Below are 57,671 nucleotides of genomic sequence, written 5' to 3' on the forward strand. Positions count from 1 at the left end.
TGATACTCGTCGGGCGCCTTCACGCTGGCGTTCGAGGTCCAGGTGGCCTGGAGCCCGATGCGGAGGAGGGTCGGCGGCTTGCTGCCGCCCCAGAACGCGACCTCGTCGAACCCGCCCCGGACGTCGAGAGCGGGAGAGAGGTCGTTGCGGATGATGTCCGCGAGGAATGAGAACACCTTGAGGACATTGGACTTGCCCACGCCATTGGAGCCGACGAGGACGGTCAGGTCACCGAGGGGGAGGGAGACGTCGCGCAGGCTGCGGAAGTTCTCGACGTCGAGGTGGAGTAGCCGACGGTCTGTCATGGCGTCACCGTAGCCGGGGTCGCGGCGGCAGGCGGCGTCCACTCGCCGGAGGCGATGGCGGCGTCCAGCCGGGCCTGGAAGACGGCGTGGGCGGCACGCATCTCCGCTTCACGGTCAGCCTTGTAGAAGGGGGCGGTGTAGCCGTCGGGGGGTGGGACGGTGGGGTCGGAGAGGTGAATCTGGAGGTTTTCGTAATGGAGCCGTGTTTGCCCATGGCCGAAAACTCGACTGTCGCCTGCAATTCTTCTCCCTTGGATATCGAACCACATTCTCTCTTCGCGCTCCCTGAGCAGAGGGAACCTATCCCGATAAATGCTGCACAGCGAATCAATATCCATTCCGATCCAGGTTGCGACCAGAGCATCGATTTCGACTAGGGCTGCCCGGCGTGCGAAGTCACTGCGCAGTGGAACATCCGTGGTCCAGTTCGATGAATTGACGGCAAGAGATGGAAGGCCAGGCCAATCATTTGCCCAGTCTTCGTTTTCGCTTGAAGCGGGACGGAGGATCGAATTCCAGAAATCTGAATACGCAGAAGTTAGGCAGTTCATGCGCAGGGATCGAATGGCGAGCGCTTGAGAGAGTGGATGCTCACGAATGGGGATGGGGAGGCGGCGGATATCTTGCTCGTGAAGGTTTTTCTTTCCAATTAGGCGGACCATGTATTCAATTGGAATTGAACTCCAGAAGCCTGCAGTTAGCGCATCGAGGAATGAATCTCCTCTCGACATTGAATAGAGGCCATCTACATGAGTCGGCCCAGGCGGAATTAGTGCAACATTGAAGCATCGCTCCATGTCAAAGGTCATCATTTTACGCCAAGAAATGCGACCATAGCTGGAGTAAGGAACTCCGTTCCAAGTCTTCTGCGCTTTGCGGTATTCATCTGGCGATGAAAGTCGAGAGAAATTGGTAGCAGGAATGAATTCGGAGGGCAGCTGCGTCAGATCCACTGGCTTCCCATGACTGCTGAGATCGGGGGCCTGCTTGGTAATAGGGGTCCCAGGCGAGATGTGCGGGCCACTCAAGATCACTTCATCCCAGGAACTGGCCTGCGTGAAGCCTTTCTGGATATTTCTCTGGTTTTGGGCGGTGGTCTCATTGAATCCGGTGCTGACTAGGTTGATTTTGCCAAGACGTAGCGGAAAATTACCCAATGAATCCATGGCCAGTTCTTCGATGTCGGTCACTGGGGTAAAGATAACCGTTTGATTGATTGGCTCGCCAGTTTGCCCCGAAATACTTTGCCATTTCAGTAGGCGCGCCTCGTCAACTTGGATCACACGACGGGCATGCGGGCGAAGATCAAACCCACCTCCGGTCTTCGTTCCTGGAATTTCTCCGAATCCGTCATGCTGGAGTGAGCCCATTACGACGGATGAGTGGTAGAGATTTCCCAATTGAAGAAATTTGATGGCTCTAGGGGCTCCGTAGATATGAGCCCCAAATTGCGTAGTATGCCCCACGGGGTCAGGGAAAGCCCATTTCCCACCATTGATGAAATGACAGTGAAATCGGAGCCTGGCGAGTGACGCGGATCTGATTGACTTGAGTTCGACGCTTGTGAGGTGGGACTCGGAATGGACCAGTCCAGAAATTCCCATATGATGAGAATTTGCCCAAGTTCTGCACATGAAACCGAGATACAGGTCGGTTTGGTCGCTGTCGATATCTGGATAATTCGCCATAGCAGTCAGAAAGCCATGGATGCCAGAATAATTTGACAGCCTTGCCCGAATTGCCGATTTTGAAGGAGGAGATGAGAGGGTGATACTTCGGTGGGCCTCTCTTTCCGTCAACGGAAGGCTGGTAGAGATGCCAAACCATGGGTCGAATTCAGCGAATTCGAGCGTTTCGTTCCAGTTCGGCTGGACCCAAGGCGGGTTCCCCACCTGCAGGTCGAATCCGCCGCCCCGGGCGAAGACCAGGCCGAAGTCCAGCTCCCAGTGCAGGAAGCCCTGCTCCTTTGCGATGTCCTCCGCCGTATCCAGCCAGCCGAAGCGCTCCTTGAGGCGGTTCTCGGAGTCCATGCCCATCCACTCGGGCAGCTCGTCCTCGTACCGCTCGATCGCCTCCAGCGAGTCGAAGCTGTCGGCGATGGTCCCCACCGGCACGTCCACCGTCCCGAGGACGGCTTCGGCGAAGTCGAGCCAGTCGGCGAAGTCGCGCAGCGGGATGCTGCTGCGCCGGGTCGCGCTGGGCTTCGGTCTACCGGCGGTGGGGGCTCGGCGTTGGGTGACGGTGACCGTCTCGGGCTGGTCCTCCTCGGTGTCGAACAAGGAGGCGCGTTCATAGACCAGCGGTGCCGAGAGAGCGGGTGTCGCGGGTTCGGGGACACGCTCGGTGCCCACCACGACCGGCAGCCCCAGCGGGCTGCCCATCCCGAGCTCCGCATGTGTCTCGGACTCCGGGACGAGTTCGCTGCCGTCCAGTTGCCCCGCCGCCTCCAGCGGCCAGAACCACAGCGCGCACCACACGTCCATGACGGTCTTGAGCCGCCAGTACGGCGTCCCCACCGATTCGAACAGGTCCGCGTAGACCTTCTCCTTGTCGACTACGGTCTCCGGCCGGGCAAGGAAGGCGTACTCCGGGTCGTCGGTCCCCGCTCCCCACACGGCGATCTGCCGGGAGATCTCCCGCTCGGAGATCTCCATCCGTCGCACGACCAGCCCCCACAGGAACTCTGCCCGCCGTGCTACTGCCTGCAACCGGGCCAACTGCGACAACTGTCCGCGCGGGGCCTTCACTGCCGGTGGCTTGAGAATGCCCTTCTTCCAGTCCGCGAGCTGCTTGGCCGCTACCGGTGCGAGAGCTTTCGCTTCCTTCTCGCCCGCGACCGCCCCCCACCCGGTCGCCGGGAGCAGGAACTGGTGCACCGCCCCGTCGGGCAGCACCTGCCGCTCGCCGTCAGCGTCGAGGAACGGCAGCTCGGTCGGGGTAAGCGTGCCCTTCGCCTTGGCCCACTCCTTGCCCCCGGCGTCTTCCGCCGAGTACACGGCCCGCCGTCCGCCGATGAGCGAGTTCCCGCGTCGCAAGTGCAAGCCGAACCAGGGCGCGCGCATGCCGGGGTGCATGGTGTTGAGCCACAGTGAGACTTCTGCGAGCTCGACGCCGGTCGCGTTGAGGTCGACGCCGTAGGCGTTGTGCAGGGCGACATACGCCTTCGCCTTCTGCAGCTCGGTCAGGGCGTCCGAGGTCGGGATGGAGCGCCCCAGCTCCTCCTGGCGGCGCTTCAGGTACTCCGCCGCGACCTGGTTGATCGCCTCGTTGAGGAACGCCCCTGACCCCAGCGCCGGCTCGCAGATCTTGTACTTCAGCAGCTCGGCTGCCCGCGTGCGGATGACATTGCCTTCGCTGTCTCGGGTCTGGTCGAGACGGTGTTGCAGCGTCAGCTCGACCGTCACCTTGGTCAGCGACTCCGGCGTGTAGTACGACGCCGAGGTCTGCCGGTCGCGGCCCGCCAGCCGGTAGACGAACGAGCCGGCCTCGTAGCGCTTGCGCCCGCGCAGGCCCCTGCGTGCGTCGTCCTCGCCGTACTGGACGAAGACCGTGTCTGGGTACTGGTCGGCCTGGTCGACCGGGATCATCCAGGAACCGTCCTTGGGGTCGCCGCCCTTGGCGACCTCGTTGAGCGGCTTGTCCGCGATGAAGCCGGTGTAGGACATCAGGCCCTCGTACACCGCGCCGAGCTGGTTGATCCCCAGGTTGCGGTAGGAGATGAAACCGCCCCGCTCGCCCTTTCGGCCAGCCTTCTTCATCGTCAGCAGCCGCAGTACCTCGTGCAGCGCGACGTTGCGCAGCCGCAGGTCCAGCCACCCGGGTTCGTCGTCATCCGTACGGGGATCGATCACCCCGCGCCCGATCAGGCGGATCGACTTGGGCTCGAACAGCTCGCTGCGCAGCGGCTCGAATCGCAACCCCCGGTCCTCACTCCTCCGTGCGGCCTTCACCGCACGCGCTTCCTCGTCGTCACCGGGCTGGTCGTCGTCCGGCTCGCTGCCGTAGGGCCGGTGCCCGAAGTTGACCTTCGAGAACAGGACGTCCAGCGACTCGTACAGGTGGAAGCCGTTCTGGGTGGCCTCCTCGGCCAGCTGCTCGTCCCGCTCGACGAGTTCCCGCAGCCGGGCCATGGAGTACCCGGCCTCGTAGCTGCCGTCGTCGGCGGGCAGGATGCCCAGCTCGGGGCGGGCCTCGGCGTAGAGCAGGAACAGGATGCGGTACAGGTAGCGCAGGGACTCGCGGGTGAGCTGCTTGGCGAACGGTTCGCCGCCGTCCTCGACGTCGGCGACTGTCAGGCCGCCCGCATACAGCCGTCCCAGCACCTCGTTGGCGATGACCTCCACCGATCGCTGCAGCCCGTGCCGAAGTTCCCCGCTGACGCCGACCGCGTTGTCGGAGGAGGCCTTCAGCAGCGTGTCGATCAGCGGCCCCTGGCCGTTGTCGCCGGGTCGCAGCATGTCGGCGCTGAACAGTGCGGCGAGTTGTGCCAGCTCCCCGCCCTGGCGGCGGTCGTTCCGTTCCAGCGCGGTGTCCAGGCTGGCGGACAGGTAGCGGCCCTCGCCCCAGGTGTTCCGGTCGGCGAGGACGATGACGCCGCCCATGAGCAGCAGCACGAAGCGTGGCGGTGCACCCTCGGCCGTATCCAGCGCGCTGTGGAACAGCCAGGAGGCCAGTGCGCTGCCGGTCTCGTAGTTCTCGCTTGCGCTGACCCGAAGCGGGGTCAGCAGGCGGCCGGGACCGTCGGCGGCCAGGGCGGAGTCGTTGTCGGGTGCCCAGCCGCAGTCCAGGGCGACGATGCCCGCGCCGCTGTAGGCAACCTGCACGTGGTGCTCGCGCCCGGCGCGGTGCACGGTGATCTCGCCAGGGGCGCCGTCGGTGAAGCCGAGCGCGCGTAGGACCTGCTGGTGCCATTCCGTCAGCCGTTTGCACCAGTCGGGGTTCTGATAGGTCCTCAGGGGCTCTGTCCGGTCGGCGTCCTCACGATCGGCGCCGGCGAAGTAGCTGCGGACATCCTCGGCCAGGTAGACCGCGCGCAGCGCACGGACCTGCTCGCGGGCGGTGGGTCGGCTGTCGAGCTGGTCGCCCTCGCGGTCCGCCCAGGTGCTGAACAGGCCCCTCTTCAGGTCTGGGTCGAGCTGCTCGGCGAAGTAGTGGGCGGAGAAGTACTCGCCGCGGTTGTTGAAGGAGTTGATGTCGCCGCTCATCGCTTGCTGTCTCCTTCGTTGCTGCTGTTCCGGTCGTTGGGTTCGAGGACGGCCAGCAGGCGCAGCATCGGCGCGCCCACCGTCTCCAGTTGCCGCACCAGGCCGAAGCGGGTTCCGGCAGTCTCCTGTACCCGCTGCTTGTCGGGGCGGGTGCCCGCGAACAGGGCTTCCTGCTGCCAACTGATGACCCGCTTTCGGTACGGTTCGAGGGTCGCGGCGATCTGCTCGCGGTATGCCTCCTCCCGTCCCTGCAGATAGCGGGTGGCAGCGTCTACCGCGGCCGGGACTGCCGCCTGGAGCCCCGCGAGGTCGTAGGGAACGGAGCGTCCCGGCATGGCCGGTCCTACTCCCGCCCGCCCGAGGAACGCCTCGTCCATGGGGACGACCTCCGCCTCGCCGTGCTCTCCATGGCCAGGGTTGACTCCGTGGCCGAGGGTGACCGCCATCCACTCCGTCACCGTGGGTCGGCCGAGCGCGTTGGAGTAGATGCCCTGGATCAGGAAGACCGGGGCCGGGACGGTTGCGGCCAGCACGGGGGCCTGGTGGCGGCCGATCTCGACCAGCACCTTGTCGGTGAGCCAGTCCAGCACCGGATGGATGTCGGTGAGGTAGGAGACATTGGGCCACTGCGAGGTGGAGGAGTCCCGCGCCGCCTTGAGCCGCTTCTCCGCCAGCCCCTGGTCGAAGGTCACCCGCAGTCGGCCGGGCTCCTTGCGGGAGGGCAGGATGTTCTGCTCGTCCAGGTAGTCCTTGGGCAGGGACCTGAACCGGTACTGCAGGTCCCTCGGCGGCTCGAAGGCGATCGTGCCGTCGTCCTCGCGGCGCAGGGTCAGCGCATCCTCGGGGTTGCCCCGGTAGACCTGGCGCAGTGCCTCGTCCACATAGGCGGCGGTGGAATCGAAGAGCCTGGGCACGACCGCGCGCGGCACCTCGCGGTGCTGCGGGGTGGCCCCGACCTGGCCGAGGAGGCCAGCCAGGAATCCGGCGCCGGACTGGCGCGAGTCCTTGATGGACTCCTCCACGGTCCGGTCGGCCAGCAGATCCTTCGTCAGCCGGGTCTCCTCCTCGCTCGCGCGGTACAGGCCGGTCACGGCCTCCGCCGAGCCTTCGATCTTGTGTGCCTCGTCCTCGCGGGCCAGCAGCTTCTCGCCGACCAGGCGGTCGTCCAGGGTGCGCGGTTCGCCGGTGCGTTCGTCGGTGCGCCAGTCCAGATCGCTGGTGAGCACCAGAGCGCGGAACTGCGGGGGGTGCTCCTGGCCGTAGCGGTCGATGCGGCCGTTGCGCTGCTCGATCCGGATCAGCGACCAGGGCAGGTCGTAGTGGATCAGCAGGTGGCACTGCTGGTGCAGGTTGACGCCCTCGGAGGCGACGTCGCCGGTGAACAGGATGCGGACCGGGTCGTCGCGCAGCCCGAACTTCTCGACGATGTCCATCTGCTCCTGGTCGCTACTGGCCTCGCCGTGCATCACCTGCACCGCGCCACCCTTGGTGCCAAAGGCCAGCCAGGGCTTGCGCTCGTCGGTGATCGGGCCCAGCGGGAAGCCGAGGGCGGCCGGGACAGTGGCGGCCAGCCACTTCAAGGTGGGGATTCGCTCGGAGAACACCACCACGCGCGTGTCCGACCCCGGTCCGACGCCCAGGCGCCGCAGCTCGGCGACGAGGGCGGCGAATTTCGCCGAGTCCGCGTCGGTGATCTGCGCGGTGAGGGCGGCCAGGTCGGCCAGGGCCTCGCGCTCGACGACCGAGCGCGGCTCCTCGCGGCCTTCGCGCTTCGCGCGGTCCAGAAGGGTCTTGGTCCGGGTGGAGACCGTATCGGCGAGGGCCTTGTGCGAGGACAGGAACGACTTGAGCAGGGTGTAGGGGAACAGTTGGTGGCTGCTGACCGAGCTTGCCTGCGGGTCGCGGGGGATCCAGCGGGCGGCCAACTCCTCGAGGACCGCCAGCTCCTTCTCCGTGGCCGGGGCGCGGAGCGGCCGGGAGGGGCCCCGGTCGGCCCAGGCGCCTTTGAGGGAGTCGCGGACCTCCGGGGTGGTCTTGGTCCGGCGGATGTAGAGGTGGTCCAGGTCGGCCACCTCGTAGCGGCTCGGGTCGGCGATGGCGGCCGGGTCAAGCAGCCGGATCAGCTCGGCGAAGGACTTGGCGTCACCGTTGTGCGGGGTCGCGGACGCCAGCACCAGCGCGTCAGTGCGTGGCGCGAGCACCCGGGCCAGCTCATTGCGGTCCGAACCCCGGGCGATCAGGTTGTGGGACTCGTCGATGACGACGGCGTCCCACTCGGTGTTCTCCAGATGGTGTCCGTACAGGTCCTTGTTCTTCAGGGTATCCACCGAGACGATCACCCGCTTGAAGTACGCGAACGGGTTGCGCCCGGCGGGGATCTCCCGCTGGACCCGCTGGATGCCGGTCGAGTCCAGGCGCACCAGGGGAATCGCGAACCGCGTCCACAGCTCGCGCTGGAACTGCTCCAGTACGTGCTGCGGGGTGACCACCAGGATGCGTTCCCCCCGCCCACGCCGGATCAACTCCGCCAGCAGCACCCCGATCTCCAACGTCTTGCCCAGCCCCACCACATCGGCGATCAGCAGCCGCGGCTGCGGGTTGGCCATCGACAGAGCCAGCTCGGCCGGGCGCAGCTGGTGGACCTGTCGGTCCATCAGGAAGTTGTCCGCCAGCGCCAGGCCGTGCTCGGTCTGCGGTAGGAACGATTTGCGCACCACCGCCTCCAGGTAGAGCCGCCCCCGGCGATGGTTCGTCGAGTCGTCGGCGACCAGCTCGGTCTCGCGCGGATCGAGAACCTGGATCACGTCCAGGCGGTCGTAGAACACGGCGTCAGTGTCCCGGACGAACGAGGACACACCGGTTACCTCGACCATCCAGCCGTCGTGCCGGGTGGCGGTGACCTTGCGTACCAGCCACTGCTCGTCGCGTACCAGCACCTGGGCACCGGGTGCGTAGCCGGAGGCTGCCGAAGGCCTGTTGTCCGAAGTCGCGGGCTCAGGCGTCCATGCCTCCCAGCCGGACTCCGCCACAGGTTCCGGGCCCGGCTCGGCCGAGCCTGCTGCCGTCTCGACTGCCACGTGCCGCTCCCGTTCGCTCACATCTCACCACTGCTGCCGCCGGTCGCCGCATTCTCAGGGGTGACGATGCGGTGCGCATGCCCAGTCTTTCCAGATCATCCGGACGCGTCCAGTCACTCGCCTGCACTTCGCTGAACCCGGAGCTCGACCGCCTACAGCGCCGACTGCTGGGCGTACGCGGTCCGAAGCTCCTGCGCGATGCGCCGTGCCGCAGGCACGCGCGGCGCGACGACGCGGGCGGGGATGCCTGGCCCTTCGGCCGGCTCCGCCGGTGCCGTCGATACGAGGTCGACGGCTTCTGCGGGGCTCTCGACATCGGCCTCGGCCGGCTGGGCTGTGGCACCGGGCGGGCCGTTGAGCGGACTGGCCAGGCCCTGCTCGTCGAGGTCCAGCGGCTGAGCCCGCAGGCGATCCTCCAACAAGGGGTCCGGGATCATATCCGTGTTCGCGGAGTTCGACGCTGACCGGCAGGAGCGGTCGATCAGTATCCGCCGTGCCTGTGCGGGCGCCAGTCCAGCCTTCCGCAGCAGCTCGGTGCAGGTCTGGGCCACGACCTCAAGTGAGGGCCGAGATTCGGCCTCGTGTTCGAGCATTGCGGTGAGCAGCGGCAGTAGAGCGGCCGGTGCCCCCGCCAGATCCGGGGCGATCTCCGGATTGACGACCTGAGCGGCGATGGCCTCCCACCGGACGCCGTCGTACGGGTAGCGCCCCGATGCCGCGTAGAGCAGCACGGTGCCGAGCGCGTACACATCCGCCGCGGAGGTGACCTGCGGCTGCCCAGATGCCTGCTCCGGGGGCATGCATCTCACCGTGCCGATGATCATGCCGCTGTGCGACAGCGATCCCTGGCCGGAGTCGGCGAACGCGGCCAGGCCAAAGTCGATCACTACCGGGCCGTACTCACCCATCATGATGTTCTGCGGCTTCAGATCCCGATGCAGCAGCCCGGCGGCGTGCACCGCCTGTAGCCCCTCAGCCAGCAGGGCGCCCAGGCTCGCCACCAGGGACGCGGCCAGCGGCCCGTCCTCGTCCACGCAGGCCAGCAGGGTTCTCCCGGGCACATACTCCATGGCCATCCATGGGCGCTCCGCATACGGGTCGGCGTCCAGGAACCGGGCCACCCGATTGGTGCCCACTACTGTCCGGGCGACCTGTGCCTCCTTCTCGAAGCGTGCCCGCGTCAGCGGATCGAGGCGGTCGGCGCGGATCACCTTGAGCGCCACCGGGTCGCCGGCGGGGGAGTATCCGAGGAACACCTCACCCATGCCGCCAGAGCCCAAATCGCGCGCCACGGTGTACCGGCCGATCCGCTCGGGCACATTCACCATCGTTCGCCATGCCTCCGGATACCCTCGCCACAACGAGCCCGCCTACACCGTCGTCGGTGAGCCTAGCCCTCTGGGCTGCTGGAATGCCTGCGTTCCGTCACTCCAGCTGCGGGGGAGTCAGTTCTTTGCGGGGATGAGAGGTTCCTCGAAGCCCGATAGCTGAGGCATTGGACTCGCTGGTCAGCCACGCGCGTCGGCCGACCCGTCGCACGGGTGTCGCCGGCCAGGCGGATGTCCACTTGTCAGCCGAGGTAAGGGTAGTCGCCAGCCAGGTAGTCATTGATCTGCTGACGCATGCTGGAGTGAATGTCGAGACTGTCGAGGTCGCCTGGTTGGACCCAGCGGACACCGTCGGCTTCGTCGTTGACGGTGGGCTGGCCGCTGAGTGGGCGGCCGATGTAGGCGTTCTCGTACTGCTGGCGGATCTCGCCGTCGGTGTAGGCGACGATGTGGGCGGGGTTGGAGTAGACGCCGAGGAAGCCGGTGATCTCGGCGAGGATGCCGGTTTCCTCCTGGCATTCCCGCACCGCGCACTGGCCGGCGGTCTCGCCGATGTCCTGGGCTCCTCCCGGCAAAGCCCACTGGCCAGTGTCGCGACGGCGCTGCAGCAGGATGGCGCCGTCGTCGTTCACCACCAGGAGGTTACTGGCGGGGATCAGGGTGTTCGCCTTCGGTGCGGTGGGGTCGTTGAGGTACTCGGTCCTGCCCACGCGGGCTACTCCTTGGGGTTCTTGTCGGTAGTGGTGCCCTCCCAGGGGCGGGCGGTGGCCCAGAGGGCTTCGAGGCTGGGGGTGTACCTGTTCGAACCAGCCGGGCTCGGTGCCCGGCTGGCGGCGCAGATGCAGGAGGGGTTGGCGTCGGCGGGCCGGCCCCAGATGTGCGGGTTGGTGAGGAGTTCGTCGTCGTAGCGGAACTGGGTCACGTACACCGTGGCGTCGTGCAGCCGGATCTCGCAGCCAGGCTCGGTCAGCAGGGGCTCGGTGGTAGGGCTAGGCCGAGTGATTACTCGCCAGCACGCATCAGCCGGTTCTCCTTGCGATGCGGGGTCGGCCCCCTTCAACTGCTCAGATGACTCAGGCCATGTTCGAGGTACGTGGTGGCCCCGCCTCTGCGGCCCTCGACAGCGGCGTGGACGCGCCGGGCGAGGCGAGGGATCAGCAGGCCGTCCAGCTGCTCGGCCGGGTAGTAGGCGTACTCGCTGATCTCGACGCCGTCCACGGTGATCTGCTCCCGTGTCTCGGCCGGCAGGACGCCGCCGTCGAAGACGAAGAGGAGCTTGTCCCCTTCGGTCGCGTGCGGAGCCCAGTCCGCGACGAGGAGACGGCCGACGGGCGGGGTGATGTCGAGCTCCTCCTTGACCTCACGTGCCGCACCCTCCGTGGGGGTCTCGCCGGGGTGGAGGTACCCGCCGGGGATCTCCCAGCCGGGCTTGTACGTCGGCTTGACCAGGAGGACGCGGTCGTCGACGTCGAAGAAGAGTACCCCTGCCGCAGTGCGTGGTTGGGCTACCGATTCGGCTTCCGGAGTCTCGCTCATGGGGTCGAGAGTAGTGGCGGCCACCGCCTCAATGCACGAGGTGGAGCCGCCGGGCGAAGCTGTCGAGCGCCGTACTGGGTCGACCGCGCTGGTGGCGTATCCAACCCATGACCAGCTGGCGTGGGATGCGGTGGTACCGGACCTGCTCCGGTGCGAGCTGCTCGGCGTCCAGCAGCAGCGTCAGCGCCTCGTCGGTACGGTTCAGGGCGCTCTCGGCACGTGCCAGCTCCATGGCGTGGCGTACTCGGCGCTCGGTGGGCAACCCCGTGGTGTCGACCCTCGGTCCCAACGTGCTCGCGAGTTGCGCGTCGCCGAGCTCAAGAGCGGTGGCGACGCGGTGGATGGCGACGTTGGTCGGGCCGAAGGCGGTCCACAGGTGGTTGGCGTCGCGGCCCAGGCACTGGGCTGCGACGTCGGCTCGGAGCAGGAAGTCGTTGGCGGAGGACCGGTCACCGTCCTGGGCGGCGGCCATTGCCCCGACCAGGAAGAGGGTGCCGTAGACGGACAGGTGAGTGGGTGAGGAGGTCTCCAGGCCGTGTTCGAGGTAGTCGGCGGCGTCGTGAGTCAGCTGCCGAGCTGCCTGGAAGCGGCCGTTTGCCAGGAGACAGTGCGAGACGGATCGGAAGAGCGAGCCGATGACGACCGGCTCCCCGGACTCCTGCGCGGCTGCAAGCCCACGGTCTGCGGCCAGCCAGGCGAGGTCGACCTCGCCGAGCTTGGTGAGCACCATCGCCGCGCTCTGGTACGTCAGGGCCAGGAGGCTCTTCGCTCGCAGGAGGTCGTCGCCCTCGAAGAAGCCGACGGCCTCCTGGGCGTGCCCCACGAGTGCCGGGATGAGCTTGGTGGCGTGGGCGTAGGAGCCGTCCTGGTAGGCGGTCCAGGCTGTGCTGACCTCCTGGCGCAACCGCAGCAGGTCCGGGTCAACGGCCCCGGTCGGTGAGGCCGGCAGGAGTGCGGACATGTTGCGGTAGTCCATCAGTACGTCACGCAGCACGATGACGGTCGGGCCGTGCGTTTCCCTGGTCCACTCGAGCAGGGAGGGCTCGGCGAGAAGGTCGGCCAACTGCACGTCGAGGGCGTCTGCGAGTGCCTTGATGGTGGAGAGCCGGTCGAGGTCGATGCGGTTGTTCTCGATCTTGCTCAGCCAGTCCGCGGTGCGACCGACAAGACCGGCGAGCACCTCCTGGGACAGCCCTCGGCGTCGGCGGTACCAGGCGATGCGTTCGCCGATGCTGAGCGTCTGGTTCATCCCTCTCATGGTGCCCAGTGTGACGGCTACTCAGTTCACCTACCCCGGAAGAATTTTCCGGGTTCCGTCTCTGCGCCGCCCCTAGCTTGCTCGTACGGCGAATTCGCAGACCGGGCAGGAGGTGAGGGCGTTGCTGGATCGAACCCGAGAGCAGCTCGCGAAGGCGTCCACTCTGGTACTCGGTGGACCGCGTCGGCAGCCGAGCCCGTGCTGTGCCGGTGGTCCTCGTGCGGCTGACGACGGTCCGGACTCGTTCGGCCCGTTCGGGCCTGCGGTCTACAAGCCGTTCGCCGTCACCCGTCGCTCGACGGACGGCGCCTCGCTTCTCAAGACGTACCGCGGGGTGGTGCCGATCCCGCGCAGGGATCGGGAGGTTCACGCGCTCCACGTCGCCCGCGACTGGGGCCTGTCGACTCCGGTCGTGCAGTCCTGCGGCGCCGGGGACAACTCGGCCTGGGTCGTCCTGAGCGTGGTTCCCGGTGTTCCGTGCGCTGTCGAGGACCCGGCATCTGTCGCCGCGTTCGTCCGACAGGTCGCGGGCCTCACGGCGCTCCTCCACGAAGTCGAGCCGCCTGCCGCAGCAGGGGAAGGCTGGCTGCCGAACGCGGAGGCCGATCCCGAAACTGCTTCCGACTACCTCCTCTCACCCCTCTCTCCCCGATGCCGCCGTGAATTGTGGTGGCCGGACCTCCAGGCTCTCCTGCGGCCGCTGGACACGGAGCCGTTCGTCTTTCTGCACGGCGACATCAAGCCGGAGCACCTCCTCGTCCAGGGGACACAGACCCACGTCGTGGACTGGGAAGCCTGCGGCCGAGGCCCTGCGGGCTGCGACTTCGCCGACGCCGTCTTCCACGCCGTACGAGATCTCCTCTACGCCGGCGCCACTCCAGGGCGGCTGCCCGGCGCGTCGCTCTCCGATCTGCCGGTGACCGGACCGCTGCTCGCCTGGCGCGTCGTCCGCTGGCTCGACCGGCGTCGCCAGAGCGACATGGACGCGCTCTCTCTTCCCGCTCTCTACCGACTGGCTGGCGCCCCGACACCCGCTGCCGCAGTCCTCGAACTCGCACACCTCGTCGCCGTGCTTCGTGACCACGGCGTCCCTCGATAGCCCCTCGCACCGCCCCTCCCGCAATGCCCTTCGACTCAAGGAGCACTTCGTGGAACGGATCACACGTACCAGCGGCCTCAGCCGGACGACCATCGAGACCGGCAGCTTGCCGCCCGATGCCACGACCATCGTGGAGCGCAAGGGACTCGGGCACCCCGACACCCTCGCCGACCACCTCGCCGAGCGGCTCTCGCAGGCGTACAGCAGGTACACCCTGGACCGCTTCGGTGCCGTCCTGCACCACAACTTCGACAAGCTCGCCCTGCTCGGCGGTGCAAGCGAGGTCCGCTACGGGGCCGGCAAGATGACCGCTCCCGTCCGCGTCCTGATCAACGGCCGTGCGGCCTCCTCCTGCGGCGGCGAGGAGATTGCGGTGGAGGAGCTGGCCGAGGACACCATCCGGGCCTTCTTCGTCGAGCGGCTGCCCGAGATCAGCAACCACCTCGACCTGCGTTTCCACATCACCAGCAACTCCAGCCCCGGCGCGGTGCTCACCGACGACGGCACTCCGGAACGGGCGCGCTGGTTCGCTCCCCGCTCGGTGGAGGACCTGCGCGAGCGGAGGATCCTCCTCGCCAACGACACCTCTCTCGGTACCGGCTGGGCCCCCGAGGCCCCGTTCGAGTCCTTCGTCCGCGAGCTGGTTGACCACTTCTCCGGCGCCAGCTCCTTCACCTCCGACCATCCGTGGTGCGGATCGGACGTCAAGCTCATGGGCTACTGGGACGGCCACGAGGCGCACGTCATCGTGTGTGTCCCGCAGAAGTCCGCTGTGGTCGCGAGCCGCCAGGCCTACCTGGACAACCGGCGGGCCGTCCTGGCCGAGTGCGACCGGCTGGCCGCCCTGCGGCTCCCCGGTACCGCGGTGAGCTTCCGGCTCAACGTCCGTGACGTGCCGGAGAAGGACGAGCTCTACCTCACCTACACCGGCAGCTCCATAGAGTCCGGTGACGAGGGCGTCGTGGGTCGCGGCAACCGGGTCAACGGCCTGATCACCCCGCTGCGGCCGATGAACCTGGAGGGCGCGAACGGCAAGAACCCCGTCTACCACGTCGGGAAGCTCTACAACCTTGCCGCGATGCGCCTCGCCCGACGACTCCACGAGCACTTCGGCGGATACGCCGAGGTGCACCTCGTCAGCGCCACCGGCCAGCCGCTGGGCCAGCCCTGGCGCACGCTCGTGCGCCTCTCGGAGCCTGCCTCGGCCGACGAGGTCCACTCCCTCATCGACGAGGCGCTCGCTGGCTTCCCGACGCTGACCGCGGAACTCATTCACGACGGGGTGCTTCTCAGTTGATCGCCGCCATCAACTTCCCCCCGGTCCCGCTGGGTGCCCGCCGCCGCTTGGAGGCCCACTACGGTCCGGGGGCAAGGGACTGGATCGACGCGCTCCCCGAGCGTCTGGCGGCGGTCAGCGCCAGATGGGGCCTGCGCCTGCTCGGTTACCACGACGCCGGGCATGCCTCCGTGGTCGCCACTGCGGCCTCCGGCGACGGGCGACTGGTCGCCGTCAAGGCGTGGCCGGAACCGCAGCGGTACGCCCACGAGATCGCAGCGCTCCGGCTCTGGTACCGCCACGACGACGCAGTGGTGCGGGCCCAGGACGACGAGTTGGCCATGGCGGCGCTCGTCATGGTCGGCGACCGACCCGGTGGTGCTCTCCGCCCTGCGGACGAGAGCCGGATCGTCGCCGACGCCCTGCACGACCTCCACCAGCTCGGACGCCGAGCGGGGAGCCTCCCAGCACTCCCCACCCTGCGCGACCACCTCGCAGACGTGGTCGTCCCCCGCATCCGTGACCGGGCAGCGACGACTCGCCTCTCAGCGCTCGCTCAACGTGCGCTTCCCTGGGCGGCGTGCTGGCGTGAGGACCCGGCCAGGACCACCGTGCTCCACGCCGATCTCTACCGCGAGAACGTTCCGTTCGCCGTCACCGGCGGTCCGGTCTTCATCGACCCGCTGCCCATGCTCGGCGACGCCTGCTTCGACTGGGCGTTCTGGACGGTCTACTACCGCGTCGGGCAGGCCACTGGGGAACGGTTCCGGAACGCAGTGCGTGCTGCGGGACTGTCGAAGGAACTCCTGCTTCCCTGGTGCGTGTGTGCGGCCCTGGACGGCCTCCTCTACTACGAGGCGACCGGCGACCCCCGCCTGCCGACGATGGCCAACACCCTCAGCATCCTCGTACGGCACGCGGAACGGAGCACCCGTTGATCACCTACCTGCTCCGCCACGGGCAGACCGCCTACAGCAGCCGCTACCGGGTCAACGGCGACCCGACTGTCCCCGTCCCTCTCGACGAGACCGGCATCCGGGCCTGCCAGGAAGCCCGCGACCTCCTCCCGGCCGAGATCGTACGAACCTGGGTCACGAGCGCCTTCCCCCGTACGCAGCAAACCAGTGGGCTCCTGCGCGGCACCACCGTCACGGCGGCGGCCGTCGAACCGCTCCTCAACGAACTCGACTACGGCACCTTCGAAGGCGGTCCGTTCCTGACCTACGCGAGCTGGCTCCAGGAGCACGGCCCCCGCGCACGACCAGACGGCGCCCGGGAGTCGCAGCACGAAGGCATTCGCCGGATGCTCACCGGAGTGCGCGCGACGCTCGCGCTCACCGGCCCGCGCTGCGTCGTCGCGCACGGCCTCCTGCTCTCCGTCCTGTACTGGAAGTGCTCCAACCCCTCGGCCACGGCGATGCCGGTCTTCTTCCCGGAAGCCCCCTGCCTGGTGCCCTTCGCTGCCGCCGACGCTGACCTGGAGGAATGGGTCAGCGACCTGATCACCGAGATCGACAGTCCCGGCGGTGACGTAACGCGTCCGGAGGGTGACTCGACGGAATTGCGTACGGGGGCGGACCCCGTTCTTGCTACCGTCGATCCACTAGCCCTGCTGGAGGAGAAGGACCCTCATGCATGATGCCCGTGCTCTGATCGAACTGGGCGACGAAGCCGTACGCCGACTTGCTCGCCGCGGCTACTCGCTGGACCTCTCCTCCCTGGAGGACCTCCAGTCCCGACGGAACGAGAGCATCCACTCTGCCGACGAGCTCCGCTCCGAGGCCAAGAGCGTCGCCCAGCAGGTCCAGCAGACGGCGAAGGCCGGCGGCGACGCCTCCGCCCTCAAAGAGACCGCCCGCAAGCTCAAGGAGCAGATCCGCGAGACCGAGGCTGCGGGCGAGCGCGTCCAGGCCGAACTCCGCGACTTCCTGTTGGGCATCCCGAACCTCCCCTCCGACGAGGCGCCGGACGGCAACTCCGAGGAGTTCGCCGTGGAGGTCCGCCGGGTCGGCAACCCGCCGGCCTTCGCGTTCGAGCCCAAGGACCACGTCGACCTGGGCGAGGCCATGGGCATCCTCGACTTCGCCCGCGCGACCAAGCTGTCAGGTCCCCGGTTCAGTGTCCTGCGCGGCGTCGGCGCTGCCCTGGAACGGGCGCTGGCCACCCTCTTCCTCGACATCCACACGCGCCGCCACGGGTACGTCGAGCACTCGGTACCGTTCCTGGTCACCCGCAAGACGATGACCGGCACCGGGCAGCTGCCGAAGTTCGAGGAGGACCTCTTCGCGACCGGCGTGGCCGAGCGCGAGCTGTTCCTGATCCCCACCGCCGAGGTGCCGCTCACCAACCTCTACGCGGACGAGATCATCCCGGCCGACGAGCTGCCGCTGGCGCTCACCGCGCACACCCCCTGCTTCCGCTCCGAGGCCGGCTCCTACGGCCGCGACACCCGCGGCCTCATCCGCCAGCACCAGTTCGCCAAGGTCGAGATGGTCCGGCTCTGTGCCGCCGACCAGTCGCGGGCCGAACTGGAGAAGACCGTCGGGCACGCAGAGGCCTGCCTGAAGGAACTCGGCCTCTCCTACCGCGTGGTCATGCTGGCAGCCGGCGACACGGGCTTCTCCGCCCAACTGACATACGACCTCGAAGTCTGGCTGCCGAGCCAGCAGACCTACCGCGAGATCTCCTCGGTCTCGGACTTCGGGACCTTCCAGGGGCGTCGCGCCGGGATCCGCACCCGCGGTGCCGACGGCAAGACGCAGCCGGTCGCCACGATCAACGGCTCGGGCCTTCCCATCGGCCGCACCCTGGCAGCGCTCCTCGAACAGCACCAGCAGCAGGACGGCTCGGTCGTCCTGCCGGAAGCCCTCGTCCCGTACCTCGGCTTCCGCCGCATCAAGGCGGACGGCTCACCGGAGGCATAAGTGTTAGTCGGCGTCTGCGACTTCCCGAGCAGCTACAGCTTTCCCCCCGCCGCCTACGGCGGCATCGAACGGTGGCTGTGGGCCGTGGCCATCGGGGCCCGAAGCGCAGGCGCCGACGTACACCTCCTCGGGCCGAGCTGGCTGCCATCCCTCGAAGCGGACTGGACGCGCAAGCCGATCCGCTTGGAGGACAACGTTCCCGGCACCCTGGCGGCCAAGGAGCTCGCGGCGGCCGGGTACGACCTGCTGGTCGTCGGCCACGAGTACCCGAGCCTGCCCGGATGGTGCCGCACCCGGGAACTGCTGGACTGCGACGTGGCCACGTTCCAGCACAACCCCTCCTTCCAGCACACGGCAACCGCCTTCGACGGCGACCGCACCCGGCTGTACTGCTACTCGCCGGAGATGGCCGAGCGCTACGCAACCCACCAACCGATCGCAGAGCTCGCCGTCCACAGCGGCCTGAACGAAGCAGAGCCGCCGTCCGCCCCGGGCCGGGACCTGGTCTGGCTGGGACGGGTCGACGAGGAGAAGGCACCGCACCTCGCGGTGCGGGCAGCCCAACTCCTCGGCCGTCGAATCCGGATCGTCGGCCCCGTCTTCGACACCGCGTACGTCCAACGCCACGCTGCCCTCTTCGCCGCAGAGCACGTGGAATGGGCGGGCGAGCTCGGCGGGCCGGCGAAGACCGCCGCTCTCCGCGACGCCTCGGTGTTCGTCTACACCTACGCCCGCAACTACGTCGAGGCCGGCGCGGCCGTATTCGGGGAGTCGCTACGTGCGGGAACCCCAGTAGCGGCCCTGACCTGGCGTAACGGAACCTGCGCCCAGGCCGCGCTGTGCCCGCGAACAGGCGCAGCAGCCGTCCTCTCCCCGGAAGCGGACGACGAGACGGCCGCCCTCGCTCTTGCCACCGCGATCGAGGACGCGGCCCGGCTGAAGCATGCCGAGGTCCAGGAACTGGGGCTGCTCCGCTTCGACCCTCGCCGTCACTTCCAGGCGCTCTCCACACGATCGTGATCGGCTCGCCAGCAGGGGACCTGATACTCCGACAGCTCCGCTCTGCCCTTGGGCCGCGTTGGGAGTTCACCACTGACGGCAGGCAGTTGGAAGCCCTCCATCCCGATCGAGGAACGCCGTACATCCCGGCCCGTCGACAGCCGTCCTGGGCCGAACTGCTCGACCGGCTGCGGGAGGCCTTCGCGGAGCAGGGTGTCCCACGTACAGCCTGCCTCCCGCTGCGCTGGGGCAGGGACACCGAGCTGACGATCTCGGCGGTCCAAGCGCTCGACCCCCTCCTCAAGGACGGTCAACCCGGCTCCAGCCGCCGGGGATTCCTGCCCCAGCCCGTGGTCCGCCTCACCGGTCAGCGCAATGCCGACGGCAGTCTGCGGGAGGGGTTCCTGACGTCCTTCGCCAACACCTCGCGCATCGAGCCGGTCAAGGACAGCAGCCAGTACGCCCTGATCCTGGACAACTGGCTGACGGTCCTCTCCCGGCTCGGCCTCCACGCCCGGCACGTCAGCGTCCACGGCCACCTCCGGGTGTGGCGGCGACGGGAGGTCGCAGGGATCACCCTGCGTTTCCGTCATGCGGGGATGCCACTCGGCGACATCGTGCTGCTGTGGAACGCGGACAGGCCCGAGTGCATGGCCGTGGATCTCGGCACCTCTCTCGAACGACTCGCCTGGGCACTCACACGCGCTCCCTGGCTCGACCTCGTCTTCGGAGACTTCGCCAGAACTACTCCCGCGTCCACACTCGACTCCATCCGCACAGCGACCCTGCTCCTGGCCAACGGCATCCTGCCTGCCAGCCGCGGCGCAGGCAGCATCACCCGAAGGGTGCTGTCCACCGCCCCGCCGGCGGCGACCAGCATGGGCGTGAGCGCGGTGGTGCGCCAGAACTACAACTACTGGAGCCTCTTCGCCCCGTTGCAGAACTCGTGGGCCGATGTCGTACGCCTGGCAGAAACCGAGCTCTACCGGCGCCCGCCGCCGCCCTGAGCCGAAGCCCGGTGGCGCAGGGCCGACCTGCCCTGCACCACCGCGCTTCGACGACGATCACGTTAACGCCGCCTGTTAATGCCAGATTGCCCCGGCGAGGAATCCATCGAAGCCCGCCGCTCGGACGGCCTCGTCGTAGCTGCTCCAGACGGCTTCGACGTAGCCGAAAAGGCCGTCAAAGGTCTCCAGGTCGAGGTCGGGTTCGAGCCATTCGTGTGTGCAGCGGCAGCGGACGTAGACCTTGGCAAGAACCTCGACGAGGAGCCAGTCGCGGGTGGCATGGCAGTGGGCGCAGGTGATGAGGAAGCCGCGGGGGCGCAGTTCGTCGGGGTGGGGGACGCTGCGCGTGAGGACCTGGCCGGGCAGGAGGTCGGGGATCTCGACGGGGTAGTCGGGGATGCACGGGGTGGGTTCGTCGGCGGGCTGATGGGGGTGGGTCAAGCGGGCCTCCCTGGGCCTTGGCGTTGGGGCAACGACACCAAGGACCGGCGGTCGCTAGAAGTTCCCCACAGACGAAGAAGACACCGAAACGACATCCGCCCTGACCGGAGCCTTGGCGCCTCGGGGGCTGGCCGTGCTTGGGGTAGCACTTCTATCTTCTCGGCCAAGGCCCAACTGCCGGGGACCGGTGGCTGAGCATCCTCTGGGCCAGGTCGTGGAGAGGGGGTGCCACTTCTCGCTCACTCCGGTGGCGGCCTCCCCGCAGGGAGCCGAGGCGTCGGCTCCCTGCGGGGGTACTGGTGCCACCGGTGGGAAGGCTGAATCGACCGTCAGGTGCCCGTTGTCGAGTCACGGAAGCCGTGGCGACTGACCGGGCGGCGAGGTGTCGTCAGCTCTCGGCGATCTCGTCGTAGCGGTCCTGGTAGAGGTCGAGGCCGTTGAACGGCGCGTACTCCTCCCAGTCGGCCTCCTCGTCCTCGTACTGGTCCAGTAGTCCGGCCTGGACCTTCGGCGGGAGGGCGTGGAACTCGTCGAGGGCGAACAGCAGGCCGATGTCGAGCGGCCCCGGGTAGGTGGGCTCGATGGTCCAGGTGGCGGCTATGTGCGCGGCCTGGGCCTGGACGAGCGGCACGTAGGCGATGTCCAATTCAGCCTCCTCGCAGACGCCGGGCGCGAAGTACTGGATGACGTCGATGAGGGTTCGGTCGTCCTGGACGCCCCAGAAGGCGGTGGCGACCAGGTCTTCGACGGCCGCGCGGAGCCTTGCCCGGAGCTCGCGGTCCGTCATCCAGAAGCCGGTCGCACCAGGCCGGACGGGGCTGGCGTCCGCAAGAGGATGCGGGGAGGAGGTGCCGGTGTCGCAGATGGGGGTGGGGTCGGTGGGCATGGAAGGGTCCTCCGGGGTCGGGGGCTGCGTGGTGGTGGACGTGGGCCCGGCGGCGGGCAGGGCCGTGTGATCGGTCTCGGAGAGATGAAGGTTCTGCGGATCCGGCGTCTGGGTGGCCGTGCTGACCAAGCCGGCCAGGGCGTCGGGGGCCAGGGACTGCGCGAGTCCGACCAGGGCGGCGCGGGTGTCGTCGTCAATGAGGGCGGCGAGGTCCGCGAGGCCGTCGCCGGTGTTCAGACGGGCGATGAACGGGGTGAGAAGGCCCAGGAGCCGGTCGCCGTCCTGGGCCTTCTCCTCGTGATATTCGGCCTCGCGCTGGAGCTGGGCCAGGCCGGCGTCGATCTCGGCGGGCGTGGCGTCCAGGAGGAGCGCGAACTCCTCCGGGCTGAACGCCGTGCCGTCCTTGCGGGTCCAGGTGGTGGGGTCGTCGACGTCGGGGAAGGAAGTGTCCAGCCACAGTGCGACGACCTGGGGGCGGATGGCGGGTGAAGTCACAGCGGTACTCCAAATCACTTACGTGGAAAGGGAAGAGGTCATCGAGGGGATGCGCTCGGTGGTGCGGCGCCTCGTCGGTGCCGGTGCGGGGCTCAAGCCTCGGCACTGGTTGGGGTGCCGCTTCAGCGGCGGCGGTACTGGCTGGGCGCGCCCGTGCTCCTGGGCGTGGCGGCCGGGATCTCCGGGTGGGCGGCCGTGGTCCGGGTGGTGGTTCGCAGGCGGGCCGCAGCCGCTGCGGGGTTGATAGCGGGCTGGTGGCCGAGGTGCGCGATGCGCAGGGCGAGGACGGTGGCGGGGCTGCGGGCGGAGTCCAGTTCGCGCTCGCGCAGTGCCTGCCGCAGGAGTGTTCGGGGGTTGTGCCCACGTTGCGCGGCGTCGGCCAGTGCGGCCCGCAGGCGGTCGGCCTTCGGGTCGACTGCGATGCGCTGTGCCTGTTGGTCGGGTAGGGACGCGGTCAGGTCACGGGCGAAGTCCAGGGCGGCTCCTTCGGTGTGCGGGTGGCGGGTGGTCATTTGGGCGAGCGGCTGTTCGGCGACTTGCTCGACGGCTGCCTGCAGCCGGATGACTGCGCTGTGGGCGGCGTCGGTCTGCTGCTGGTGGTGTCGGCGGCCGTGCCAGTCCTGCGCGAGGAGGGCGGCGAACAGGACGCCGGCGAGCGCGACCGCGAACAGGTCCGCGGCGCCGCTGCCGCTCTCGCTGGTGGCGAGGTCGACCAGTTGCCGGGTCGCGTACCGGAACTCGCGGGTCCTGGCGTGGTCGGCCCGCACCTGCGAGCGGGTGGCGCGCGCGAGCTGCCTCTGGGCTGCCTTGAGCTGGCCCGCGATGTCCGGCGGAGCCTGGGCGGCGAGCACGGTCAGGCTCTCGTGGAACGCGGCGATGTACGCCTGTGCCGTCGCTCCGTCGTTGCCTTCGCCGGTGTCGCCGGTGTCGCCGGTGTCGGCGAGGAGGGCGGGGACGAGGTGGCGGTCGAGCGCGTCGGTGTAGGCGAGCAGCGGGTGTCCAGCGCGGGTGCGGCGGGCGGTGGGGTACTCCTCGGGTGCGGGGTTGGCAGCGAGGCGGCCTTCGACGTTCGGCCAGGACAGATCGGGGGCGAGCTTCCCGGCGGCGAACCACACCGGCTTGCCGGCGGCGTTGACGTCCCCGGGGCGGCTGACGCGGTAACCGACCAGCTCACCGTTCTTGCGGACCTGGTGGACGTGAACGCCGAGCCCGCCCTCCAACAGGTCGAAGAACTCCTGCGGGCTGCTGGTGACCGCGAGGGCCTCACGGATCTGCTCCTGCAGCCACACCCGGGAGGGCTCCTCCCACCCCTGACCCTGGGCCTTGTGGACCTCGGGGCTGGTGGGACTCCGGGAGGCGGTCTTGTCTCCGGACTTCAGGCGCCGCAGGCCGAGTTCGACCTCCAGCTTGCGGCACTCGGCCTGGGCGCGCTGCCCGTCCTTGTGTCGACGTGGAGCACGCCCGTCCTCCCGGACGGCCGTGGCGACGATGTGGATGTGGCGGGGGTCGTGGCGCACCGCGATCCACCGGCACGCCATCGGATCCCCGGAGGGGGCGATGCCGGCGGCGTGCACGATCCGCCGTGCGACCATGCCCCACTCCGCGTCCGACAGGAGCCGGTCCGTCGGGGCGATCGCGACCGGGCAGTGCCACACGTGCCCGCTCTTCCGCGGGCCGCTGTCGGCCAGCAGCCGGTTGACGGGCACGTCGAGGAAGCGTGCGAGCTCGGTCAGGGTGGCCTCGGGATCGCGACCCGGGTCGGGGACGCCGCGGTCGAGCCAGGCCGCGACGATGTGCGGGTCCTCGTGCTCGTCGTGGCGGCCGGCCCCGTAGAGGTAGCCGAGCAGACCGCGGGTGTCGCGGCCGAGCCGGGGCTGGATGTCGGGCACCATCAGCGACCCCCGACGGTTTCGACCAGGCGTACATCAAGAACGCGCAGCTCGGCGAGGACGGCGTCGAGCTGGTCAAGGCTCTGCTCGACCCGTTCCGCCGACGACATGTCGCCCATGTTGAGCTGCCGGGCTATCTGGTTGAGGTTCACCCCGACCTTGCCCAGCTGCCACATGGTGCGGCCGAGCTCCTCGCCGATGGCGCGCAAGGCACGCTCGTGCGGCAGCAGCACCAGCAGCTGGTTGGTGGCCACCGCGACGGCCGCGTCCGCGATGAAACCGGAGAAGTTCTCGGCGCCGCGCTCGCGGACGGCGTCCCCGATCAGGCGGACCTCGGTCGGCGTCAGTCGGATCGAATGGTGATCGCGCGTCTCCTCCCCGCGCCGACGCAGCCGGATGGCCGGCATCGGCTCGCTGCCTGGGTTGTCGGCCGGGAACCGGGGGACGTCGAGCGCGGCGAAGCCGTCCTGGAGGAACACCGCCGTCGGCACACGGCCCTCGGGCCGCTCGCCGTCGACGGACTCGTCGTGCGCGCGGTGCTCGGCGGCAGTCTCGGCGTCGACGGGATGCACGGCAGCAGCGCGCGCGGCGCGGGCACGGTCGCTCGCGCGCGACGCGGTGTCAGGGTCGCCCACGACCCCGTCCGGCGCCCCTGCCGGACCAGCCCCCGCAGCCCCACCGGCGGGAACAAGCTCGCCCGGGCCGCCAACGGTGGCACGGGTGATACAGCTTGCTCCGGTTTGGGGCTGGCTGTGCTCAATGTTGCTGCTGGCCAGTGTAGTTGTGGTGGCTTCGGTGCGGGGAACGTGCCCGTCGTGGAGGTCGTGTCGGTTGTTCATGGTGGGCTCCTGGGGATGTGCGGGGCTGGGGTGCTGGTGCTTGCGCGTCGGTCCGGGCGGTATGGCGGTGACGGGGCGGTGCCGTCGGTCCTGTGGGCGCGGGGTGCGGCGGAACGGGGTGGGTGAGCGGAATGGCGGGGGCGGGCGGCCCGGAATGATCCGGGCCGCCGTCCGTGCGACCGGTCGGCAGGGCTACTGGCCGGCCTGGTCGAACTCCTCGCGCAGGAGGGTCATGAGCTCGGTGAGCCGTTTGTCGCCGATCGTCAGACCCGCTGCCCGGATTTCCTGAGCGACCGCCCGGCGAGAGAGGCCGCCGTGCGCGCTGACCGCGGCACGCGCGATGGTCAGCAGGTCTTCTATCGAGCCACCCGGCGGACGACCCCGCCGAGACCGTCCCGCCACATCTCCGGCGCCAACCGCGGTGGTCAGTGCGGCAGTGGCGGTGGCGTCGTGGAGTCCGGATTGCGGGCGGTGCCTGGAATCCGCCTCCGATTCCAGGCCGGGGGCGGATTCGTGCACCGGCTCGGGCTCGCCGTCCTCGCCGACGACCCGGTAGGCGGTCGGCGCGAGGTCCCTGCCCGCGGTGCTCGCCGGTGCCGGCGCGGAAGCGGGGACGGGGACCGGGGTCGCGCTGACGGTGGGGTCGCTGTGGCGGGTGATCAGGATGTGCAGGTGGGTCGCCCCGGCCAGGGCGAGCGGCGCGAGCGTGGACAGCACGCCGACGGTGGCGTCACCCAGCCGCAGCTCGACCGCCGGGTGGGGCAGTTGGTTGAGGCGGATCGCGTGCAGGGCGTTGGCCCAGATGCTGGCCGTGGTGGCGGTGGCGAACAGGGCCCAGGTGTACAGGCGAGCCCCGAGCGGGGTGGTGCGCAGGACAAGCAGGGCGCGGACACCGTAGGCGATGAAGCCGTCGATGACGACCGGGAACAGCCAGGTAAGCGCGGGGCGGACGTGGATGGCGAAGGCCATCTGCCGAAGTGCGTCGTACGACAGCAGGCAGCCGGCCGCGCCGAGCAGCAGGACCGCGAGGCGGTCCCACACGGTGGCCCGATGGCCAGGAGATCCCGACGCTGCAGTCGAGGCCGGGGCTGAAGGCAGGTTGGTGGTGGGCATGGGTGCTCCAGGCAGTGGTTCGAGGAGAGCCGGGGTGGCCGGCGGGCAGCCCGAGGTGTGGACGCGGCGGGGCGTGCGGGGTCGCCGGACTTCCCCGGGGGACATCGGGGCTGGTGAAGGTGGGGTGGGTGCGGTCCAGGCGGCGGGCCTGGGCAGGCTCAGGCTCTGCGGGGCTCGGGGGTGCGGTCGGCGGCGCGCATGGCAGCCCGGACCATGGCGATGCCGCGGGCGGTGGCGACCTGGCCACCGCCGACCTGCACGGTTCGCCCGCCCAGTCCCGCGCACGGGCGGCAGATGCCCGGTTGGGCGACGGGGTCGGCGCACCGGGCGCACTCGTGCCGCTGCGGCGCGACAGCCGCGACCACGGGCTGCGGGGCCGGTGGGAGCTTGCGCTGCAGCCGGTCGCGCAGCACCGCGACGACCGAGTGCATCTGCGTGGGCAGGCCCGGCAGCAGCGCCTGGGCCAGGTCGCGCTCGGTGCAGCCGCGCTCCAGCCACTGCGCCACCAGCGGGGCCAGTGCCGCGGCCTCGACCGTGCCCAGCCGAAGCCGCGGCTCGGCGCGGATCACCCGGAACAGCGTGGCGACCGCCGAGTCGGCTGGCAGTTCCCCGCTCCCGTCCGTGCCGTTGGTGTTGGTCGTGGGAGCTTGCCGGCCGCCCACCCCACCGGTCGCGGCATCGCCGCCGCCCTGCGGCTGCTGTGCCTGCTGGGGGAGGGTGGGTTCTTTCTCTCGGTTCTTTACAGGGAGGGCGTCACGTCGCCCGGACCTTGCCGTACCGGATCCCGAGCGGGTGAGAGTCGGTGTGACCTGCGGAGTGTCCCAGACGTGGGCCACGCTCAGGATCGTGCCGTCCTCCTGGCGGATCTTGTCGACACGGTAGTAGCCGAACGCCGCCAGCTCCTTCAGCGCCCGTGCGATGGCCAGGCGCCCCTGCGGGCTGCTGTCAGCCATGTGCCGGCCGTCCTCGCGCCACCCGTCGGGGCGCGAGAGGAGATCAGCCAGCAGGCCACGAGCGGTGTACGTCAGCCGACGGTCCTGCACCAGGGGGTTGGGTAGCACGATGAAGTTGCTCGCGTGGTGGGTGCGGTGGATCAGCATGCGGCACCGCCACCTGCGAGGCGGCGGCTCGGGCCGGAACCCGGGCGCGACCTCTTGGATGGCGGTGGTGCATTCGGTGGCCGTGTGGCCGTACGCTTAGGCACGGAATCCCTTCCCGGTACGCGTCTGGGCCCTGGTAAGCCCGCGTGCTGGTTGATCGCTTGTGATGGGTGGTCGTTTTCAGGGAGCCTTCCGGCCCTCGGTGCTCTAACACCGGGGGCCGCTCCCGTTTCCGGGGGCCCCGGGTGATCCTGGTAGATCGCCCGCTCTCCCCGTGACGCAGAGTGTTCCGTGATCAGCTTCGATCCGTCAAGCACAAACTGTGCTCTGGTTACACAACAGCGGAATGAAGGTAGCACGAAGGCTGCGATCTGAGGTTGCAGTGATCGTCTTGAAGCGGGTACCTTCGCTGTATGAACGAAGCGAGCGAATGGCAGGCGAGCGTGACAGCACGCGTCGCCGAGGCCGTGCGCCGCTTCCGGGACGAGCGCGGAATGAGCGCCCAGGACGTCGCCGACGCCTGCGCGAAGCTGGGGTACCCCATCCCGCGCAGCATCATCGCGAATCTGGAGAACGGCCGCCGCGCGAGCGTGGACCTGGCCGAGGTCCTGATCCTCGCCAAGGCCCTGGACGTCCCACCGGTGGCGCTGGTGGTGCCGGCCGGCCAGACCGGCGCGGTGGAGATCCTGCCTGGTCAGACCTACTCCACCGATGACGCGCTCCAGTGGCTCACCGGCGAGACGATGCTCGACGACGAGCCAGAGGAGGACACCGTCGAGGAGCGCTTCGACGAGATCCGCCGCCACCGCCAGTCCGTGCACAACCTGCTCAAGTCGGTCAGCCGCGCGGACGAATACCGGCGCGGTGCCGCGATGACCCGCGACCCGGCCACCCGCGACATCAACCTCGAACTCGTCGCCCGCTTCGACGAATTCGTCAGCGAGCAGTCGCGCAGCCTGCAGGACTTCCGCGCCACGATGCGGTCCAAGGGCATCCAGCCCCCTACGCTTCCCCCGACGCTTACCCATCTCGACTACGTCGAGATCGAGGACTCCTGGGTTCACTACAGCGAGGCCCCCGAGGCCCCTGGAGCCAGACCGCCCACGGACGAGGAGCGAGAGGCCGAACGCACGGCCCGGGCGGCCCGCGACGCGGCCCTCATGGCCAAGATCAGCAGTCGGCGGAAGGACCGCACCTGATACGAGCACCCTGACCCGCAGCAACGCGGCCCCAGCAGAGACGGTCGACCACACCGTCCCCGCAGCCAGGTGTTAGAGCACCGGCACCCGAGGCCGCACCGCGCGAAACGACCACCCATCACACGATCACGCCGCCTGGGGTACCAGCCCCGCCGCGCGGCGCGAGGAGTTCACCGTGCCCCAGTTCCCCCTGCCCGCGCACACCCTCGCCCAGGCTCTCGGCATCCCCGACGAAGACCTGCTGCCGCTCCTCGCCTCGGTGGCTCCCGAGCAGGGCGACCCCACCGTCCTCGCGCTGACCGTCGAGGAGGCGGCCCGCCGGATCGGCGTCGGCCGCACCACGATGTACGCGCTGATCGCCTCCGGCGAGGTGCCCTCAATCCAGATCGGCCGCCTGCGCCGCATCCCCGCCCAAGCACTCACCGACTACATCGCCGCCTGCACCCGAACTGCAGCCTCGACCGACGCCCTCGCGGCCTGAGGGGGCGGCCATGGCGAGCAATGGAAAGCGTCCCGACGGCGCGTCTTCGATCTACTTCGGCAAGGACGGCTACTGGCACGGCCGAGTCACGGTCGGCATCAAGGACGACGGACGGCCCGACCGGCGTCACGTCATGAGCAAGAACGAAGGCGAGGTGATCAACAAGGTCCGCGAGCTGGAGAAGGACCGCGATGCGGGCAAGGTCCGCAAGCCCGGCAAAGGATGGACCGTCAGCACATGGCTCACGCACTGGGTCGAGGAGATCTCTGCCCCCTCCGTCGCGGAGACCACGCTCTCCGGATACCGGGTCGACGTCTACCACCACCTGATTCCCGGACTCGGCGCCCACCGCCTGGAGAAGCTGGAGCCCGAGCACTTGGAGCGCTTCTACAAGAAGATGCAGGACGCCGGGAGCAAGCCCGCGACGGCCCACCACGTGCACCGCACGATCCGCGCCGCCCTGAACCAGGCGATGCGGCGCGACCACGTCACCCGCAACGTCGCCTCCCTCGCCAAACCGCCGAAGATTGACGAGGAGGAGGTCGAGCCGTACGAGGTGGAGGAAGTCCAGCGGCTCCTCGCAGAGGCGGTGAAGCACCGGAACTCCGCACGCTGGGCGGTGGCCCTCGCCCTGGGCCTGCGTCAGGGCGAGGCCCTGGGGCTGATGTGGAAGGACGTCGACCTGGAGGCCGGAACCCTCTGGGTTCTCAAGGCCCGTCGGCGCCCGAAGTACGCACACGGCTGCGGCGGCACCTGCGGCAAGCAGGCCGGCTACTGCAAGCAGCGGCGCCAGGTGAACGCCGACACCGCCAAGACCAAGTCGCGTGCGGGCAAGCGCGGCATCGGCGTGCCGGACGAGCTGATCCAGCTCCTGCGCCTGCACCGCGCCGAGCAGGAGAAGGAGAAGGCTGACGCGGGAACCGACTGGACCGACAGCGGGTACGTTTTCACCCGCCCCGACGGCGGCCCGGTTATCCCCAGGACCGACTACGGCCTGTGGAAACAGCTGCTGAAGCGCGCCGAGGTGCGGGACGGCCGCCTCCACGATGCCCGGCACACAGCAGGAACGATTCTGCTGATCCTCGGGGTCCCCGAGCGGGTCGTCATGGAGATCATGGGTTGGTCCTCCACCGCGATGGCGGCCCGCTACCAGCATGTCACCGGACGCATCCGCCGCGACGTCGCTAAGCAGGTCGGCGGCCTCATCTGGGAAGTCGCCAAGGGGCACGACGAGAAGCCCCGGAAGAAGAAGCGAAAGGGCAAGAAGAAATAGCGGTCCTGACGTCGGCCGAAGACTGCGGGGAGGGGTGTGCAGAGCCCTGCACACCCCTCCCTTGTGCGTCGGAGCGCCCTACGAGAGGCGGGTCGATTGCCCGTCAGTCGATTGCCTCGCTCAAATGGTTGGCGTTCGCAGCGGGCCAGGGACCTCGGCGGACCGATGCGGGCTCGGCTGTATGTCTTTGGACTGCTGCGCCCACGTTGGACACCAGCCGCAGCACGGGTCGCTGGTCGCGGTAGCCGAGTAGTTCGCGAACGCGCTCGGGCTTCCAGGCGAGGATGCGGGCGAGCTTGGGGATGGTCAGCCCTGTCGTTTCGGATGCCAGCTCGAAGCCCTGGCGCAACAGCACAGGCTGCTCTCCGGGAAAGCCGCTGATTGGTTCAGGGCAGAACCCGGGTTGGTCTTCCAAGGCACGGAGCCTCTGATAGGCGCGGCTTGTCGTGGCGTCGGAGACCAGACCCAGCTCCCGGCAGCGGAAAAGCAGGGAGTGGACGGACACGCCCCAGATCCGTCGTAGGTCCGAGAGTTGGGCGAGGTCCATGCGACGCGGGAGCAGCGGCAGGATGCTCTCTCTCGGGGTGAGGAACTCGGCTGCGAACGCGTCCGCTTCGCGTTCTTGCGCACGGTCTCCGGTGGCGTCGCTGTGAAGAACGAGGTGGCCGAGTTCGTGGGCCGCAGTGAAGCGGTGGCGGTAGACGTCGTCGGCCCGGTTCGGAGTCAGGACGGCTACGGGGCGGGCGGCGCGGGTGGAGAACGCATCGACGGTGCGAGCGGAGGCATCGGCCTCCTGCGGGAGGGCGATAACGATGCCGCGGGCCTCCATACGGCGGACCAGGTGAGTGACCGGGCCGGTGCCGAGGTGCCAGCGCTTGCGGAGCTCGCGAGCTGCCTGTTCTGGTTCCGGAGACAGCTCGCTGCCTGGGTGGACCTCGCCGCCGGCGAAGCCGGGTAGGTCTACTACCGGAAGCTGGACGTGGCGCTCAAGCGCGAAGGCGAGTTCCCACACCTGCTCGGCGTAGCTGAGTGCCTTCTCCCGCTGCCCCTTGGGTGTACTGCGCAGCGAGCGGAAGTGTGCCATTGAAGCATCGAGGCGGCACGTCGGCCTTCCCCGCAGGAAGAACGTTTGCGGAACGCTGAGCACATCGGCAAGCTGTGGGATCAGGTCCGGGCGTGGTCGGGCCACCCCGGTCTCGTACTGGCCCACTGCGGCGGGGGTGACGCCGATCTGGGCTGCCAGGTCCTTCTTGGTCAGCTCCGCCAAGCGGCGGGCTTGCGTAAGACGGGCCGGGTCGAAGGCGTCGACCACAGCCCGAGGAGTGGCCTGGGCAGGTGCGTCCAGGCCGGGTAGTGACGGCTGGTCAGGATTCATCGTCTTCGGCTGCTCGGGGATCGATTGGGTCGGCCTCGGTCTCCGGCGGGACGTCCAGGCCTGTCTCGGATGCGGGGCGCTGGTTGAAGTTGAGCGGGGGCTCCTCGCCGGAATCGAAGCTTCGGACCGCTGGTGCCGGAATCGGCTCGGAGGAGGGGGAAGGGATGGTCCCCGGGCGGGCAGTAGCAGCAGGCAGTGCGAGTGGATCCGGAACCTGCTGCCATTCCAGCCTTCCATCGACCTGATTCAGGGCAGCGACACCCCAGTATGCGTCGAGGAACCCAGAGGTATTGCACGCGAAGGGCACGAGCACGAGCCGGGTCTCCGGCGGAAGTGTTGCCAGCTGTCCGCGCAGCTCGTGCTCCATCTCGGTCTCGTCGTTCTGGAAGGGATCGAGCATGTCCTGCATTACGCGCAGCGCCGGGGCGAAGGTGAACAGGTCACGCACCAGCCCGGACACATTGGGGATGCGTGCCTGCCGGACGTCTGCCTTGGACTTGGCGTAGCAGAACGGGTAGAGCAGCCCGCGTCCGACGTGCACGAGCTCGAAAGGGAAACCCCTGGGCTTGATCTTGGTAGCTCCGGAGAGCGCACCGACCTCATCAGCGATCCGCTCGTACTGCCCTGCCCACCGGGCGATGCCATAGACGTGGTTCTTCTGGCTCTGCGCGTCGTAGTGCGCCTGCTCGGCGTTGGTCTGCACGGCGCGGAGCGCACGGCCGAGAGCGGCCTGCACCTCGACGGCCTGCTCGTCACCGAACAGGTCACGCGCCCAGGGCGATACGGACATGCCTACCGGGTCCTTCCAGCCACCTGCTTGCGCTAGGTGGCAGATTCGATTGCTAACACTTTAGTTGATCTCTCTTTCATTGCACATGGACTTTAGCACCTCGGGTGGCCCTGGAGTTGGAATCAAGTCGGTGCGCTGGCACGCCGTGGGGAGCCCTCGCGCCGCTGGATCGTTGTGCTGCAGCGTCGCCTCTTGGCCACCATGGGATCGATGACGGTGATGCTGCCGTCGTACGGGCTGGCGCTCGACCATGCCCAGTCGGGGTGGGGTGGCCTCTGCAGTGCTCCTCGAATGAGGCTGCCCCTGGAGTGGGCGTCTCGTGAGCTGTTGAGACTAGCGATGAGACTAAAACGCCGAGGGCCCGTCAGGTGACTGACGGGCCCTCGGCGTTTGTCCTGCTCAGAGCGGTAGCGGTGGGATTCGAACCCACGGTGAAGTTGCCCCCACACACGCTTTCGAGGCGTGCTCCTTTGGCCGCTCGGACACGCTACCGTGGGACAGCTTACCGGACGTCGGCCAGTGCTCCTAAACGCGTTTCCGGCCGGTGCCGCAGTGGGCGCGCGGCGCAGGAGACGCAGGTCACTCGCGGTGGCCGTCGAAGAAGTCGCGCAGTTGTTCCGCGCAGGCGTCGGCGAGGACGTCGGGGATGACTTCCGGGCGGTGGTTGAGGCGGCGGTCGCGGATCACGTCCCAGAGGGAGCCGGCGGCGCCGGCCTTGGCGTCGAGGGCGCCGTAGACGACGCGGTCGAGGCGGGAGAGGACGATCGCGCCCGCGCACATCGTGCAGGGCTCCAGGGTGACCACGAGGGTGCAGCCGCTCAGGCGCCACTCCCCGACGGCCGTGGCCGCCTCGCGGATGGCGACGACCTCCGCGTGGGCCGTCGGGTCGCCGACGGCCTCGCGGGCGTTGTGGCCGCGGCCGATGACCGTGCCGTCCGGGCCGAAGATCAGCGCGCCGACCGGGACGTCGCCCGTCGCCGGGGCGAGCGCGGCCTCCGCCAGGGCGAGGCGCATGGCCGGCTCCCAGCGGGTGCGGACGGGGTCGGGGCGGTAGGGCAGCTGGTCGGACATGCGAGGCATGCGATCAGTCTGTCCTACCGCACGACACGAAAGCGCCGCGCTACCGCACGGCTTCCAGCACTTCGCCGCACCCGAGGGCGTCGGCGATGTCGGTCAGGGCGTCGCCGGGCACGGAGCCCTCCGCCGCCAGGTCCATCAGCTCCTTCGCGCCGAAGCCGAAGTCGATCAGGAGTCCGGCGTCGCCCAGCGGTCCGGAAGGGATGCCGTCCGAGCCCACGGGCGCAGCGGAGTCGCTGTCCTCGTCGTCCTCGTCCGACGTCCCCGTGGACGTCTCCTCGTCGTCGAGGTCGACGACCAGGTGGTCCAGATCGTCGAGGTCGTCCTCGCCGTCCCGGCCCAGCAGCTCCTCGGTCAGCACGATTTCGCCGTAGGCGCTGCGTGAGGCGGCGGCCGCGTCGGAGACGAAGACGCGCGGGTCCTCCTCGCCGTCCACGCGGACGACGGCGAACCACGCGTCCTCTTGTTCGATGAAGACCAGCACGGTCTCCTCGTCCTCGGCGGCCTCGCGTGCCAGGTCGGCCAGGTCGGCGAGGGTTTCGACGTCGTCGAGATCGGTCTCGCTCACGTCCCACCCGTCCTCGGTGCGAGCGAGCAATGCAGCGAAGTACGCCACCAGCGACTCTCCCAGGTCATTGGCCGTTAGGACCGGTCGTGCGGTCCAGGGCCGCCAGGTACGGAGGCCCCATCGGCATCGTGACAGAAAGCAGCGCGCTGCGGGGAGTGTTCTGGCGCGCGTCTTCGCTGGTCGTGTCGAGGAGTTGGGAGCACGGGTCCCAGGGCGGGGATCGGACTACCCCTTGATGTACGGGAAGAAACGGATCTGTAGCCGATCAGAAACGGAACGTACGCATCCGGGCAGCCTGCCGCAGCCGCATCGCCTTCGTCCGGCGCGGATGGACGCGCTCGCGCAGCTCGCGGGCCTCGGCGAGCTCGCGCAGGAACCGTGCCCGACGCCGGCGACGCTCCGCAGGATCCTCGGGCGTCTCCTCGCTCTCGCCGGGCTCCGAAGTGTCGGAGGTCGGCTCTTCGGCGCGCGTGGGGCGGGCAGGGCGCTTCGGCTTGGCCATCGTCGGTCGGCCCCCTGGGGTCGCGGATCGTTCTCCTTTCACTTTCCCTCGCGAGTCCGGCGGACACCAGTCCGCTGCGGCATGGGCTTCGACCCGGTCCGCTCGGATAATGTCGTGTCTATGCGGATTCATGTCCTGGACCACCCTCTGGTCGCGCACAAGCTGTCCACCCTGCGCGACGAGCGCACCGACTCGCCGACCTTCCGTCGCCTCACGGACGAGCTCGTGACGCTGCTGGCCTACGAGGCCACCCGGGACGTGCGGACCGAGCGGGTGGAGATCACCACGCCGGTCGCGGTCACCGCCGGCGTCAAGCTGAGCTACCCGCGCCCGCTGGTGGTGCCGATTCTCCGAGCCGGGCTCGGCATGCTGGACGGCATGACGCGGCTGCTGCCGACGGCTGAGGTCGGCTTCCTCGGCATGGTCCGCAACGAGGAGACGCTGGAGGCCTCCACGTACGCGACCCGGATGCCGGACGACCTGTCCGGCCGTCAGGTCTACGTGCTGGACCCGATGCTCGCGACGGGCGGCACGCTGGTGGCGGCGATCCGCCTGCTCATCGAGCGCGGCGCGACGGATGTGACGGCGATCTGCCTGCTGGCGGCGCCGGAGGGTGTCGCGGTCCTGGAGAAGGAGCTGGCCGGCCTCCCGGTGACCATCGTCACGGCGGCGGTGGACGACCACCTGAACGGGCAGGGCTACATCGTCCCCGGCCTCGGCGACGCGGGCGACCGCCTGTACGGCACGGCCGGCGACTGATCCTTTTCGCATAGGTCCAGTGGCAGCACGCTGGGGGCGCGAGGCTCTGCTCGATCAACTGCGTACGCGACAAGCCACTGACATGCGGATGGTCCTCAACGCGCAGGGCCATCCGCACAGGGTCGTTTCTCGCGCCCTGAGGGTCCTCGCCGTTCGAAGCGCTCAGCAGTGCGCGGCGGCAGCCGCGGACGGTGACGCGGCGAGAGCGAGGGCCTGGGCGACCTGGGCCGGGGTGAGCAGCGCGGTGAAGCCGTTGCCGACGAAGAAGTCCACGCTCGCGTCCTTGCGGGCGTCCGTCGTGGTCGTCGCGCCGGAGACCTCGGAGCCCAGCAGGGACAGCGCCGCGCGGCTCGTCGCCGCGCCGGTGACCTGGGCCGCGCCGGTGATCTTGTTCTGCAGGGCGACCGGCGCGTTGGCGATTTTGCCGATCTTGAAGCCTCGCAGTTTCAGCTGCGCCGCTGTCTGTCCGGCCAGGCCGACGTGGTTGGTCGCGTTGTAGACGTTCACCGTGATCGTCGCCGGCTGTGGTACCCCGCTCGGCAGGGCAATCGGCGCCGCGCCGCCAGAGGCGGAGGCGGCGGCCGAGGCCATCGCGGACGCCGACGGCTTCGCCGCGTCGCCGCCGACCGCCGCGGCCTGGTGCGTGCAGTTCTTCGCCGCCGCCACCGGCTTCTTCTTGCCGCCGAAGACGGTCACCAGCTGCACCGTGCCCCAGCCGAGCACCGCGACGGCGACCACCGCCGCCAGAATCTTCAGCACCCGACGGCGTTTCTGGCCCGGCCGCGAGAGCCGCGGATAGGCCTTGCCGCTGATGCGGTACTGCTTTCCCTTGAGACCGGGGGGAGTCAACATGCTCACCGCGGGTTGCCCCCTTGTGCGCGTGGGCTGTGGTTGCCGTCGTACAGGTGTTGTGAGGCTCACAGTAGACCGACGGCCGGGCTCCGCGCCTGCGCAGGAGTACTAACGGATGATCAGTGAACCCGTTCAGTCCATTTCCAGCACGCGCGCGTGCAGTACCTGACGCTGCTGCAGCGCGGCGCGGACCGCGCGATGCAGGCCGTCCTCCAGGTACAGGTCGCCCTGCCACTTCACCACGTGGGCGAAGAGGTCACCGTAGAAGGTGGAGTCCTCCGCCAGCAGCGTCTCGAGGTCGAGTTGGCCCTTGGTGGTGACGAGTTGGTCCAGGCGAACCGGACGCGGTGCGACGTCCGCCCACTGGCGGGTGCTGACCCGGCCGTGGTCGGGGTACGGCCGCCCGTTGCCGATGCGCTTGAAGATCACACGGAAAGCCTACCGTCAATGACCGAGCGCCGCGCCTATCCGGTCCATCGAGGCGAGCCGCATCAGCCCGTAATGGTAGAACTCGACCTCCGGAACCCCGAGCTCGCGCAGCGCCGCGACCTTCGCGGCCAGATTCTCCGCGCCGTCGCAGTCCTGTGCCATGGGGCGCAGGATGACCGCGAGCGCGCCCGGGTCGACGCCGTGCAGAGCGAACGCGGCCACCTTCTCGCGGACCTGCGCGGCGGTCGGGGCGTAGCCGAGCGTCTCGATCTGCGGCACGGCCTTGGTCAGGGCCGGCAGGTCGATCCCGGAGAGCCAGCCCTTCCCCGGGCCGCCGCCGTCCATGAAGCTGAGCCGCATGCCGAGCGCGGCGGCGGTCTCCGCCGCTTCCGCGGCGAGCGAGGTGACCGTGGCGGCCGAGGCGTCGATGTACGCGGCGACCGCGCCGTCGGCGAGCTCGTCGAGCGCGCAGGGCCGGGCGGCGGCTTCCTCGTCGGCGAGGCGCGCGCGGATCTCGGCGTGCACGCGCTCGCGCACCTCGTCCGAGGGAACGCCGGCGGCGTGGGCGGCGGCGCGGCAGTGCTCGCAGAAGCAGAGGCCGAGCAGCGCCTCGGCGACGGGCCCGAGCTGCTCGAAATAACGTTCGTGGTGGTAGCCGTGCCGCAGTCCGTGGAAGTGGAGCGACTCGGCCCTGATGGCGTCCACGCCGTAGCGGGCGTGCTCGGCGACGAGCGTGCGGACGTAGGCGCGCACCTCCGGGTGGGCCGGGCAGAGCTCGGTGAGGTGACGGTCGCCGAAGGCGTTCTCGGGGGCGCAGTCGGGGTGGAGGAAGCCGAGGCGGTCGTTGTGCAGGAAGACGGTCCAGGCGTGCAGCTTCATCCCGCGTGCCTGCGCCTCGGCGGAGGCCAGAGCGAAGGGGTCGGTGTCGCCGATCGCGGTGGAGGGCGCGGGCCGCAGGCGGCTGCCCGCCCAGACGGCGGTGTCCGGCTGGAAGTAGGCGGCGCCGGGTTCGAGGTAGCGCAGCACCCGGCGCGGATTGTGCGGGAAGACGTCGCGCGCCTCGTGGTAGACGGAGGCGAGGGTGACCCCGCCGACCCCGGCGCGGTCGGTCAGATTGCCGAAGAAGGCGTCCGGCCCCTCGTCCAGCAGGTCGGTGGCGAAGGCGAGGACGGACGACTGCACGGCGGTGCTCCGAGGATCAGGGGGAGACGGACGCGTCGGCGTCGTGGTCCCGCGCGTTCTGCAGGTCCTGCACGTCCTGCAGGTCCTGTACGTGCGCCGACGCGGACCACGCTAGCGAGTGGCTCACGGTTGGTCTAGACCTGCTCGCGGCGTGTGCGGAACTCGGGAGCAGTGAGGTGCCGAGGGTGACGACGGCGGTCAGCAGCACAGCGACGGCGGTCGCCGCCCGTCGGCGGGCGCGGGGATCCATGGCTCAAGCCTTTCGCGGGCATCCTCCGATTCCATGATCCGCCCGTCACAGCTCCGCTACAGCGCTGGGCGCTCACCGCCCTCCTTGCGGGTGCGCCGTCCGCTGTCCATCAAGCGGACACTTTCTTCCCCTTCCGATTATCTCTGTGGCAGAGATAAACTGTCCCCATGACCATCGGCGATCAGCAGCTCCCCCTCCCCGGCGTCCACCCGCGCGGGTGGGAGCTGCTGACCCGCGAGCGTCCGCGTCCGGAGTCCATACGCAACCGTCCGTGGGCCTGGCGGCTCGCCGTCGCCACCGTCTGCTTCGGCGCGTTCATGGGCCAGCTCGACGCCAGCATCGTCACGCTCACCTACCAGCCGCTCGGCGCGCAGTTCCACGCCGCGCCGGCCGCGGTCGAGTGGGTGTCGCTGGCCTACCTGCTCACCCTCGTCGCCCTGCTGGTCCCGGTCGGCCGATTCTCGGACGCCCACGGGCGCAAGCTGATGTACCTCTACGGCTTCGGCGTCTTCACCCTCGCCTCCGCCGCCTGCGGCCTCGCACCCTCCCTCCTCGCGCTCGTCGCCTTCCGCGTCGCGCAGGCGGTCGGCGCGGCGCTGATGCAGGCCAACAGCGTCGCGCTGGTCACCACCAGCGCGCCGCCCGGTCGGATGCGCAGCGCGCTCGGCATGCAGGCGGCCGGCCAGGCGATCGGGCTGGCGCTCGGGCCGACGGTCGGCGGCGCGGTCGTGGCGACGCTCGGCTGGCGCTGGGTGTTCCTGGTCAACGTGCCGGTCGGCCTGGTCGCCCTCGCCGCCGGGCATTACCTGCTGCCGCGCACCCGGCAGCGCTGCGCGGGCGCACGCGTCGACGGGATCGGCGTGCTGCTGCTCGCGCTGACCACGACCGGGCTGATGCTGGCCCTGTCGGTGGTCTCCGGCCTGGGCTGGCCGCTCTGGTCGGCCGGCCCGCTCGTGCCGGTGGCGGTGGCCGCCGGCTGGGCGCTGATGAAGCGTCAGGGGGAGTGCAGTCGGCCGCTGGTCGATCTGGCCCTGCTGCGCTCTAACGCGCGCGGGCTGCTCGGCGGGCTCAGCGGCTACCTGGTCCTCTTCGGCCCGCTGGTGCTGGTGCCGGTCGTGCTGACCCGCCAGGGGGTCGGGCTGATGACGTCCGGGCTCGTGCTGACCGCGCTGCCGTTGGGCTTCGCCCTCGCCGCGACCGGCGCGGACCGCGTGCTGCCGCGTGCGCTCCCGGACCGCGATCGCGCCCGCCTCGGCGCGGGGATCAGTGCCGTGGCGCTCGGCCTGCTCGTGCTGCTGCCGATGACCGCCGGGCTGCTGCCCTTCACCTTGGGGCTGCTCGGGATCGGCCTGGGCGTCTTCACTCCCGCCAACAACACGGCCGTCATGGGTGCCTTTCCTGCGGAGTCGGCCGGTACCGGGGGCGGAATGGTCAACATGGGCCGCGGGCTGGGCACCGCGCTTGGTGTGGCCGCCGTCACCTTGATCCTGCACCTCGTCCCCGGCGCGACCGGCGAACAGGCGGCCGCCGCCGCGCTGCTGGCGTTCGCGGTGCTGATGTTCCCCGCACGGCGCCGAGCTTCCTCGTCGTAACGGATTCGTCCGGCCGCCCTTGCCGGATGATGGACCCCATGAGCAGTGAGAGCAACGAGAGCAGCGAGACCCGGCACGCCGCAGCCGCCGCAGCGGCCTTCGACGCCCTTCCCGCCTGGGAGCAGCGCTTCCGCGCGGCCCGGGTGGGCCTGCCCGAGTGGGCGGAGGACGCCCCCGAGCGGTCGCTCTTCCTGTCGAACGCCACCGGCACCTACGAGATCTACGCCTGGAACCGCGCCGACGGCGCGCAGCGCCGGGTGACCGACCGCCCCAACGGCACCACCGAGGCGACGCTGACCCCCGACGGGGAGTGGATCTGGTGGTTCGACGACACCGACGGCGACGAGTTCGGCGTGTGGCGGCGCCAGCGCTTCGGCGGTCCCGAGGCCGCCGACGTGGGCGAACGTGACGCCGAGGCGGTCCCCGGGCTCGCGCCCGCGTACCCCGCCGGGCTGGCGCTGGGCCGCCACGGCGAGGCGGTCGTCGGCCGCTCCACCGACGAGGACGGCTCGACCCTGCACCTGGTCCGTCCGGACTCAGCCTCGCCGCTGGAGATCTACCGGCACCGCGAGTCCGCGGGCGTCGGCGACCTCTCGCACGACGGCACGCTGATCGCGGTCGACCACACCGAGCACGGCGACGCGATGCACTCCGCGCTGCGCGTGCTGCGGGTGGAGGGCGACACCGTCTCCGTGGCCTGCGAGCTGGACGACGCCACCGGACGGGAGGAGCCGCTGGGCCTCTCCTGCCTCGGCTTCGCCCCGCTGCCCGGCGACGCGCGGATGCTCGTCGCGCACCAGCGGCGCGGCCGCTGGGAGCCGCTGATCTGGGACACCGCGAGCGGTGCGGAGCAGGAAATCCTGCTCGACCTCCCCGGCGACGTCACCGCCGAGTGGTACCCGGATGCGACCGCGCTGCTGATCGAGCACAGCTTCCGCGCCCGCAGCGAGCTCTACCGCTACGACCTGACGACCGGTGTGCTGACGCTGCTGGAGACCCCGCCCGGAACGGTCTCCGGCGCGTCCGCGCGTCCCGACGGCTCGGTCGAGTTCCTCTGGTCCTCCGCCGAGCAGCCGCCGGTGGTCCGCTCCACCAGCGGCGCGGTCGTGCTCGCGGCGCCCGGCCCGCAGGCGCCGTCGTCGGTGCCGGTCGAGGACGTCTGGGTGGACGGACCGGGCGGCACGGTCCACGCCCTGGTCCAGCGCCCGGCGGGGGCCGGGACCGGACCGCTGCCCTGCGTCTTCGAGATCCACGGCGGCCCGACCTGGCACGACTCCGACTCCTTCGCGGCGGGCCCGGCGGCCTGGGTCGACCACGGCTACGCCGTCGTCCGCGTCAACTACCGCGGTTCGACGGGCTACGGCCGCGCCTGGACGGACGCGCTGCGGCACCGCGTGGGCCTGATCGAGCTGGAGGACATCGCCGCAGTGCGGGAGTGGGCGGTCAGCAGCGGCCTCGCCGACCCCGAGCGGATCATCCTGGCGGGCGGCTCCTGGGGCGGCTACCTCACCCTCCTCGGCCTCGGCGTCCAGCCGGACGCCTGGGCGCTGGGCCTGGCGGCGGTCCCGGTCGCGGACTACGTCACGGCCTACCACGACGAGATGGAGGCCCTGAAGGCGATGGACCGCACGCTGGTCGGCGGCACGCCGGAGGAGGTCCCCGACCGGTACGCGGCGTCGTCGCCGCTGACGTACGTGGACGAGGTGACGGCCCCGGTCTACATCAGCGCGGGCGTGAACGACCCGCGTTGCCCGATCCGGCAGATCGACAACTACGTGGCGGCACTGGAGAAGCAGGGCAAGACCCACGAGGTCTACCGCTATGACGCCGGGCACGGCTCATTGGTGGTGGAGGAGCGGATCAAGCAGCTGCGCCTGGAGCTGGACTTCGTCGCGCGGCATCTGCAGGCGAGGTAGCTGCACTATCCAGGGGCGCGGAGCTCTGCTTGATCAACTGCACGCGCGACAAGCCACCCGGTGCGGATGGTCCTCAACGCGCAGGGCCGTCCGCACAGGGTGGTTTCTCGCGCGTGCAGTTGATCAAGCAGAGCCTCGCGCCCCTGGGAAGTGCAACTTCTCGCTTGCCTAGGGTTCCAGGCCGAGTTCGCGGTCGCGCGCCTGCTCCACCTCGCGGCGGAAGAAGCGGAACCACATGAAGATCACGAAGCCCGCGAAGACGAACCACTGCGCGACGTAGCCCAGGTTCTGGATCGCCTGGAGGCTGATCCCGCCCCCGCCGGTGCTCGCCGGCGAGGGGGGCGGGAGGGGGGTCAGGCCTGACGTGCCCGACGCGCCGGAGTCCAGGGCGACGGAGCCGTTCCAGACGCTGTACGGCAGCAGGTTCACCAGGGTCACCGAGGAGACCATGCCGAGCTGACCGGTCGGCAGGCCGCCCGCGGAGATCACGCCCGTCGAGTCCGCGGTCTCCGCGGCCTGCATCCGAGCTGTCACGGAGACCGTGCCGGTCGGCGGCGCCGGGGCCGTCGTGGGCGTGCCAGGGAGCCAGCCGCGCACCACCGCGACGTACTCGCCCGTGCCGTCCAGCTTCATCGGGGTGAGGATCAGCGAGCCCGTCTGCCCCCGCAGCGCGCGCTGCGGGACCACGAACTGGTGCGCCGCGTCGTACGTCCCGGAGAGGGAGACCCGTCGGCCGGCGTCCGTGCCGACGCCGTTGCGGTCACCGGAGGCGATCAGCGGGGCCAGCGCCGACGGCGCCGCGTCCGCCGAAACGTGCGCCTTCTGCGGCTGACTGTGCAGCTCGTAGCGGCTCAGCTGCCAAAGGCCGAGGATGACGCAGACCGGCACGGCCACCACCGCGAGCAGGTGGATGCCCAGCCAGCGCGGGGTCAGGAGGAACCGGTACACCCGACTACGGTAACCACCGGCTACCTCGGCGCGGCCAGCGGGTCCGTGCGGTAGATGGTCCCCGCGCAGGCGTTGGTCAGCGTCGTGGTCGCCGCCGCCGCACCGCCCGCGGCGGGGACGAGGGCGAGCTGGACGCTCGGGCCGCCCGGGGGAACGGTCCCGCCGGTGTTGGGCGAGCCGGTGACCGGCGAGCCGCTCGGGCTGTCGCTCGGCGCCACCGCCCCGCCCCCCGCCGACGCGCCTGCCGCGCCGGACGCCCCCGACGCGGCTGCGGCCGTCGAGGAGGGCGAGCCGACGGGGCTGCCCGTGGGACTGGCCGACACGCCCGACGGGCAGGCTGCCGGCACCCAGGCGAAGTCGATCACGTAGGACTGGCCGGGGGCGAGGGCCGCGACCGGATGCAGCGGGTTCGGCGGGGGCAGCGCGCCGGCCGGGTCGGCGGCGGTGTGCGGCAGCACGGCGAAGCGGGTGGCGTCCGTGCCGACAGCCGCCAGCACGTCGATCACGCCGGACCCGCTGACCTGGCAGGCGCTCGCGGAGACGTTGCTGACCGCGAAGGAGCCGTAGACGACCCCGGACGCGTCCGCCGGGGCCACGCCCGCCGCGCCCTTGCCGAGCTGGGTGCGGCTGCACTCGGGCAGTGGCCCGGAGGGCGTCAGGCTGCGCGAGGCGCCGCCGGTCGCGACGGTGGTGACGCCGCCCGAGGGCAGCGGTACCAGGACGCCGCCGGACGCCGGGCTCGGCAGCAGCGTCGCCAGGACCGAGCCGTCGGCCGTCGGGTGACCGCCGGGGACGTCGGTGCTGCCGCTCGCGCGGCTGTGGCTGCCGCCGGTGCCGGACGGGTCAGGTCCTGGCAGCTGTCCGCCGGGCTCCGTGCCCTGCGCGATGCCGATCGTGTCGGGGCTGAGCGAGTGCAGCGTGGTCAGCCCCAGCAGCACCAGCGACGCGGCGACCACGACGCCCCCGTACGCGCGCCGCCGCAGCGCACGTCGCTGGGGGACCGCGTGCCGCAGGCGTTCGAGCGAGCGCGGAGCGGGCTGCAGGCCGCCGACGGCGCCGTGCAGGCGCGCCCGCAGCGCGGCCTCGACCGGGTCCTCCTCGGGTTCGCCGATCGGACCTGCCTGGCCGGGCAGCGTCGTGGGGCGGGGCGGGAAGGGCCGGTCGAGCCAGAGCGGCGGGGTGTGCGGCGGCTCCATGGGGAGCGGCGGGGTCGCCGCCGCGGCGTCGGGCCCGATGCCCGAGCCCGGTCGCACCACGCGCAGGTAACGCGAGCGCCGGTCCGCGCTCACAACTGCCTCCCCTCCGCGCCGAAGCCCGTGCCGGTCCCCGTGTTGGTGCCCTTGCCGTTGCCGCCGCCGTTGCTGGCGCTGCTCTGCCCGTTGCCGCTGCTCTGCGCGCCGCTGCCTTCGCTGTCCATGGTGATCCGGAGCGCGGCCAGCCCGCGTGATCCGTAGGCCTTGACGGAGCCTACGGAGATTCCCAGCGCGTCCGCGACCTGAGCCTCTGTCATGTCGGAGAAGTAGCGCAGCACCAGCACCTCGCGCTGGCGTCGCTGCAGTCCGCGCAGGGCCATGATCAGCTCGTCCCGCTCCAGCGCGTCGTACGCGCCCTCCTCGGCGCTGGCCATGTCGGGCATCGGCTTCTGCAGCAGCCGCAGGCCGATGATCCGGCGGCGCAGCGTCGACCGGGACAGGTTCACCACCGTCTGGCGCAGGTAGGCCAGCGTCTTGTCCGGGTCACGCAGCCGCCGTCGGGCCGAGTGGACCCGGATGAAGGCCTCCTGGACCACGTCCTCGCAGGACGCCGCGTCGTCCAGCAGCAGCGCGGCCAGGCGCAGCAGGGAGCCGTAATGGGCCTGGTAGGTCTGGGTGAGGTGGTCCACGCTGGCGCCGACGGCTGCGGGCGCGGCGGCGTCGGCCGCCGCGGTGAAGGGCGTGAAAGGCGCCGTCATCGGAAGCACCAGGCTCTGTGGCACGCCAGTTGGACGCATGACCCGCCCCGAGGGTTGTACGTCACCCGGCCCCTCCGTGACACCGTGTTCAGGGACACTACGGTACGGGGCGGTCAAGCGGTGCGGAAGCCGGATCGGCGGTCTGCACGAACTCCCCTTATTCGGGCGGATTCGGTGTGTTCACGTCAGGCCGGTCCATTCTTCCCACGCGTCTCCCCACGCGCTCACTCCTGCGCGACGAGCTCGGCGATCTGCACGCAGTTGAGCGCGGCGCCCTTGCGCAGGTTGTCCCCGCAGAGGAAGAGCTCCATCGCGTGCGGGTCGTCCAGCGAGCGGCGCACCCGGCCGACCCAGGTCGGGTCGGAGCCGACCACGTCGGCCGGGGTCGGGAACTCGCCCTTCACCGGGTCGTCGTAGATCACGACGCCGGGCGAGGAGTCGAGGATCTCGTGCACCCGCGCCACGTCCGGCTCGCGCTCGAAGACCGCGTGCACGGTGAGCGAGTGGCCGCTGACGACGGGGACGCGCAGGCAGGTCGCCGAGATCGGCAGCTCGGGCAGGCCGAGGATCTTGCGGGTCTCGTTGCGCAGGCCGAGCTCCTCGCTCGACCAGCCGTCCTCGACCGCGTCCCCGGCCCAGGGCAGCAGGTTGAGCGCGAGCGGCGCCTCGAAGGGGTCGTCGTCCTGCTCCGAGACGGCCCGGCGCAGGTCGCCGGTGCGGCTGCCGACCAGCGGGTCGGCAGCCACCTCGACGGTCTGCCTGCGCAGCGTGTCGATGCCGATCCGGCCGCGTCCCGAGGCGGCGAGCGCCGCCGTGACGACCAGCTCGCGCAGCTCGAACTCGGCGTGCAGCGCGGCCAGGGCGACCGTCAGCACCAGCGTCGCGCAGCGCGGCGCGGCGACGATGCCGATGCGGCGCATCCGCGCGGCGGAGGGGTTGATCTCGGGGACGACCAGCGGCACGTCCGGGTGCAGCCGGAACGCGGCGGAGCCGTCCACGGCGACCGCGCCCGCCTCCACGGCGAGCGGGGCCCAGACCCTGACGATCTCCTCGGGTGCCTCGAACAGCGCCACGTCGACGCCGTCGAAGCAGCCGGGCTCCAGGGCGCGGACCGTCTCGGTCCGTCCCAGCAGCGGCAGTTCGGTGCCCGCGGCGTCGGCGGAGGCGAACAGGCGGACCTCGCCCCAGACGTCCGCACGGGTGGCGAGCAGCTCCACCAGTACCCGTCCCACGGCGCCGGTGGCGCCGATGACGGCCAGGGTGGGACGTGCACGGCCCGTGCGGGCGTCCGGCAGGCTCATCGGCCGGTGCCCCCGTAGACGACGGCTTCGTCGCTCTCGCTGTCCAGGCCGAAGGCGGTGTGCACCGCCTGCACGGCCGCGGTGACGTCCTCGGCGCGGGTCACCACGGAGATGCGGATCTCGGAGGTGGAGATCAGCTCGATGTTGACTCCGGAGGCGGAGAGCGCCTCGAAGAAGGTCGCCGTCACGCCAGGGTGCGAGCGCATGCCGGCGCCGACCAGCGAGATCTTGCCGATCTGGTCGTCGTAGCGCAGCGTCTCGAAGCCGATGGACTCCTGGACCTTCTCCAGCGCCTCGATGGCCTTGCGGCCCTCGTTCTTGGGCGCGGTGAAGGAGATGTCGGTCAGCCCGGTCGACGCGGCGGAGACGTTCTGGACCACCATGTCGATGTTGATCTCGGCGTCCGCGACCGCACGGAAGATACGGGCGGCCTCGCCCGGCTTGTCCGGGACGCCGACGACCGTGACCTTCGCCTCGGAGGTGTCGTGGGCCACGCCGGAGATGATGGCCTGCTCCATGTCGGATTCGCCCCCTTCGGGCTTGGTCTGCGAATTCTCGGGCTGCGAATTCAGGGAAACGCGCGGCTTGTTGGAGACCCAGGTGCCGGTCAGTCCCGAGAAGGACGAACGGACGTGGATCGGCATGTCGTAGCGGCGCGCGTACTCGACACAGCGGGCGAGCAGCACCTTGGAGCCGGACGACGCTAGCTCCAGCATGTCGTCGAAGCCGATCCAGTCGATCTTGCGGGCCTTCTTCACCACGCGCGGGTCGGCGGTGAAGACGCCGTCCACGTCGGTGTAGATCTCGCAGCACTCGGCGTCCAGCGCGGCGGCGAGCGCGACGGCGGTGGTGTCCGAACCGCCGCGGCCGAGCGTGGTGATGTCCTTGGTGTCCTGGGAGACGCCCTGGAAACCGGCCACGATCGCGATGTTGCCGCCGTCGAGTGCGACGCGGATGCGGCCCGGCGTCACGTCGATGATGCGGGCCTTGTTGTGGACGGAGTCGGTGATCACGCCGGCCTGGCTGCCGGTGAACGACTGCGCCTCGTGGCCGAGGTTTTTGATCGCCATCGCCAGCAGGGCCATGGAGATGCGCTCTCCGGAGGTCAGCAGCATGTCGAGCTCGCGGCCCGCCGGGAACGGCGACACCTGCTCCGCGAGATCGATGAGCTCGTCCGTCGTGTCACCCATCGCGGACACCACGACGACGACCTCATGGCCGGCCTTCTTGGTGTCGACGATTCGCCGGGCGACCCGCTTGATGCCCTCGGCATCCGCTACGGATGAGCCGCCGTACTTCTGCACGACAAGGCCCACGTGCGCTCCTCGACTCTTGTGGCTTGGCCGCACCGAGTGGGATCCGGCAGGCCTGTGGTCGTCCGCCAGTCTAGCGATCGCGCTTGTGGCGGCGGGTAGTGTCCGAGGAATGATACGGGCGTATCAAATGGTGATCATCGGGCGTTCGGAAGGGCGAGCGTGGGGGCGGAAGATTTGCCGGGGGCGAGGACGGTGGGAGCGGGATTTGCGGGTGCGGCGGGGATGGGCGACTGCGATGTGGCCTTGGATACATTCTCTCCGATGCGCGCTGCGGTCGCAGTGATGGTGGTGGCGACGGTAGTGGCGGTCGCGTTGGGGGTGGCGTTCGCGGCGGTCCAGGCGGCGGTCCCAGCTGCGGTCCCGGCGGGGGTGTTCGGGGTGGTGCCCGCGGCGGCCGGCTGGGAGTTCGGGAAGACCGCCTCGGCCGGGAGCTTGGTGGTCAGCCGGAGCAGCAGCAGCGCGCCCATCGCGTCTACCGGTGCGCCCGGGGCATGGGCGACCAGATGGAGGCGGCGTACCAGAGCTACGGCATCAGCCGCGGTGAGTTCGATGTGCTGGCCACGCTGCGCCGGGCCGGGGAGCCGTACACGCTCTCACCCCGAGAGCTGACCGCCATGCTGATGCTGACCAGCGGTGGCATGACGGGACGCCTCGACAAGCTGGAGAAGCGCGGGCTGGTGCGCCGCTCACCCGATCCCCACGACCGCCGCGGCCTGAAGGTCAGCCTGACCCCCGAGGGGCTCGAGCTGATCGACCGCGCGGTCACCGGCGGCGTGGAGGTGCAGCGACGCGGCACGACGCAGCTGACCCCGGACCAGATCGAGCAGCTCAACGGGCTGCTGCGGCAGTTGCTGGCCGGGGTCGACGCGATGTGAGCGCCGTGGGGGCAGTCCGTCAGGTGCCGAGCTCGGCGGCCATCAGGTCGCCGGCCTGCTGCTCCAACTGCTCGTCGGTGAGCCCGTCGTGGTCGGTGTCGGTGCCGTCGACGGGCGCCGAGATGGGGCTGTCCATGCGGACGTGCGCGACCAGCGACTGCAGCGCGCGCAGCACGCTCGTCGCCGTCGATCCCCAGTTGGCCAGGTACGAGAACTGCCACCACCACAGCGCCTCGGAGACGCGGCCCTCGCGGTAGTGCACCATGCCGTGGCGCAGCTCGGTGACCACCTCGGCCAGGTCGTCGGAGATCCGGCAGGGCATCGGCTTGTCCGGCGGCCCGTACGGGTCGAAGACCTCGTGGTAGACGTCGATCGGCGCGAGCAGCTCGGCGAGCCGCTGGCGCAGGTCGTCCTCATCCGCGTCCGGGCCGGTGTCCGGCTCGTAGCGGTCCTCGGGCAGGACATCCTCGATCGCGCCCAGCCGGCCGCCGGTCAGCAGCAGCTGGGAGACCTCCAGCAGCAGCAGACTGATCGCGCTGCCCGGCTCGTCCCCCTTCGCGATCTCGGGGAGCGAGAGCAGGAAGCTCTGCACCGAGTCGGCGATCTGCACAGCGAAGTCGTCGGGCATGCCGTCGGGCATGCCGTCATGTCCCTGCCCTGCGGGGACCGGCGGCGTGGTGTGCGTGTCAGACATCGAGAAGTCGTCTCCCTTCGAAGGCCCGTCCGAGGGTGACCTCGTCGGCGTACTCCAGGTCTCCCCCCACCGGCAGGCCGCTGGCCAGACGGGTCACCTTCAGGCCCATCGGCTTGAGCAGCCGGGCCAGGTAGGTGGCGGTGGCCTCGCCCTCGAGGTTGGGGTCGGTGGCCAGGATCAGCTCGGTGACCGTGCCGTCGGCGAGCCGGGTCATCAGCTCCCGGATCCGCAGGTCGTCCGGGCCGACGCCCTCGATGGGGCTGATCGCGCCGCCGAGCACGTGGTACCGCCCGCGGAACTCGCGGGTGCGCTCGACAGCGACGACGTCCTTAGGCTCCTCCACGACGCAGATCACCGTGGGATCGCGGCGCGGGTCCTGGCAGACGCGGCAGAGCTCCGACTCGGAGACATTGCCGCAGACGGAGCAGAAGCGCACCTTCTCCTTGACCTCGGCCAGGGCGTGCGCGAGCCGGCGCACGTCGACCGGATCGGCCTGGAGGATGTGGAAGGCGATCCGCTGCGCGCTCTTGGGCCCGACGCCGGGCAGCCTGCCCAACTCGTCGATGAGGTCCTGGACCACGCCCTCGTACACGCTGCGCTACCTGCTCTCTCCGTCTGGTTCCTGTGGGTGCTGCCGTGGCTCTGCTGAGGCACTGCTGGGGCTCTGCTGGGGCTCTGCTGAGGTCCCGCGGGGTGCTTCGCCGGGTTTCTGCCTGTTCGGGGCCCATCATCCTCCGGTCGAGGGCCGCGTCACAGCTCTACGACACGCCCACTTCCGGGGCCTCCGGTAGGTCCGTCAGAACGGCAGGCCGGGGATCCCGCCCCCGCCGCCCAGGCCCTGGGCCAGCGGGCCGAGCCGCTCGGCTGCCATCCGCTGCGCGGCGAGCGTGGCGTCGCGGACGGCCGCGAGGACCAGGTCGGCCAGGGTCTCGGTGTCCTCGGGGTCGACCGCCTTGGGATCGATGACCAGGGCCTTGAGCTCGCCGGCGCCGCTGACCGTGGCCTTGACCAGGCCGCCGCCGGCCGAGCCGTCGACCACGGCCGCGGCGAGCTCCGCCTGGGCCTGGGCGAGTTGCTGCTGCATCTGCTGTGCCTGCTGGAGCAGGGCCTGCATGTCGGGCTGGCCACCACCGGGGAACATGGGCGCTCCTGTCGTGCCTGTTGGTCTGCCTCTGCGGAGCGGGACCGCTCCAGGGTGAGCCTACGTCGTCGGTGCGTCGGATCGGCGTCAGTCGCGGACGAAGCCGCGCGACGCTCTTTCGCCCACAACTTCCACTACGTCCACTACTTCGCGCTCGGGTACGCCCTTCGACCGCCTCAGCGGTCCTTCGTCATCTCCTCGATGACCGTCGCCCCGAGCTCGCGGATGATCAGATCGTGGCCGGAGACCGAGGTGGTGTCCTGCTCCGGGATGTCCTCCTCCGGATCGAAGGGGGGCGGCGGCATGTCGTCGAAGTCCGGGCCCTCGTAGGCCGAGGCGGTGGGCGGCGGAGGCGTCGGAGACGCCGGATACGCAGGCTGGGCGGGCGCCGGCGTCGAGACCGGTGGTGCAGCCTGCGGCGGCGTCGCCTGGAACGCCGGTGCCGGAGCCGGCGGGGACGCCTGAACGGGCTGCGCCGCCGGGGCGGGCGCGGTGGGCGCAGCGGGCGCGGTCATCGGCCGGGACGGCGCGGCCGACCGCCCTGCGGCAGAGCCGGCCGGGCCGATCAGGCACTCCACCTTCCAGGAGACGCCCAGCGCCTCCTGCAGGGCCTGACGCAGGATCTCGTCGTGGCCGCCGTTGACGAAGCCGTCCCGCGTACCGGCGTGCTCGAAGCCGAGTTGCAGCGCGCCGCCGTCGAAACCGGCGACCTGCGCCTGTTGCAACAACATCCAGGTGACCCGGCGGCGGCCCTTGACCGCGTCCAGGATCTGCGGCCACACCTGCCGCACCTGCGCCGCGCTCACGCCACCGGCCTCGGCGGCCGGTGCGGGCATCGGTGCGGGTGCGGGGGTCTGGGGCTGCGGTTGATGCTGCTGCACAGGGGCGGGTGCGGGCGCGGGCACGGCGGCGGGCGTCTGCTGTTCCGGCTGGGCGGGCTGCTGACCGAAGCTCGGCGTCACCGGCCAGGCACCCGGCGTCCGTCCGGTGCCCGCCACCGGCGCGGGTGCCGCGACCGGAGCAGGGGCGCTGGTCGGCGTGGGCATCGCGACTCGAGCCGACTGGGCCGCCGCCTCCACGGCCGGAGCCGTGCCGGCCGCCGGAACGGCACCGAACGGCGCCGGACCGCCTCCGCCGACGACCCCGCGTCGCTCCAGCTTCTCCAGACGCGCCTGCATCGAGGTCTCGTCCGAGAACGCGGCCGGCAGCATCACCCGGGCGCAGATCAGCTCCAGCTGCAGCCGAGGCGAGGTCGCGCCGCGCATCTCCGTCAGACCGGTGTTGACGATGTCCGCGGCTCGGCTCAACTCGGCCGCGCCGAACCGCTGCGCCTGCTGGTCCATCAGCGCGACCCGGTCGGCAGGGGCGTCGATCAGGCCCTTCTCGCCCGCGTCCGGCACGGCGGCGAGGATCACCAGATCCCGCAGCCGCTCCAGCAGGTCCGCGACGAAGCGGCGCGGATCGTGGCCGCCCTCGATGACCCGGTCGACGATCCCGAAGACCGTCGACCCGTCCTGACGGGCGAAGGCGTCGACGATCTCGTCGAGCAGCGTCGCGTCGGTGTAGCCGAGCAGCGCCGTGGCCATGGCATACGTCACACCACCGGCGTCGGCGCCGGCGAGGAGCTGGTCCATCACCGACATCGAGTCACGCACCGAACCGCCGCCCGCGCGGACGACCAGCGGATAGACGGTGTCCTCGACCTGGATGCTCTCCTGCCCGCAGACCTCGGCGAGGTAGTCGCGCAGGACACCGGGCGGCACGAGCCGGAAGGGGTAGTGGTGTGTCCGCGAGCGGATCGTGCCGATGACCTTCTCGGGCTCGGTCGTGGCGAAGATGAACTTGAGGTGCTCCGGCGGCTCCTCGACGACCTTGAGCAGGGCGTTGAAGCCGGCCGTCGAGACCATGTGGGCCTCGTCGATGATGTAGATCTTGTAGCGGCTTGAGGCGGGCGCGAAGAACGCCTTCTCCCGCAGGTCACGCGTGTCGTCGACACCACCGTGCGAGGCGGCGTCGATCTCGATCACATCGATGGACCCGGGCCCGCCGCGCGCCAGATCCTGACAGGACCGGCATTCCCCGCAGGGGGTGGGCGTCGGCCCCTGCTCGCAGTTCAGACAGCGGGCGAGGATCCGCGCGCTCGTCGTCTTGCCACAACCGCGCGGCCCGCTGAACAGGTACGCATGATTGACCCGGTTGTTCCGCAGCGCCTGCTGCAGCGGCCCGGTGACGTGCTCCTGCCCGATGACCTCGGCGAAGGTCTCGGGGCGATAGCGGCGATACAGAGCGAGCGACACGTCAACGACCCTAACGGTCCCCACCGACAAAACGGTGGCCTAACAACGCAAGGACCCCCCGTGCACCCGCCAGAGCTCACCTACCCTTGCTGCCTTCCGGCCCTGGGGGGGTTCAGCGAGATAGCGCCACACGAGGGGCTGCCCCCCACACTACCGGATCCCCGCCCCACTTCTCACCGCCCCTCCCGCCCACCTCCGGCCCGCCCCCCACCTGCGTCGACCGTGTGCACGACCACCCCCAAACATCTAGTAAGCTCTCCCACGGAGGATTCGCCTAGTGGCCTAGGGCGCACGCTTGGAAAGCGTGTTGGGGGCAACCCCTCACGAGTTCGAATCTCGTATCCTCCGCACCCGCCCACCAGGGCAGACGAGGGCCCCGACCGCACTGCGGTCGGGGCCCTCGTCGTTCCGTAGTTGCACTTCTAGTTGCGGTTGCTCTCCTTGGCGCAGAATCGCTCGGTGCCCAGGCAATCAACCGCGCGGAAGGCATCATGTGCGTGTGATCTCGCCACAGCACGATCTCGTTATGCGACTCGTCGAGTCGGAGAAGCCGGCCGATGTTGTTCACGCCGGCGCTGCCTGCCTGGGGCAGATGCTGGGTGGCTTCGCGTGGGTGAGGTCGCGGCAGTCTCTGGAGCGTCGGGCGGCTCGTCGCCGCGAGGTGATCGGGCTGATGAAGAGCAAGTACAACCGGGCTGGACAGCTGATCGAGTTCATGGCGGAGCAGCTGGCCGTCTTCGATGACGACCTGGGTGCGTGGCGTCGAGCCAATCCCGACCTCACGGTGCGCAGGCCGGAGTCGGTCGAGGCGATCGTGTGCGCCTCCAGCTTCTTGGACATGTCGAGTGAGTACTTCGTGGTCCTGACCCGCCCTGAACAGCGCCTGGCGAAGCTTGAGCAGTTCGCTGATCACCTGCACGAGACGGCGCTGCCGTGGTTCGCCTGGTCGGCCGACCCGGAGCGGCTTGTGAGTGCTGCTCCAGACGCCGTGCTCTCTCCTTGGGGATTTGCTCAGGACCTGATGGAGTTGCTCGTCAGCGCGGATCGGACAGCGGAGGCGTGTGCTCTGTGGACGCGGGTCCTGAATCTCAACTCGAAGCACCAGCAGGCGTTCGCGACGGGTCAGGCCATGGCCGAGGCAGGGGAACGCCCTCGGTGGCACACGGCTGAGGCCATTGGGTGGAGCGCGTCGGTGCTCGATCTTCTGTAGGTGGTGCTGTGACCGAGGAGGTTCACCTGGGTCGCGCCGAACCCGATTGCGCAAGGAAACACAGCAGGTTCACGATGGGGCCGTGAGTCTGGTGGGTCAATCAGTCCTATTCAAGGTGACGGTCCGACCCGCAAGGGCCGCCTACCTGATCGCCGAGGGAAGCCGGGACGGCTTCCGGCGGGCAGTGCAGGAAGCGACGTCTCGATGGGGCGGTCAGACCGAGCCCATCGTTCCCGTCCTGGAGGACGGCACGATCGCCCCGGACCACCGGCGGGTGATCGAGGTCGCCCATGTGGATGGCGTGGTGAACGTCGACGCGCCGACCGATCATGCAAAGTCATTGGCTGCGTCGTTCGATATGCAGTGCGTGACTATCGATCAAATCGACCGGTGGGGCGTGAGCATGTTCACGAGCCATCCCGCCGATCTGGCGCTGCCAGCGACCGTCGATGGAAGCAACGGCTATGTCGTCGCCGCCGAGGGTGCCCCGCTGTGGCAGGTGGCTGCTGCAGGCGACCTGACGAGCGAAGCGGAGACGGGGTTCCGCGACGCCGGAATGGTAGTGCGCCGAGCTCGGTTTGATCACGAGATCGGCGAGTCGCAGCTCTGGGATCACACCCTGCTCGGGGCGACCACGGTGTCGATGGCTGAGACGTGGGCGTCGCCGGCCCCAATGGACGCGTCGACGGTCATCATCCTCGTGTCGGATGCAGATGACCTCGAAGGTTGCCTGGCGTTTTGGAACCTGCGTGCTCTGCGCTCGGTGAGCCCCCGCGGGGTAACCCCCATGCACCTGCTGCCCCTGGACATCAGCCACTGGACGGCGTGGCCGCGCGTTCTGTCCGGCGCGTTGCAGCGGCCCGACCAGTTCTCCCCGGATGTGCTGATCGCCTCCTCCTCTGTGGAGGAGGAGGCGATGCACGCCTTCGCCCAGCGCATGGGTCTGCAGCTGTCCGAGGAGCAGCAGGTTCGTCGCTCGATGAGGTTCGGCAAGGAGGTGTTGAAACGCGCAGCGCCGTTCACCTACTTGCTTGGCATTCCGGTAGGGTACGTCGCTTTTGAGCGTCGGTACGGCCTTGCGGCCTTCGTCGATGTGCCGGTGGTCGGTGAGAAGACTGCGTTGCGCCTCACCTGCCCAGTGCCGACGAAACTGGACTACGGCGGGCTGTCACTCGTCAGCATCTCCGATGGGCCGATTGCTGCGCTTCCCAAGCGTGGGCCGGTGGCAAAACTCGTCGAAGACAGTGCCGAGTGGCATGACGACGCCATCCAGATCGCTACCCGTCTACAGCGGGACTGGCGGCTGGAGCTTCGGATCCCGACTCTGGATGCGGCGTATGAGGCAGTGCTACGCGAGCGGACTGCATCCCACCCGCTGTCCGACAAGGGCGCGATCGGAACGGGTCTGCTGGATGAGACCGCAATGGCAGTCTTGGCCGAGCCGGACGTCTTCGAGACGATCCGGCAGCTGACGACTCCGCGCGGAGAGGACATCGCGAAGAAGCTGCAGAAGCTGTTCGGCAAGGGGCAGCCGCTGACCGAAGAGCAGAAGGCGTTCGCCGAGGAGTTCGGTGGGCGCAGCGAGCGGGTCTTCAAGAGCGCCGACCGCCTGGGTTACGGGTCTTTCGAGGCCGCACAGACGGCCCTGGAGCGTCTTTCCGGGATCGGCTGGGCCGAGCGCGGCTTCCAGACTGCGTGCAACGAATGCAAGATCAGGAGCTTCGCGCCGTTCTCCCAAGGGACGGCCCGTGGGATCGCGTGCTGCCCTGTTTGCGGCTCGTCGACTGATTACACCCGCGAGCCGGGCCGCGGTCTGGTCGTGCACTACCGGCTCGACGCGCGTGTGGACTTCGCCAATGACAACGGCGTGATCGCCCACCTCATGGTGATCGGCGCCCTGTCCCGGCGCTACACGCACACCCTCCTCCAGCCGGGGGTGGATCTCTTCTTCGCTGATGGGGCGCGAGGCGAATCCGACGTCATTGGCATCTGCGACGGCAAGCTGGTCAGTGGCGAAGTCAAGATGTCCGGCCGGTCGTTCACCGACACGCAGCTCAACAAGGACCTGGACATCGTTGAGCGGCTGCAGTCGGACATCTACCTGATGGCAGCTACCAGCCCTATCCAGGAGGAGAGCAAGGAGCGCGCGAAGGCCCGTTGCGACGAACTCGGCGTCGAACTGCTGATCCTCGAACGTAACGACCTGCTGCGTTGACTCTGCGGCTTGGTCGGCTGAGCAGAGACAGGAAGGCCGTCCACGAGGCCGCCGGCAAGCTGGTGAACATTGCCAGGGCAAGTGCCCGTGTTGAACTGGTCACCAGTTCAACACGGGCACTCACTTTGGTCAGGCTGCGGGCGGCTCTTCGGGCGTCGGCCAGAGCAGGCTGCCGATCTTGTCGGCGGTGTCGGTCAGCACCCGGTTGGTGAGGTGCTGGTAGCGGCGACGCATCCGGGCGGACTTGCCGGGCTCCCAGCCCATGATCGCGTCGACGATGGCGTCCGGGACGCCGAGGATCAGCAGGACGGTCGCGGCCGTGTGGCGGGCGTCGTGGAGCCGACCAGTGCGTAGGCCAGCCGCCTTGAGAAGGTCCTTCCACTCGTGATGGTCGGTGTTCGGGTTGAGCGGCTCACCGGTCGGCGAGGTAAAGACGTAGTCCTTCTCAGTCCAGAGGTCCCTGGCCAGGCGACGCTCCTGCTCCTGCTCGTGCCGGTGCTGGAGCAGGAGGGTCAGCAGCGGGTCGGGGATGCCGATGGGGCGGCGTCCGGCGCGGGACTTGGTGTCCTTGGTCTCGCGGCGGATGTTGACCTTCTGTGGGCAGTAGCCGGGCTTGCGCCCGCAGGGGTGGCCCGCGCAGCCGTGCTGGTAGCGGGGCCGCAGCCGGTTCCGGTGGACCGTCAGGACCCGTAGCTCGAAGTCGACGTCGGTCCACTTGAGGCCGAGCACCTCGCCCTGGCGCAGGCCGAGCGCGAGGGAGATGACCCAACGGGCAGGGTGCCGCGTCTTGTTGGCGAGGTCGAGGAGCCGCTGCACCTCCTCGACCGTGTAGGGCTCGACCTCTTCCTCCTCCAGGCGCGGGGCCTTGGCGACGGAGGCGGGGTTGACGGTGAGGTGGCCACGGCGCACCGCTTCGTTCAGCGCGGTGCGAACCGTGCGGTGGACCTGGTGCGCCGTACCGGCGGCGCTGCCGCTGGCCTGCATCTTGGAGTAGTAACGCTCGAGGTGCTCTGGTTCCAGCTTGGCGAGGCGGTGCGCGCCGAGGCCGGGGATGAGGTGGTGGTAGACCGCGACACGGTAGCCGTCGATGGTGTTCTCGCCGACGTGCGGCGCGGCGATGTTCTCGACCCAGTGAGTCAGCCAGGTGCTGACGGTCCAGGTTTGACCGGCCTTGGCAACGGTCCCGGCGTCGCGCTTCTTCTCCAACTCGCGAACGGCCTTGGTGGCGTCGGCCCGGCGCTTGCGCATGACGTGGCGACGGTCGGGCTTGCCGTCGTCCTTGACGCCCACGGTCACGTAGCCGTGCCAGTAGCCGTCCTTGCCGAGGAAGATCGAGGAAGCGCCGTTGGGCTGACGGGAGTTGGCCATGTCCGCCCCCTCAGGCCGCGAGGGCGGTGGTCGGGGCGACGGCCTGGGAGCGAGCCGCGATGTAGGCGTCGAGCGAGTCGACGGGTACGCGGCGCAGGCGGCCGATCCGCACGGAGTGGACCTCGCCGGAGGCGATCAGCGCGTACATGGTGGTGCGGCCGACGCCGAGGCGGCGGGCGGCTTCCTCGACGGTGAGGGCGACCAGAGTGGTGTCCGGGGTGGGGGCGGAGCACTCCAGGACGGCGGCGCGGAGCTGGTGCTCGGGGATGCCGAGGGCGTCGGCTATGAGGGACAAGGCGGGCAGGGTGGACAAGGAGATGCCTTTCGGCGGTCACGGGGGCAACGTGACCGCTGGACTGTTCGGGATGGGCGGTGGGCAGAAGGGCGTCCGCGCTGGTGAGACCCCCGGCGTTCGTAGCGCCGAGGGTCTGGGCGGACGGTACACCGACTATTCGGCGGTGGGACCGGCGGGGCCGAGGAGTGGGTCGAAGGGCGACCCGGGAGCCGGGTAGAAGACGAGTTCGGTCGGTTCGGCTTCGTCTTCGACGCCGAGGCGTGCGGCGATCTCGTCGTATCTAGCCTCGGCCGCGTCGAGTCTGGCCTTGGCGGCGTCGGCGAGGTCCTGGGCCACTTGGTGTTCCTGCTCGGCCTTCTGGATGTCGAAGGCGGCTTCCTGGAGCTCCCAGTGCGGGTCATCGGGGCCGGCCACGGCTTCGAGCATGAAGTTCGCGGCGGGGACGCTGAGGGCTTTGGCGAGGCCGAGGGCCTCGTCGAAGCTGATGCCGCGGGTGCCGTTCTCGATCTTGGCGATCTGGGTCTGGTGCAGCTTGAAGCCGAGGCGTCGCATGCGCTCGGCCATGTCCTCCTGGGAGAGGCGGGCCGTCGTGCGCAGGACCTTCAGGTTGTGCGCGACCAGGGCCTCGCCTTCCGGCGGGGTCCAGCGCTGGGGCTTGCTTTCGTCCACTTGGTGCACCTCCTCTCTCGGGCGGGACGAGGGTCTGGATGACCCACAGTCCTAGACCATACCAGCATGGTGTGCCCAACCTGCAAGCGCATATACCTAAATGTGATCTAGATCACAGCATGCTTGAACAGGGTTTATGCTGCCATGGGCTGGAGAGATCATGCGATATGAGGTTGACGGCGGGACGCACGCTCGTGCATGCTCATGCTGCAAGGGCATCAAAAGACGAGTCGAAGAGAGGTTGAGCGTGTAGGTGCCCGCCCCGAGGAACGCAAAAACCCCCGGCGCTACGAACACCGGGGGCTGCTGGATGCCTCGCCACCGCCCATCCCAGGACAGTCATCGCGGCGGAACCGGGTTGCCCCCCGGA

The 57,671-nt window shown here is 69.7% G+C and carries 51 protein-coding genes, 2 tRNA genes, 1 other RNA gene and 1 pseudogene (1 of these 55 running past the window's edge); 17 read left to right on the forward strand and 38 right to left on the reverse strand.

Annotated elements, in window-relative coordinates; all coding sequences use genetic code 11:
* From ABIA32_RS01510 to ABIA32_RS01545, 8 genes are all read right to left on the reverse strand, one after another.
* Positions 1-305 carry the beginning of an AAA family ATPase gene (locus ABIA32_RS01510; protein WP_370091819.1) on the reverse strand. It extends 931 nt beyond the left edge of the window, so only the first 305 of its 1,236 coding nucleotides appear in the window; the start codon lies at positions 303-305; its stop codon lies off the left edge, out of view.
* The gene (locus ABIA32_RS01515) at positions 302-5,509 is read right to left on the reverse strand and encodes a hypothetical protein (RefSeq protein WP_370091820.1); all 5,208 of its coding nucleotides are present in this window, start codon (positions 5,507-5,509) and stop codon (positions 302-304) included. Before ABIA32_RS01515 ends, ABIA32_RS01510 begins: the two co-directional genes overlap by 4 nt.
* Positions 5,506-8,445 (reverse strand): SNF2-related protein, encoded by a 2,940-nt coding sequence (locus ABIA32_RS01520; protein ID WP_370091980.1) that lies wholly within the window; start codon positions 8,443-8,445, stop codon positions 5,506-5,508. The genes ABIA32_RS01515 and ABIA32_RS01520 overlap by 4 nt, the downstream gene beginning before the upstream one ends.
* 293 nt (positions 8,446-8,738) lie before the next feature.
* Positions 8,739-9,914 carry a serine/threonine-protein kinase gene (locus ABIA32_RS01525; RefSeq protein WP_370091821.1) on the reverse strand — a complete coding sequence of 392 codons (1,176 nt, stop codon included), beginning with the start codon at positions 9,912-9,914 and terminating at the stop codon, positions 8,739-8,741.
* Between the two features lie 242 nt (positions 9,915-10,156).
* Positions 10,157-10,624, reverse strand: coding sequence for an NUDIX hydrolase (locus ABIA32_RS01530; RefSeq protein WP_370091822.1), 468 nt, complete (start codon positions 10,622-10,624; stop codon positions 10,157-10,159).
* A gap of 5 nt (positions 10,625-10,629) precedes the next feature.
* Entirely contained in the window at positions 10,630-10,842 is a 213-nt protein-coding gene (locus ABIA32_RS01535; RefSeq protein ID WP_370091823.1) for a hypothetical protein, read from the reverse strand.
* A 128-nt stretch (positions 10,843-10,970) separates the two neighbouring features.
* Positions 10,971-11,450, reverse strand: coding sequence for an NUDIX domain-containing protein (locus ABIA32_RS01540; RefSeq protein ID WP_370091824.1), 480 nt, complete (start codon positions 11,448-11,450; stop codon positions 10,971-10,973).
* 28 nt (positions 11,451-11,478) lie between these two features.
* A complete protein-coding gene (locus tag ABIA32_RS01545; protein ID WP_370091825.1) occupies positions 11,479-12,699 on the reverse strand; it encodes a helix-turn-helix domain-containing protein in 1,221 nt (406 codons plus the stop codon).
* Between the two features lie 130 nt (positions 12,700-12,829).
* On the opposite strand from ABIA32_RS01545, the gene ABIA32_RS01550 reads away from it, so the two are divergent.
* The 7 genes from ABIA32_RS01550 (at position 12,830) to ABIA32_RS01580 (ending at position 20,013) form a co-directional block, all read left to right on the forward strand.
* Positions 12,830-13,807, forward strand: coding sequence for an aminoglycoside phosphotransferase family protein (locus ABIA32_RS01550; RefSeq protein WP_370091826.1), 978 nt, complete (start codon positions 12,830-12,832; stop codon positions 13,805-13,807).
* 49 nt (positions 13,808-13,856) lie between these two features.
* Entirely contained in the window at positions 13,857-15,104 is a 1,248-nt protein-coding gene (locus ABIA32_RS01555; RefSeq protein WP_370091827.1) for a methionine adenosyltransferase, read from the forward strand.
* Entirely contained in the window at positions 15,101-16,021 is a 921-nt protein-coding gene (locus ABIA32_RS01560; RefSeq protein ID WP_370091829.1) for an aminoglycoside phosphotransferase family protein, read from the forward strand. Before ABIA32_RS01555 ends, ABIA32_RS01560 begins: the two co-directional genes overlap by 4 nt.
* A complete protein-coding gene (locus ABIA32_RS01565; RefSeq protein ID WP_370091830.1) occupies positions 16,018-16,722 on the forward strand; it encodes a histidine phosphatase family protein in 705 nt (234 codons plus the stop codon). The genes ABIA32_RS01560 and ABIA32_RS01565 overlap by 4 nt, the downstream gene beginning before the upstream one ends.
* Positions 16,715-18,007 carry a serine--tRNA ligase gene (gene serS, locus ABIA32_RS01570; protein WP_370091831.1) on the forward strand — a complete coding sequence of 431 codons (1,293 nt, stop codon included), beginning with the start codon at positions 16,715-16,717 and terminating at the stop codon, positions 18,005-18,007. Before ABIA32_RS01565 ends, serS begins: the two co-directional genes overlap by 8 nt.
* Complete coding sequence (locus ABIA32_RS01575) at positions 18,008-19,027, forward strand: glycosyltransferase (protein ID WP_370091832.1); 1,020 nt, start codon at positions 18,008-18,010, stop codon at positions 19,025-19,027.
* An 86-nt stretch (positions 19,028-19,113) separates the two neighbouring features.
* Positions 19,114-20,013, forward strand: coding sequence for a hypothetical protein (locus ABIA32_RS01580; protein ID WP_370091833.1), 900 nt, complete (start codon positions 19,114-19,116; stop codon positions 20,011-20,013).
* Between the two features lie 75 nt (positions 20,014-20,088).
* Here the strand turns inward: ABIA32_RS01580 and ABIA32_RS01585 are convergent, their stop codons facing one another.
* The 6 genes from ABIA32_RS01585 to ABIA32_RS01610 form a co-directional block, all read right to left on the reverse strand.
* Positions 20,089-20,454, reverse strand: a complete 366-nt coding sequence (locus ABIA32_RS01585; protein ID WP_370091834.1) for a hypothetical protein — start codon at positions 20,452-20,454, stop codon at positions 20,089-20,091.
* A gap of 388 nt (positions 20,455-20,842) precedes the next feature.
* A complete protein-coding gene (locus ABIA32_RS01590; RefSeq protein ID WP_370091835.1) occupies positions 20,843-21,835 on the reverse strand; it encodes a hypothetical protein in 993 nt (330 codons plus the stop codon).
* A 122-nt stretch (positions 21,836-21,957) separates the two neighbouring features.
* The gene (locus ABIA32_RS01595) at positions 21,958-23,727 is read right to left on the reverse strand and encodes a mobilization protein (protein WP_370091836.1); all 1,770 of its coding nucleotides are present in this window, start codon (positions 23,725-23,727) and stop codon (positions 21,958-21,960) included.
* Positions 23,727-24,359: a MobC family plasmid mobilization relaxosome protein gene (locus tag ABIA32_RS01600; protein WP_370091837.1), complete on the reverse strand. Its 633-nt coding sequence runs from the start codon at positions 24,357-24,359 to the stop codon at positions 23,727-23,729. Before ABIA32_RS01600 ends, ABIA32_RS01595 begins: the two co-directional genes overlap by 1 nt.
* A gap of 396 nt (positions 24,360-24,755) precedes the next feature.
* Complete coding sequence (locus ABIA32_RS01605; protein ID WP_370091838.1) at positions 24,756-25,676, reverse strand: DUF2637 domain-containing protein; 921 nt, start codon at positions 25,674-25,676, stop codon at positions 24,756-24,758.
* A gap of 158 nt (positions 25,677-25,834) precedes the next feature.
* Positions 25,835-26,776 (reverse strand): hypothetical protein, encoded by a 942-nt coding sequence (locus ABIA32_RS01610; RefSeq protein ID WP_370091839.1) that lies wholly within the window; start codon positions 26,774-26,776, stop codon positions 25,835-25,837.
* Between the two features lie 413 nt (positions 26,777-27,189).
* Between ABIA32_RS01610 and ABIA32_RS01615 the strand changes: the two genes are divergently transcribed.
* The 3 genes from ABIA32_RS01615 (at position 27,190) to ABIA32_RS01625 (ending at position 29,729) form a co-directional block, all read left to right on the forward strand.
* Positions 27,190-27,975 (forward strand): helix-turn-helix domain-containing protein, encoded by a 786-nt coding sequence (locus ABIA32_RS01615; protein ID WP_370091841.1) that lies wholly within the window; start codon positions 27,190-27,192, stop codon positions 27,973-27,975.
* A 175-nt stretch (positions 27,976-28,150) separates the two neighbouring features.
* A complete protein-coding gene (locus ABIA32_RS01620; protein WP_370091842.1) occupies positions 28,151-28,456 on the forward strand; it encodes a helix-turn-helix domain-containing protein in 306 nt (101 codons plus the stop codon).
* 10 nt (positions 28,457-28,466) lie between these two features.
* The gene (locus tag ABIA32_RS01625) at positions 28,467-29,729 is read left to right on the forward strand and encodes a tyrosine-type recombinase/integrase (RefSeq protein WP_370091843.1); all 1,263 of its coding nucleotides are present in this window, start codon (positions 28,467-28,469) and stop codon (positions 29,727-29,729) included.
* 103 nt (positions 29,730-29,832) lie between these two features.
* Here ABIA32_RS01625 and ABIA32_RS01630 read toward each other — a convergent pair whose 3' ends face one another.
* From ABIA32_RS01630 to ABIA32_RS01655, 6 genes are all read right to left on the reverse strand, one after another.
* Positions 29,833-31,041 (reverse strand): helix-turn-helix domain-containing protein, encoded by a 1,209-nt coding sequence (locus ABIA32_RS01630; RefSeq protein ID WP_370091844.1) that lies wholly within the window; start codon positions 31,039-31,041, stop codon positions 29,833-29,835.
* A 52-nt stretch (positions 31,042-31,093) separates the two neighbouring features.
* Positions 31,094-31,894, reverse strand: coding sequence for a hypothetical protein (locus ABIA32_RS01635; protein WP_370091845.1), 801 nt, complete (start codon positions 31,892-31,894; stop codon positions 31,094-31,096).
* Between the two features lie 405 nt (positions 31,895-32,299).
* A tRNA-Ser gene (locus ABIA32_RS01640) sits at positions 32,300-32,386 on the reverse strand.
* Between the two features lie 87 nt (positions 32,387-32,473).
* On the reverse strand, positions 32,474-32,965 hold the full coding sequence (tadA, locus tag ABIA32_RS01645; RefSeq protein ID WP_370091981.1) for a tRNA adenosine(34) deaminase TadA: 492 nt from the start codon (positions 32,963-32,965) through the stop codon (positions 32,474-32,476).
* A 49-nt stretch (positions 32,966-33,014) separates the two neighbouring features.
* Positions 33,015-33,587 (reverse strand): hypothetical protein, encoded by a 573-nt coding sequence (locus ABIA32_RS01650; RefSeq protein ID WP_370091846.1) that lies wholly within the window; start codon positions 33,585-33,587, stop codon positions 33,015-33,017.
* Between the two features lie 217 nt (positions 33,588-33,804).
* On the reverse strand, positions 33,805-34,041 hold the full coding sequence (locus ABIA32_RS01655) for a hypothetical protein (protein WP_370091847.1): 237 nt from the start codon (positions 34,039-34,041) through the stop codon (positions 33,805-33,807).
* 120 nt (positions 34,042-34,161) lie between these two features.
* Here ABIA32_RS01655 and upp point away from each other — a divergent pair, with 120 nt between their 5' ends.
* Positions 34,162-34,800, forward strand: a complete 639-nt coding sequence (gene upp / locus ABIA32_RS01660) for a uracil phosphoribosyltransferase (protein ID WP_370091848.1) — start codon at positions 34,162-34,164, stop codon at positions 34,798-34,800.
* A gap of 162 nt (positions 34,801-34,962) precedes the next feature.
* Here upp and ABIA32_RS01665 read toward each other — a convergent pair whose 3' ends face one another.
* From ABIA32_RS01665 to ABIA32_RS01680, 4 genes are all read right to left on the reverse strand, one after another.
* Positions 34,963-35,652 (reverse strand): LytR C-terminal domain-containing protein, encoded by a 690-nt coding sequence (locus ABIA32_RS01665; RefSeq protein WP_370091983.1) that lies wholly within the window; start codon positions 35,650-35,652, stop codon positions 34,963-34,965.
* 132 nt (positions 35,653-35,784) lie between these two features.
* Positions 35,785-36,081 carry a type II toxin-antitoxin system VapB family antitoxin gene (locus tag ABIA32_RS01670; protein WP_030253738.1) on the reverse strand — a complete coding sequence of 99 codons (297 nt, stop codon included), beginning with the start codon at positions 36,079-36,081 and terminating at the stop codon, positions 35,785-35,787.
* Between the two features lie 15 nt (positions 36,082-36,096).
* Complete coding sequence (locus tag ABIA32_RS01675; protein ID WP_370091849.1) at positions 36,097-37,263, reverse strand: hypothetical protein; 1,167 nt, start codon at positions 37,261-37,263, stop codon at positions 36,097-36,099.
* Between the two features lie 16 nt (positions 37,264-37,279).
* Positions 37,280-37,513, reverse strand: coding sequence for a hypothetical protein (locus ABIA32_RS01680; protein WP_370091850.1), 234 nt, complete (start codon positions 37,511-37,513; stop codon positions 37,280-37,282).
* A gap of 167 nt (positions 37,514-37,680) precedes the next feature.
* Between ABIA32_RS01680 and ABIA32_RS01685 the strand changes: the two genes are divergently transcribed.
* Complete coding sequence (locus ABIA32_RS01685) at positions 37,681-39,105, forward strand: MFS transporter (RefSeq protein ID WP_370091851.1); 1,425 nt, start codon at positions 37,681-37,683, stop codon at positions 39,103-39,105.
* A 29-nt stretch (positions 39,106-39,134) separates the two neighbouring features.
* Positions 39,135-41,021 (forward strand): prolyl oligopeptidase family serine peptidase, encoded by a 1,887-nt coding sequence (locus ABIA32_RS01690; RefSeq protein WP_370091984.1) that lies wholly within the window; start codon positions 39,135-39,137, stop codon positions 41,019-41,021.
* Positions 41,022-41,189: 168 nt separating this feature from the next.
* Here the strand turns inward: ABIA32_RS01690 and ABIA32_RS01695 are convergent, their stop codons facing one another.
* From ABIA32_RS01695 to ABIA32_RS01720, 6 genes and pseudogenes are all read right to left on the reverse strand, one after another.
* Positions 41,190-41,969, reverse strand: coding sequence for an SURF1 family protein (locus ABIA32_RS01695; RefSeq protein WP_370091852.1), 780 nt, complete (start codon positions 41,967-41,969; stop codon positions 41,190-41,192).
* A 20-nt stretch (positions 41,970-41,989) separates the two neighbouring features.
* On the reverse strand, positions 41,990-43,258 hold the full coding sequence (locus tag ABIA32_RS01700; protein ID WP_370091853.1) for a hypothetical protein: 1,269 nt from the start codon (positions 43,256-43,258) through the stop codon (positions 41,990-41,992).
* A gap of 119 nt (positions 43,259-43,377) precedes the next feature.
* A pseudogene (locus ABIA32_RS01705) lies at positions 43,378-43,920 on the reverse strand (SigE family RNA polymerase sigma factor); the annotation flags it as partial.
* A 224-nt stretch (positions 43,921-44,144) separates the two neighbouring features.
* Positions 44,145-45,221, reverse strand: a complete 1,077-nt coding sequence (locus ABIA32_RS01710) for an aspartate-semialdehyde dehydrogenase (RefSeq protein WP_370091855.1) — start codon at positions 45,219-45,221, stop codon at positions 44,145-44,147.
* Positions 45,218-46,537 (reverse strand): aspartate kinase, encoded by a 1,320-nt coding sequence (locus tag ABIA32_RS01715; protein WP_370091856.1) that lies wholly within the window; start codon positions 46,535-46,537, stop codon positions 45,218-45,220. The genes ABIA32_RS01710 and ABIA32_RS01715 overlap by 4 nt, the downstream gene beginning before the upstream one ends.
* A gap of 134 nt (positions 46,538-46,671) precedes the next feature.
* The gene (locus tag ABIA32_RS01720; RefSeq protein WP_370091857.1) at positions 46,672-47,004 is read right to left on the reverse strand and encodes a hypothetical protein; all 333 of its coding nucleotides are present in this window, start codon (positions 47,002-47,004) and stop codon (positions 46,672-46,674) included.
* On the opposite strand from ABIA32_RS01720, the gene ABIA32_RS01725 reads away from it, so the two are divergent.
* A complete protein-coding gene (locus ABIA32_RS01725; RefSeq protein WP_370091985.1) occupies positions 46,936-47,412 on the forward strand; it encodes a MarR family winged helix-turn-helix transcriptional regulator in 477 nt (158 codons plus the stop codon). The genes ABIA32_RS01720 and ABIA32_RS01725 overlap by 69 nt on opposite strands.
* Before the next feature lie 19 nt (positions 47,413-47,431).
* Here the strand turns inward: ABIA32_RS01725 and ABIA32_RS01730 are convergent, their stop codons facing one another.
* From ABIA32_RS01730 to ffs, 5 genes are all read right to left on the reverse strand, one after another.
* Positions 47,432-48,052 carry a DUF5063 domain-containing protein gene (locus ABIA32_RS01730; RefSeq protein WP_370091986.1) on the reverse strand — a complete coding sequence of 207 codons (621 nt, stop codon included), beginning with the start codon at positions 48,050-48,052 and terminating at the stop codon, positions 47,432-47,434.
* 46 nt (positions 48,053-48,098) lie between these two features.
* Complete coding sequence (gene recR / locus ABIA32_RS01735; protein ID WP_370091858.1) at positions 48,099-48,698, reverse strand: recombination mediator RecR; 600 nt, start codon at positions 48,696-48,698, stop codon at positions 48,099-48,101.
* A 204-nt stretch (positions 48,699-48,902) separates the two neighbouring features.
* Positions 48,903-49,247: a YbaB/EbfC family nucleoid-associated protein gene (locus tag ABIA32_RS01740; protein WP_370091859.1), complete on the reverse strand. Its 345-nt coding sequence runs from the start codon at positions 49,245-49,247 to the stop codon at positions 48,903-48,905.
* A 176-nt stretch (positions 49,248-49,423) separates the two neighbouring features.
* Positions 49,424-51,544 (reverse strand): DNA polymerase III subunit gamma and tau, encoded by a 2,121-nt coding sequence (locus ABIA32_RS01745; protein WP_370091861.1) that lies wholly within the window; start codon positions 51,542-51,544, stop codon positions 49,424-49,426.
* A 49-nt stretch (positions 51,545-51,593) separates the two neighbouring features.
* Positions 51,594-51,684, reverse strand: an RNA gene (gene ffs / locus ABIA32_RS01750) — signal recognition particle sRNA small type.
* Positions 51,685-51,807: 123 nt separating this feature from the next.
* Here ffs and ABIA32_RS01755 point away from each other — a divergent pair.
* From ABIA32_RS01755 to ABIA32_RS01765, 3 genes are all read left to right on the forward strand, one after another.
* A tRNA-Ser gene (locus ABIA32_RS01755) sits at positions 51,808-51,892 on the forward strand.
* Between the two features lie 178 nt (positions 51,893-52,070).
* Positions 52,071-52,754: a hypothetical protein gene (locus ABIA32_RS01760; RefSeq protein WP_370091862.1), complete on the forward strand. Its 684-nt coding sequence runs from the start codon at positions 52,071-52,073 to the stop codon at positions 52,752-52,754.
* Between the two features lie 82 nt (positions 52,755-52,836).
* Positions 52,837-54,969, forward strand: a complete 2,133-nt coding sequence (locus ABIA32_RS01765) for a hypothetical protein (RefSeq protein WP_370091863.1) — start codon at positions 52,837-52,839, stop codon at positions 54,967-54,969.
* 129 nt (positions 54,970-55,098) lie between these two features.
* Here ABIA32_RS01765 and ABIA32_RS01770 read toward each other — a convergent pair whose 3' ends face one another.
* From ABIA32_RS01770 to ABIA32_RS01780, 3 genes are all read right to left on the reverse strand, one after another.
* Entirely contained in the window at positions 55,099-56,337 is a 1,239-nt protein-coding gene (locus ABIA32_RS01770; protein ID WP_370091864.1) for a tyrosine-type recombinase/integrase, read from the reverse strand.
* A 10-nt stretch (positions 56,338-56,347) separates the two neighbouring features.
* A complete protein-coding gene (locus ABIA32_RS01775) occupies positions 56,348-56,632 on the reverse strand; it encodes a helix-turn-helix domain-containing protein (protein WP_370091866.1) in 285 nt (94 codons plus the stop codon).
* A 153-nt stretch (positions 56,633-56,785) separates the two neighbouring features.
* Positions 56,786-57,301, reverse strand: a complete 516-nt coding sequence (locus tag ABIA32_RS01780; RefSeq protein WP_370091868.1) for a helix-turn-helix domain-containing protein — start codon at positions 57,299-57,301, stop codon at positions 56,786-56,788.
* Positions 57,302-57,671: the final 370 nt, after the last annotated feature.

Source organism: Streptacidiphilus sp. MAP12-20, from assembly GCF_041262525.1.
Classification (GTDB): Bacteria; Actinomycetota; Actinomycetes; order Streptomycetales; family Streptomycetaceae; genus Streptacidiphilus.

Coding starts and splice junctions, on each gene's coding strand:
- ABIA32_RS01730 (WP_370091986.1), bottom strand. CDS start 48,052: ATGCCCGACGGCATGCCCGACGACTTCGCTGTGCAGATCGCCGACTCG.
- ABIA32_RS01605 (WP_370091838.1), bottom strand. CDS start 25,676: ATGCCCACCACCAACCTGCCTTCAGCCCCGGCCTCGACTGCAGCGTCG.
- ABIA32_RS01770 (WP_370091864.1), bottom strand. CDS start 56,337: ATGGCCAACTCCCGTCAGCCCAACGGCGCTTCCTCGATCTTCCTCGGC.
- ABIA32_RS01515 (WP_370091820.1), bottom strand. CDS start 5,509: ATGAGCGGCGACATCAACTCCTTCAACAACCGCGGCGAGTACTTCTCC.
- ABIA32_RS01610 (WP_370091839.1), bottom strand. CDS start 26,776: ATGCTGATCCACCGCACCCACCACGCGAGCAACTTCATCGTGCTACCC.
- ABIA32_RS01615 (WP_370091841.1), top strand. CDS start 27,190: ATGAACGAAGCGAGCGAATGGCAGGCGAGCGTGACAGCACGCGTCGCC.
- ABIA32_RS01595 (WP_370091836.1), bottom strand. CDS start 23,727: ATGGTGCCCGACATCCAGCCCCGGCTCGGCCGCGACACCCGCGGTCTG.
- ABIA32_RS01635 (WP_370091845.1), bottom strand. CDS start 31,894: ATGTCCGTATCGCCCTGGGCGCGTGACCTGTTCGGTGACGAGCAGGCC.
- ABIA32_RS01545 (WP_370091825.1), bottom strand. CDS start 12,699: ATGAACCAGACGCTCAGCATCGGCGAACGCATCGCCTGGTACCGCCGA.
- ABIA32_RS01680 (WP_370091850.1), bottom strand. CDS start 37,513: ATGGATCCCCGCGCCCGCCGACGGGCGGCGACCGCCGTCGCTGTGCTG.
- ABIA32_RS01655 (WP_370091847.1), bottom strand. CDS start 34,041: ATGGCCAAGCCGAAGCGCCCTGCCCGCCCCACGCGCGCCGAAGAGCCG.
- ABIA32_RS01720 (WP_370091857.1), bottom strand. CDS start 47,004: ATGGGCGCGCTGCTGCTGCTCCGGCTGACCACCAAGCTCCCGGCCGAG.
- ABIA32_RS01685 (WP_370091851.1), top strand. CDS start 37,681: ATGACCATCGGCGATCAGCAGCTCCCCCTCCCCGGCGTCCACCCGCGC.
- ABIA32_RS01525 (WP_370091821.1), bottom strand. CDS start 9,914: ATGGTGAATGTGCCCGAGCGGATCGGCCGGTACACCGTGGCGCGCGAT.
- ABIA32_RS01665 (WP_370091983.1), bottom strand. CDS start 35,652: ATGTTGACTCCCCCCGGTCTCAAGGGAAAGCAGTACCGCATCAGCGGC.
- ABIA32_RS01625 (WP_370091843.1), top strand. CDS start 28,467: ATGGCGAGCAATGGAAAGCGTCCCGACGGCGCGTCTTCGATCTACTTC.
- ABIA32_RS01690 (WP_370091984.1), top strand. CDS start 39,135: ATGGACCCCATGAGCAGTGAGAGCAACGAGAGCAGCGAGACCCGGCAC.
- serS (WP_370091831.1), top strand. CDS start 16,715: ATGCATGATGCCCGTGCTCTGATCGAACTGGGCGACGAAGCCGTACGC.
- ABIA32_RS01710 (WP_370091855.1), bottom strand. CDS start 45,221: ATGAGCCTGCCGGACGCCCGCACGGGCCGTGCACGTCCCACCCTGGCC.
- ABIA32_RS01540 (WP_370091824.1), bottom strand. CDS start 11,450: ATGAGCGAGACTCCGGAAGCCGAATCGGTAGCCCAACCACGCACTGCG.
- tadA (WP_370091981.1), bottom strand. CDS start 32,965: ATGTCCGACCAGCTGCCCTACCGCCCCGACCCCGTCCGCACCCGCTGG.
- ABIA32_RS01740 (WP_370091859.1), bottom strand. CDS start 49,247: ATGTTCCCCGGTGGTGGCCAGCCCGACATGCAGGCCCTGCTCCAGCAG.
- ABIA32_RS01760 (WP_370091862.1), top strand. CDS start 52,071: ATGCGACTCGTCGAGTCGGAGAAGCCGGCCGATGTTGTTCACGCCGGC.
- upp (WP_370091848.1), top strand. CDS start 34,162: ATGCGGATTCATGTCCTGGACCACCCTCTGGTCGCGCACAAGCTGTCC.